The sequence below is a fragment of the Maritalea porphyrae genome, assembly GCF_027213965.1.
In the GTDB taxonomy this organism is placed as follows: Bacteria; Pseudomonadota; Alphaproteobacteria; order Rhizobiales; family Devosiaceae; genus Maritalea; species Maritalea porphyrae_A.
Window position 1 is genome coordinate 112,331 of the sequence record NZ_JAPWGX010000005.1, and the last position, 57,671, is coordinate 170,001.

Annotated in this window: 49 protein-coding genes and 1 tRNA gene (1 of these 50 cut by a window edge); 24 read left to right on the forward strand and 26 right to left on the reverse strand. The window is 49.4% G+C overall.

Annotated features, from left to right (window positions below):
- The first annotated feature begins 66 nt into the window (after nt 1–66).
- The gene (locus tag O4H47_RS15320) at nt 67–825 is read left to right on the forward strand and encodes a sulfite exporter TauE/SafE family protein (protein ID WP_269394890.1); all 759 of its coding nucleotides are present in this window, start codon (nt 67–69) and stop codon (nt 823–825) included.
- 74 nt (nt 826–899) lie between these two features.
- On the opposite strand, the gene O4H47_RS15325 is transcribed toward O4H47_RS15320, so the two are convergent.
- Nucleotides 900–1,076: a YdcH family protein gene (locus O4H47_RS15325; protein ID WP_269394891.1), complete on the reverse strand. Its 177-nt coding sequence runs from the start codon at nt 1,074–1,076 to the stop codon at nt 900–902.
- Between the two features lie 184 nt (nt 1,077–1,260).
- On the opposite strand from O4H47_RS15325, the gene O4H47_RS15330 reads away from it, so the two are divergent.
- The 4 genes from O4H47_RS15330 to rpsU all read left to right on the forward strand — a co-directional run bounded on the left by O4H47_RS15330 (nt 1,261) and on the right by rpsU (nt 3,562).
- On the forward strand, nt 1,261–1,476 hold the full coding sequence (locus tag O4H47_RS15330) for a YdcH family protein (protein ID WP_269394892.1): 216 nt from the start codon (nt 1,261–1,263) through the stop codon (nt 1,474–1,476).
- A 120-nt stretch (nt 1,477–1,596) separates the two neighbouring features.
- The gene (gene purE, locus O4H47_RS15335; RefSeq protein WP_269394893.1) at nt 1,597–2,091 is read left to right on the forward strand and encodes a 5-(carboxyamino)imidazole ribonucleotide mutase; all 495 of its coding nucleotides are present in this window, start codon (nt 1,597–1,599) and stop codon (nt 2,089–2,091) included.
- Complete coding sequence (locus tag O4H47_RS15340; RefSeq protein ID WP_269394894.1) at nt 2,081–3,175, forward strand: 5-(carboxyamino)imidazole ribonucleotide synthase; 1,095 nt, start codon at nt 2,081–2,083, stop codon at nt 3,173–3,175. Before purE ends, O4H47_RS15340 begins: the two co-directional genes overlap by 11 nt.
- Before the next feature lie 165 nt (nt 3,176–3,340).
- A complete protein-coding gene (gene rpsU, locus O4H47_RS15345) occupies nt 3,341–3,562 on the forward strand; it encodes a 30S ribosomal protein S21 (RefSeq protein ID WP_269394895.1) in 222 nt (73 codons plus the stop codon).
- Nucleotides 3,563–3,648: 86 nt separating this feature from the next.
- On the opposite strand, the gene O4H47_RS15350 is transcribed toward rpsU, so the two are convergent.
- The 3 genes from O4H47_RS15350 to O4H47_RS15360 form a co-directional block, all read right to left on the reverse strand.
- Nucleotides 3,649–4,290: a DsbA family oxidoreductase gene (locus O4H47_RS15350; protein ID WP_269394896.1), complete on the reverse strand. Its 642-nt coding sequence runs from the start codon at nt 4,288–4,290 to the stop codon at nt 3,649–3,651.
- A gap of 16 nt (nt 4,291–4,306) precedes the next feature.
- On the reverse strand, nt 4,307–5,950 hold the full coding sequence (locus O4H47_RS15355) for a hypothetical protein (protein WP_269394897.1): 1,644 nt from the start codon (nt 5,948–5,950) through the stop codon (nt 4,307–4,309).
- Between the two features lie 94 nt (nt 5,951–6,044).
- Entirely contained in the window at nt 6,045–6,497 is a 453-nt protein-coding gene (locus O4H47_RS15360) for a MarR family winged helix-turn-helix transcriptional regulator (RefSeq protein WP_269394898.1), read from the reverse strand.
- An 87-nt stretch (nt 6,498–6,584) separates the two neighbouring features.
- Here O4H47_RS15360 and O4H47_RS15365 point away from each other — a divergent pair, with 87 nt between their 5' ends.
- Nucleotides 6,585–7,115 carry a cytochrome b gene (locus O4H47_RS15365; RefSeq protein ID WP_269394899.1) on the forward strand — a complete coding sequence of 177 codons (531 nt, stop codon included), beginning with the start codon at nt 6,585–6,587 and terminating at the stop codon, nt 7,113–7,115.
- 96 nt (nt 7,116–7,211) lie between these two features.
- Nucleotides 7,212–7,823 (forward strand): transglutaminase-like domain-containing protein, encoded by a 612-nt coding sequence (locus O4H47_RS15370; protein WP_269394900.1) that lies wholly within the window; start codon nt 7,212–7,214, stop codon nt 7,821–7,823.
- A 161-nt stretch (nt 7,824–7,984) separates the two neighbouring features.
- Here O4H47_RS15370 and O4H47_RS15375 read toward each other — a convergent pair whose 3' ends face one another.
- The 5 genes from O4H47_RS15375 to O4H47_RS15395 all read right to left on the reverse strand — a co-directional run bounded on the left by O4H47_RS15375 (nt 7,985) and on the right by O4H47_RS15395 (nt 13,020).
- Entirely contained in the window at nt 7,985–9,388 is a 1,404-nt protein-coding gene (locus O4H47_RS15375) for an NAD(P)(+) transhydrogenase (Re/Si-specific) subunit beta (protein ID WP_269394982.1), read from the reverse strand.
- Between the two features lie 8 nt (nt 9,389–9,396).
- Nucleotides 9,397–9,759, reverse strand: coding sequence for a proton-translocating transhydrogenase family protein (locus O4H47_RS15380; RefSeq protein WP_331283687.1), 363 nt, complete (start codon nt 9,757–9,759; stop codon nt 9,397–9,399).
- Nucleotides 9,756–10,904, reverse strand: a complete 1,149-nt coding sequence (locus O4H47_RS15385; RefSeq protein WP_269394901.1) for a Re/Si-specific NAD(P)(+) transhydrogenase subunit alpha — start codon at nt 10,902–10,904, stop codon at nt 9,756–9,758. Before O4H47_RS15385 ends, O4H47_RS15380 begins: the two co-directional genes overlap by 4 nt.
- Before the next feature lie 90 nt (nt 10,905–10,994).
- Entirely contained in the window at nt 10,995–11,126 is a 132-nt protein-coding gene (locus O4H47_RS15390; protein WP_269394902.1) for an aa3-type cytochrome c oxidase subunit IV, read from the reverse strand.
- A gap of 37 nt (nt 11,127–11,163) precedes the next feature.
- A complete protein-coding gene (locus tag O4H47_RS15395) occupies nt 11,164–13,020 on the reverse strand; it encodes a M3 family oligoendopeptidase (RefSeq protein WP_419719640.1) in 1,857 nt (618 codons plus the stop codon).
- Between the two features lie 229 nt (nt 13,021–13,249).
- Here O4H47_RS15395 and O4H47_RS15400 point away from each other — a divergent pair, with 229 nt between their 5' ends.
- From O4H47_RS15400 to dxs, 4 genes are all read left to right on the forward strand, one after another.
- The gene (locus O4H47_RS15400; protein ID WP_269394903.1) at nt 13,250–14,725 is read left to right on the forward strand and encodes a sigma-54-dependent transcriptional regulator; all 1,476 of its coding nucleotides are present in this window, start codon (nt 13,250–13,252) and stop codon (nt 14,723–14,725) included.
- Nucleotides 14,726–14,913: 188 nt separating this feature from the next.
- Nucleotides 14,914–16,566, forward strand: coding sequence for a L,D-transpeptidase family protein (locus tag O4H47_RS15405; protein WP_269394904.1), 1,653 nt, complete (start codon nt 14,914–14,916; stop codon nt 16,564–16,566).
- Nucleotides 16,567–16,781: 215 nt separating this feature from the next.
- On the forward strand, nt 16,782–18,482 hold the full coding sequence (locus tag O4H47_RS15410; protein ID WP_419719641.1) for a DUF882 domain-containing protein: 1,701 nt from the start codon (nt 16,782–16,784) through the stop codon (nt 18,480–18,482).
- 134 nt (nt 18,483–18,616) lie between these two features.
- On the forward strand, nt 18,617–20,554 hold the full coding sequence (gene dxs, locus O4H47_RS15415) for a 1-deoxy-D-xylulose-5-phosphate synthase (protein ID WP_269394905.1): 1,938 nt from the start codon (nt 18,617–18,619) through the stop codon (nt 20,552–20,554).
- 24 nt (nt 20,555–20,578) lie between these two features.
- Here dxs and O4H47_RS15420 read toward each other — a convergent pair whose 3' ends face one another.
- A complete protein-coding gene (locus tag O4H47_RS15420) occupies nt 20,579–20,854 on the reverse strand; it encodes a DUF2312 domain-containing protein (protein ID WP_269394906.1) in 276 nt (91 codons plus the stop codon).
- 227 nt (nt 20,855–21,081) lie between these two features.
- Between O4H47_RS15420 and O4H47_RS15425 the strand changes: the two genes are divergently transcribed.
- From O4H47_RS15425 to O4H47_RS15440, 4 genes are all read left to right on the forward strand, one after another.
- Entirely contained in the window at nt 21,082–21,534 is a 453-nt protein-coding gene (locus O4H47_RS15425; RefSeq protein WP_269394907.1) for a DUF1036 domain-containing protein, read from the forward strand.
- 11 nt (nt 21,535–21,545) lie between these two features.
- Nucleotides 21,546–22,982, forward strand: a complete 1,437-nt coding sequence (gene pyk / locus O4H47_RS15430; RefSeq protein WP_269394908.1) for a pyruvate kinase — start codon at nt 21,546–21,548, stop codon at nt 22,980–22,982.
- 120 nt (nt 22,983–23,102) lie between these two features.
- A complete protein-coding gene (locus tag O4H47_RS15435; RefSeq protein WP_269394909.1) occupies nt 23,103–23,531 on the forward strand; it encodes a MerR family transcriptional regulator in 429 nt (142 codons plus the stop codon).
- A complete protein-coding gene (locus O4H47_RS15440) occupies nt 23,528–23,920 on the forward strand; it encodes a carboxymuconolactone decarboxylase family protein (RefSeq protein ID WP_269394910.1) in 393 nt (130 codons plus the stop codon). Before O4H47_RS15435 ends, O4H47_RS15440 begins: the two co-directional genes overlap by 4 nt.
- A gap of 87 nt (nt 23,921–24,007) precedes the next feature.
- On the opposite strand, the gene O4H47_RS15445 is transcribed toward O4H47_RS15440, so the two are convergent.
- The 11 genes from O4H47_RS15445 to O4H47_RS15495 all read right to left on the reverse strand — a co-directional run bounded on the left by O4H47_RS15445 (nt 24,008) and on the right by O4H47_RS15495 (nt 40,882).
- Entirely contained in the window at nt 24,008–24,346 is a 339-nt protein-coding gene (locus tag O4H47_RS15445) for a P-II family nitrogen regulator (RefSeq protein WP_269394911.1), read from the reverse strand.
- A gap of 23 nt (nt 24,347–24,369) precedes the next feature.
- Nucleotides 24,370–25,578: an ammonium transporter gene (locus tag O4H47_RS15450; protein WP_269394912.1), complete on the reverse strand. Its 1,209-nt coding sequence runs from the start codon at nt 25,576–25,578 to the stop codon at nt 24,370–24,372.
- Nucleotides 25,579–25,742: 164 nt separating this feature from the next.
- The gene (locus tag O4H47_RS15455) at nt 25,743–28,265 is read right to left on the reverse strand and encodes a DUF4214 domain-containing protein (protein WP_269394913.1); all 2,523 of its coding nucleotides are present in this window, start codon (nt 28,263–28,265) and stop codon (nt 25,743–25,745) included.
- Between the two features lie 295 nt (nt 28,266–28,560).
- Nucleotides 28,561–28,686 (reverse strand): type B 50S ribosomal protein L36, encoded by a 126-nt coding sequence (gene ykgO / locus O4H47_RS15460; RefSeq protein ID WP_027835018.1) that lies wholly within the window; start codon nt 28,684–28,686, stop codon nt 28,561–28,563.
- A 214-nt stretch (nt 28,687–28,900) separates the two neighbouring features.
- Nucleotides 28,901–30,739, reverse strand: coding sequence for an ABC transporter ATP-binding protein (locus O4H47_RS15465; protein ID WP_269394914.1), 1,839 nt, complete (start codon nt 30,737–30,739; stop codon nt 28,901–28,903).
- Between the two features lie 68 nt (nt 30,740–30,807).
- Nucleotides 30,808–31,737 carry an ABC transporter permease subunit gene (locus tag O4H47_RS15470; protein ID WP_269394915.1) on the reverse strand — a complete coding sequence of 310 codons (930 nt, stop codon included), beginning with the start codon at nt 31,735–31,737 and terminating at the stop codon, nt 30,808–30,810.
- Nucleotides 31,738–31,746: 9 nt separating this feature from the next.
- On the reverse strand, nt 31,747–32,673 hold the full coding sequence (gene oppB, locus O4H47_RS15475) for an oligopeptide ABC transporter permease OppB (protein ID WP_269394916.1): 927 nt from the start codon (nt 32,671–32,673) through the stop codon (nt 31,747–31,749).
- 181 nt (nt 32,674–32,854) lie between these two features.
- Nucleotides 32,855–34,489, reverse strand: coding sequence for a peptide ABC transporter substrate-binding protein (locus tag O4H47_RS15480; protein ID WP_269394917.1), 1,635 nt, complete (start codon nt 34,487–34,489; stop codon nt 32,855–32,857).
- A gap of 611 nt (nt 34,490–35,100) precedes the next feature.
- Complete coding sequence (locus O4H47_RS15485; protein ID WP_269394918.1) at nt 35,101–36,387, reverse strand: acetyl-CoA C-acetyltransferase; 1,287 nt, start codon at nt 36,385–36,387, stop codon at nt 35,101–35,103.
- A gap of 12 nt (nt 36,388–36,399) precedes the next feature.
- Complete coding sequence (locus O4H47_RS15490) at nt 36,400–38,370, reverse strand: 3-hydroxyacyl-CoA dehydrogenase NAD-binding domain-containing protein (protein ID WP_269394919.1); 1,971 nt, start codon at nt 38,368–38,370, stop codon at nt 36,400–36,402.
- 37 nt (nt 38,371–38,407) lie between these two features.
- The gene (locus O4H47_RS15495; protein ID WP_269394920.1) at nt 38,408–40,882 is read right to left on the reverse strand and encodes an acyl-CoA dehydrogenase; all 2,475 of its coding nucleotides are present in this window, start codon (nt 40,880–40,882) and stop codon (nt 38,408–38,410) included.
- A gap of 262 nt (nt 40,883–41,144) precedes the next feature.
- Here O4H47_RS15495 and O4H47_RS15500 point away from each other — a divergent pair, with 262 nt between their 5' ends.
- Nucleotides 41,145–42,863, forward strand: coding sequence for a long-chain-fatty-acid--CoA ligase (locus O4H47_RS15500; RefSeq protein ID WP_269394921.1), 1,719 nt, complete (start codon nt 41,145–41,147; stop codon nt 42,861–42,863).
- Nucleotides 42,863–43,276 carry a MerR family transcriptional regulator gene (locus O4H47_RS15505; protein WP_269394922.1) on the forward strand — a complete coding sequence of 138 codons (414 nt, stop codon included), beginning with the start codon at nt 42,863–42,865 and terminating at the stop codon, nt 43,274–43,276. The genes O4H47_RS15500 and O4H47_RS15505 overlap by 1 nt, the downstream gene beginning before the upstream one ends.
- Here O4H47_RS15505 and O4H47_RS15510 read toward each other — a convergent pair.
- Both O4H47_RS15510 and O4H47_RS15515 read right to left on the reverse strand, forming a co-directional pair.
- On the reverse strand, nt 43,273–43,863 hold the full coding sequence (locus O4H47_RS15510) for a hypothetical protein (RefSeq protein ID WP_269394923.1): 591 nt from the start codon (nt 43,861–43,863) through the stop codon (nt 43,273–43,275). The two genes, O4H47_RS15505 and O4H47_RS15510, sit on opposite strands and share 4 nt — an antisense overlap.
- Nucleotides 43,864–44,080: 217 nt before the next feature.
- A tRNA-Val gene (locus O4H47_RS15515) sits at nt 44,081–44,155 on the reverse strand.
- Nucleotides 44,156–44,321: 166 nt separating this feature from the next.
- Here O4H47_RS15515 and O4H47_RS15520 point away from each other — a divergent pair.
- Both O4H47_RS15520 and O4H47_RS15525 read left to right on the forward strand, forming a co-directional pair.
- Nucleotides 44,322–45,188 (forward strand): fatty acid desaturase family protein, encoded by an 867-nt coding sequence (locus tag O4H47_RS15520; protein WP_269394924.1) that lies wholly within the window; start codon nt 44,322–44,324, stop codon nt 45,186–45,188.
- Between the two features lie 128 nt (nt 45,189–45,316).
- Nucleotides 45,317–46,123 carry an alpha/beta fold hydrolase gene (locus O4H47_RS15525; protein ID WP_269394925.1) on the forward strand — a complete coding sequence of 269 codons (807 nt, stop codon included), beginning with the start codon at nt 45,317–45,319 and terminating at the stop codon, nt 46,121–46,123.
- A gap of 15 nt (nt 46,124–46,138) precedes the next feature.
- Here O4H47_RS15525 and cpdR read toward each other — a convergent pair whose 3' ends face one another.
- On the reverse strand, nt 46,139–46,498 hold the full coding sequence (gene cpdR / locus O4H47_RS15530) for a cell cycle two-component system response regulator CpdR (RefSeq protein ID WP_269394926.1): 360 nt from the start codon (nt 46,496–46,498) through the stop codon (nt 46,139–46,141).
- A gap of 179 nt (nt 46,499–46,677) precedes the next feature.
- Between cpdR and O4H47_RS15535 the strand changes: the two genes are divergently transcribed.
- Together O4H47_RS15535 and hisN are read left to right on the forward strand one after the other, a co-directional pair.
- A complete protein-coding gene (locus O4H47_RS15535) occupies nt 46,678–47,562 on the forward strand; it encodes an N-formylglutamate amidohydrolase (RefSeq protein WP_269394927.1) in 885 nt (294 codons plus the stop codon).
- 291 nt (nt 47,563–47,853) lie between these two features.
- Nucleotides 47,854–48,681 carry a histidinol-phosphatase gene (gene hisN, locus O4H47_RS15540; protein ID WP_269394928.1) on the forward strand — a complete coding sequence of 276 codons (828 nt, stop codon included), beginning with the start codon at nt 47,854–47,856 and terminating at the stop codon, nt 48,679–48,681.
- Between the two features lie 12 nt (nt 48,682–48,693).
- Here hisN and O4H47_RS15545 read toward each other — a convergent pair whose 3' ends face one another.
- Entirely contained in the window at nt 48,694–49,689 is a 996-nt protein-coding gene (locus O4H47_RS15545; protein WP_269394929.1) for an alpha/beta fold hydrolase, read from the reverse strand.
- A 415-nt stretch (nt 49,690–50,104) separates the two neighbouring features.
- Between O4H47_RS15545 and O4H47_RS15550 the strand changes: the two genes are divergently transcribed.
- The 3 genes from O4H47_RS15550 (at nt 50,105) to O4H47_RS15560 (ending at nt 57,198) form a co-directional block, all read left to right on the forward strand.
- Nucleotides 50,105–50,572 carry an Hsp20 family protein gene (locus tag O4H47_RS15550; RefSeq protein WP_269394930.1) on the forward strand — a complete coding sequence of 156 codons (468 nt, stop codon included), beginning with the start codon at nt 50,105–50,107 and terminating at the stop codon, nt 50,570–50,572.
- 489 nt (nt 50,573–51,061) lie between these two features.
- The gene (gene gltB, locus O4H47_RS15555) at nt 51,062–55,756 is read left to right on the forward strand and encodes a glutamate synthase large subunit (RefSeq protein WP_269394985.1); all 4,695 of its coding nucleotides are present in this window, start codon (nt 51,062–51,064) and stop codon (nt 55,754–55,756) included.
- A gap of 14 nt (nt 55,757–55,770) precedes the next feature.
- Complete coding sequence (locus O4H47_RS15560) at nt 55,771–57,198, forward strand: glutamate synthase subunit beta (RefSeq protein ID WP_269394931.1); 1,428 nt, start codon at nt 55,771–55,773, stop codon at nt 57,196–57,198.
- Nucleotides 57,199–57,266: 68 nt separating this feature from the next.
- Here the strand turns inward: O4H47_RS15560 and O4H47_RS15565 are convergent, their stop codons facing one another.
- On the reverse strand, nt 57,267–57,671 hold the end of the coding sequence (locus O4H47_RS15565; RefSeq protein WP_269394932.1) for a DUF459 domain-containing protein. Its footprint extends 765 nt past the window's final position; 405 of the gene's 1,170 nt are visible here — the last part of the coding sequence; its start codon lies off the right edge, out of view — the gene reads right to left on this strand; it ends in the stop codon at nt 57,267–57,269.

A 57,671-nucleotide genomic window follows, 5' to 3' on the forward strand; every position in this document is an offset into this window, starting at 1 on the left:
AACTTGGATGATCTAGCCTGCCATCACCCTACCAATCAATTACGTATTTTACTTATGCCATTCGACATGTCAGCGATCGACCCCACGGTCATCTTCATCAGTTTTTTGGCCGTTTTTCTGGTCGCTCTTTCCAAATCTGGTTTGGTGGGGTCGCTGAGTTTTGTCGGCGTGCCGCTATTGTCAATCGTCATGCCGGTCACCCAAGCTGTGGGTGTCATGTTGCCCGTGTTGTTGGCGATGGACGCCATCGGGCTAATCGCCTACCGGCGCGAAATTCACTGGCCGAACCTGAAAATCCTTTTGCCCGGCGCCATCACCGGCATCATCATTGGTTGGATGTTCTTTGCCTTCATTTCAGAAGGCATGGTGCGCTTAATGGTTGGCACCGTGACGATACTCTTTTGCCTGGATGAATGGTTGCCATTGCGCAAAACGCTCTCGGGCCTCCCCCCGTCCAAACCATGGGGTTGGTTTTGGGGGTCAATTGCCGGGTTCACCAGCTTTGTCAGCCACACGGGCGGGCCGCCTTATCAAATCTTTATGCTGCCCCAACGGCTCAAGCCAACCCTATATTCGGGCACCACGGTTATCTTTTTCGCCGTGGTCAATTCCACCAAACTGGTCCCTTATGCGTTTTTGGGCCAACTCTCAGTGTCAAATCTCACCATTTCAGCAACACTGATTCCAGTTGCAATTTTGGGCATGCTTTTGGGTGTTTATCTGGTACGCCGCATATCAACCGAACTATTTTACAAAATGGCTTATGTCTTGGCGTTCATTCTGGCGCTCAAATTAATCTATGATGGCGCCCAAAGCTTCCTATAAGCAAAAATACAAAAGGCCACGAGAATGATCGTGGCCCCAATTAGTTGATACTCAAAAGAATATACTATTCTCACCTATTGTCGCGTTTGGTTTTGCATTCGCGATATCTCGTCTTTTAGTTCGAGTTTTTTGCGCTTAAGCATGCCAATTTTCAGCTCGTCTTGAGCAGGGCGCTGCAATTCTTGGAGGATCTGATCGTCAAGCGAGGCATGACGGCGCTCCAGCGCGTTGAGGTGGGAAGTAGTTGTCATGAAGTCTTCCTTTCTCTGTATGTACGCCAAGCAGTCTGTCAAAAAAATGTCATGCTGTCCAATCAACAAATAGCGTCAATTTGTACCAATTTTGCACATGCAGTTAAATCTTTGTGCAATCATTTGTAATATGGGGTAATTTTGACAGACGGTCACAACAGAATCACAAGGGACCCACCAGACCATGATGCCACTTACTTCCGAACAACGGGCGAGATTGGGGCTGGAGTTGGCGTCTAAACGTCAAGAGCACAAAGATTTAGACGCCGCAATTCACGCGCTAACGCATTCAGGACAAAATGATCCCATGTTGGTGCAACGGCTGAAGAAGAAAAAGCTCACCCTTAAAGACCGCATCAAAGAACTAGAAGATATTCTGTTGCCCGACATAATCGCCTAGTATCTGACCAGTATCGCTTCTTTTTAACCAAAGAACGGCACCAATTAGACTTTACGCCACTTGCTCAAAGCCAGATTGTAGGGTAAACGCCCTTTTTGACGCAATGCGAGAGGGCTTTTTATGCCTTTAAATCCGCCAATAGCCATCGTCATGGGGTCTCAGTCTGACTGGGCCACAATGCGCCACGCCGCAGAGACACTTGACCAGCTCGAAATTCAATATGAAGCACGCATCGTTTCGGCGCATCGTACGCCTGACCGTATGTATGACTTCGCCAAAGCCGCAGCCGACGATGGGTTTAAAACCATTATTGCTGGCGCTGGCGGTGCCGCGCATTTGCCCGGCATGATCGCTGCGCTCACCCACCTGCCCGTTTTTGGCGTGCCAGTGGAAAGCCGCACCATGAAGGGCTTAGACAGCCTTTATTCGATTGTGCAAATGCCAGCTGGCATTCCTGTGGGCACTTTGGCCATCGGCAAAGCAGGTGCAACAAACGCTGCATTGCTTGCCGCCGCCGTACTTGCCTTGTCGGACGAAGAAGCGCGCAAAAACCTTATCGCCTACCGACAAGACCGCACCGCTCAAGTAACGGAATTCCCAGTTGATGAAGAATAGGCTTTCAACTGGCGCAACCATCGGCATTTTGGGTGGTGGGCAATTGGGGCGCATGATGGCGCTTGCCGCCCATAGATTGGGCCTGAACACACACATTTATTGCCCGGACGAAAATAGCCCCGCATTTGCGGTTACCCCCCATAAAACTGTTGCAGCCTATGAAGATATCGCGGCCCTGACAAAATTTGCGCAAAGCGTTGATTGCGTAACTTACGAATTTGAGAATGTGCCTGCCCAAACAGCCGCTGCAATAACCGAAGCGGGAACCGAGCTGTTCCCTTCGGCCAAAGCACTTGAAATTTCGCAAGATCGTCTCGTTGAGAAACGCTTCATATCAACAGTTGGTATTGAAGTTGCGCCTTACGCCAAAGTAGACAGCCAACAAGAGCTGGACATAGCACTTGAAAAGATCGGTCTTCCCGCAGTCCTAAAGACTCGCCGTTTTGGTTACGATGGCAAGGGCCAAACCATGCTCAAAACCGCACAGGATGTGGAGACAGCTTTCGACGCTATCGGCGCGCAACCCGCCATTTTGGAAGGCTTTGTACCTTTTGAAAAAGAGATCTCCGTGATCATTGCTCGAGACCAAGCCGGACATGTGGCCGCTTACGACCCGGCTGAAAACGTGCATCAAAACCATATTCTAAAAACCTCAACTGTACCCGGCAACATCAATGTCGATGTCTGCGAAACAGCAAAATCTATTGCTACCCAGCTCATTGTTGCCCTGGACTATGTTGGGGTTATGGGCGTTGAGTTTTTTGTGGTTCAAACCAACAGCGGCACTCAATTGGTGGTCAATGAAATCGCGCCAAGGGTCCACAATTCTGGGCACTGGACACAAGCTGCGTGCCTAAATGATCAGTTTGAACAACACATTCGCGCGGTGGCAGGCTGGGACCTTGGCAGCCCTGAACGGCACGCAGATGTTGTGATGGAGAATCTAATCGGTGATGAAATCATTGCCGGGATGAAAACCACAGAATCGAATACCCAAGTTCATCACTATGGCAAATCTGAAATCCGTGCGGGCCGGAAGATGGGCCACATCAATCGCATTTTTGCCAAAAAAGGCGTAAATTAGGGCGCTTTTGCTGCAAATTTACGTGCCAAGCGCTGGACAAGCCACATCAGGTTTGGTATCTACCCATCCAACGCTTGGCTGGTGCTGCTGGCCGAAGCGCATTTGGCTTTTTGTCAAAGCGCTAAATGAAATTCTGGTTTAACTCTTTTGAAGGTGGTGTGCCGCGTGCAAGTAGTCGTTCGCGATAACAATGTAGATCAAGCTCTTCGAGCTTTGAAAAAGAAACTTCAACGCGAAGGTGTATTTCGTGAAATGAAGTTGCGTAACTACTATGAGAAACCTTCTGAGAAACGTGCCCGTCAAAAGGCAGAAGCTGTGCGTCGCGCCCGTAAATTGGCTCGCAAGCGCTTGCAGCGCGAAGGTTTGGTTACAACTGGTCGTCGCTAAGACGTCTCAGTAATCATAACAAGATTTTTAAACGCCGCTGATCATTTCAGCGGCGTTTTTCATTGTTTGAAGGCTCGAAGGAGCTGCTATTCAGCAGCTTCCTTAATCACGGTTTCTAAGGCCTCTTGAAACACTTCCTCTGGCTGTGCGCCGGATAGGCCATATTTGTTGCCCAAAATGAAGAAGGGCACACCTTGTACGCCCTGTTGTGAGGCACTGACAGAGGCACTTTCAACTTCTTTTTGCAAATCTTCACGCGTCACAAGCGCCAACACTTCTTCACGGGTGAAGCCGTTGGCGGTGCCAATGTCAACCAAGACTTCCGGGTCCGAAATATTGAGCGCATCTAGATAGGTTGCTTTGCTCATGGCCATCGACATGGCGTGCTGGGTGCCCCTTGATTCAGCTGCGGCCACCAAAACCTGTGCGGCCTGAGATGGGTAACGCATTTTCTGTTTTCGCATGTCCAAATCAAGGCCAGACTTTTTGGCTTCCGCCTCCAATCGATCCCACATTTCAGCGGGATCTACACCATACTTGCGCTTCAGCATCGTTTCACTATCCTCCCCCTCTTTGATGGCGTTTGCATCAAGCAGATAGGGATGGTGAAAAATGGATACTTTGGTACCATCGTTAAGTGCGGCAATCGCTTTGTTCAAACGATGAATGCCAACCAAGCACCATGGGCAAACCGGATCGGAAAAAATATCTATACGTAGTTCAGCCAATGGGCACTCCTTCGGACTACTTTGAAGATTTTAAAAGCCCAACGGCTTTCCTGAATTTTACAATATGATCTGAAATGCCTGACTGAGCAGTATTCGTCCAATAACGAATATGTGTAATCAGGCGCAGATCATCCAACCCGAACTTTGAGTACAAGATATGAACTTTGTGCTCTAAAACGCCACGGCCAAAAAGGTCAAATCCACCCACTGGCCCACCAAGCACATCGCCTTGCCAAAAGAACAAAGGATGTGGCTCATCATACATATTGGTCCAACGCACAGCGGAAAAAACCGCACCATGATGCGCATATGCACGAGGTGCCTTTAAAGCCCAATCAGCTGTGGTTTCAGGAATGGGCATCCCCGCGTAGTTAGGGCTAAATTCCAATTTGTCCGGCGTGTAGAGCACGCCGAAATCCTCATTATATGGTCGCGGAGGCACAACCGGAAACAAGCGCTCTTCTTTCAGCTTCTCAAAGTTCTGAACCCCACGCGCAATCAAAAATTGGGCGTGGCTGAGAGGTGAACCAAGGGTCACAAGATCTGTGATCTTCCAGTAAGCTTTAGTTTTTTGTCCCAATTTGTTGGTGACTGGCCCAGACAATCGGATCGCCTTGGCCACATTTGCCTGCACAGCCTGATAAGCTTCAACCGTTAGGTCATTCCAATAGCGACTTTTGTGATTTTCAACGAACAAATCATGTTCAAACAGCGCTTTCCGTACCCGTGCCGAAGGTGGATTTTCATTGGTCGGCCCAAGCTCTTCCCACAATAGATGCAAAATATCATAGGCAACGACCGACCCCAATGAATGGGCAACAATCACGATTCGATCGTAGGTTGGATCATTATGCAAATCGCGCAAGAGCATCAACCCGCGCTCACGCACATCGTGCCGACGTTTAACGGTGTCCGGGTGCGCACCAAGATAGCCAGCCACATCACCAAGATAGGGGAGAAAAAACATGCCGGTTAGTATTGTGATCAACACCGTTCCACCGACCACGCCCGAACGCACCTCAACCCCGCTAATGCCAAAGAGGGTATAATAAACCAGCAAGGTGATGACGAAATAGGCCGGCCAGCGCAATATCCAGCGCAATGCGGGAACCAACCTCCCCAGCCCCACCATCAGTCCCAAATTAAGCACCCCTAAAAAGGTCACTTCCCAAATATCAAGCTGAGCGGTGCCGCCATCCAAATTCCACCAATCCAGCTCAAAGATTGTGCCAAGTCCCAACAGCACCACGCCAAAAGCCACAAGCCCAATCAGCACAATGAGAAAACAAAGCGCCGCCCAAGGCCAAACCATGCGATCGGTTACATATTGAGGCCGTACCATGACGATGCGCAGCAACCACCGCCACAAATTGCGCAGCTTGGCGTCATCTAAAACATCGGCATAATAAAACTCGAAGAAGTCGGTCCGCTTGCCGTCTTTTGCCGGGGGTGTTGTGATGCGCTGCAAGTCATGGCTACCGGTCTTACAATCGGGCACAATCCAACTTTTGTTTCCATCTGGCCCAATGTTGCGGTCACCTGAATTGAGCATGCTCTTGTCGGTGGTCCAAAGCGTTTCGACAATCCGACGCATCATCCCCATTGGGCGCTGTTCGCCCATGCCATGCACAACAACTATTGCTTGTTTTTCACCTGCCATGAGACAATGTACCCGTCAGAAACCCATTGGCGCCAAGGTGGACCAATTCGCAAAGTGAAACAAGTTCCACAGCCTCATTCTTTGAACCAGATGCTCACTTTTGCTTGAGATAGTTTGAGGCATTTTTTTGAGCCCGGTTAAGAAGCGCAAACAATTGCACCGTTTCCTTTTCTGAAAACCCTTCAAGCACAACTTCGTTGACTTCAGTGTACAAAGAGCGCAAATGCGCCTTCTCTTGGCCTTTATTTGTAGCAGAAACCAAAACCGAACGTGCATCGGAACAAGATGCGCATTTTTTAACCCAACCTGCCTTTTCCATTCGATCCACCAGACGCGAAACCGCTGGTTTTTCAGACCGCATATAACGGGCAAGGTCACCAACACTGACAGCTTTGCGCTGCCACAAGACACACAAAACAATCCACTGCTGGGGCGAAAGGTCGTGCGGCTCCAGCAAATGTGCCAAAATTTGGCGCGCTCGGGCAGCAGTTATGTTGACCAAACGGCCCAATGAATCCGCAGGTGGATCAATCGTTTCTTTTTGCATGTGACTTTTTAGTTTACATGGAACATAATTTATATTACATGTAAACTAACAGATATCAACCACTTTGAAAACAAAAAGGTGCACCCCATGGCTGCAACAACTGTGACCAAATACTCCCGCGCAATTCGTATTCTGCATTGGGTGCTCGCACTACTGCTAATCGGCTTACTGATTGCAGGCACAATCATGCACAACACCGCTGACGAGGCGACCAAGTTCGCCATCCTCAAACTGCACGCACCTTTAGGCCTATTGGCTGGCATTCTACTCTTCGCCCGCACCTATTTTGCTTTCACCCAACCTCGCCCAGCGGCTGACCCAAATTGGTCACTTGCTGTGAAGTGGGGATCAAAGATCATTCATATCCTGCTTTATGTGTTTCCACACGCATTGGTGGGCTCAGGCATAGCAACAATGGTGGCATCCGGGCTCGGCGAAATCTTGCAATCTGGACAAACAGCACCTTGGCCCGAACTTTCAGGCATCGCGTTTGCGGGTGCTCACGGCCTGTTCGCCAAGCTGTTTTTGGCCAGCCTCGTTTTACACATTGCTGGCGCAATCTATCACCAAGCCATCATCAAAGACAATTTGATCGCCCGCATGATGCCCGGAAAATAACATAAATCAATACAAACAGGCGCAAGGGCAATTTGCCCTTGCATCTGTAGTCACTAGAGCTTTTATAAAGCCTGCATCTTATTTAAAAGGTGCATTATGAAAGACCACAACTATCTCGCCCAAACGCAACTTTTGGATTTTCAATCTCAATCGATCCAAGACCTTATTCACGCGCGAAATTGGCAAGACCTCACCGAACACGACAAAATTGGTGCCGCTTACACATTTGTTCAAAACGAGATTAAATTCGGCTACAACCGGGCAGACAACATTCCTGCCAGCAATGTCCTTAAAGACGGGTACGGGCAGTGCAACACCAAAGGCACGCTTTTAATGGCGCTACTGCGCGCCCTAAACATACCTTGTCGCTTACATGGGTTCACCATCAAAAAATCTCTGCAGCGTGGCGTTGTTCCCGAACTGGTCTATGCCATTGCACCCAACAGCATATTGCATTCATGGGTTGAGGTGAATTATCAGGATAAATGGATGAACCTAGAGGGGTTCATCCTCGACACACCATTTCTAGAACAACTGCAACAAGAGTTTGCTGGGCAATCTAGCATTTGTGCATATGGGGCTGGCACCAACTGTTTGGAAGATCCGAAGGTCGATTGGAATGGCACAGATACCTATATCCAACGCACCGGCATCAACAATGATTTCGGTTTGTTCGACAGTCCAGATCAGTTTTATGCGAACCATTGACAGGCCTTTAGCCCGTTAAAGAACTGGCTCTACCAACATGTCATCCGGCACTGGATGAACAAACGGGTCGAAAAACTACGTCAAGGTATTATACCCAGCATCCCAACAAAAAAGGGCGCTCACTGAGCGCCCTCTTCAATTTCGACTTTGAATGAAGTGGTCTAGTGCCCAAAGGCCTTCACAATATCTTCTGTCATTTTTTTCGCATCACCAAACAACATCATGGTGTTATCGCGGAAGAACAATTCATTCTGAACCCCCGCATAACCCGCCGACATGCCGCGTTTGATGAACAAAACTGTGCCTGCATTTTCAACGTCCAAAACTGGCATGCCATAAATGGGTGAAGTTTTGTCAGTCTTGGCTGATGGGTTGGTCACATCATTCGCGCCAATCACAAAGGCCACGTCCGCTTGCGAGAATTCTGAGTTGATATCTTCCAACTCAAAAACCTCATCATATGGCACGTTAGCTTCAGCCAAAAGAACATTCATATGACCCGGCATACGACCCGCCACAGGGTGGATCGCATATTTGATCTCCACGCCTTCAGCTTTGAGCAAATCGCACATTTCACGCAACGCGTGCTGAGCTTGTGCAACCGCCATGCCGTAACCCGGCACGATGATCACTTTGCCCGCGTTCTTCATCATGAAGGCCGCATCGTCGGCAGAGCCTTGTTTGACCGGCCGGGTTTCTTCTTCACCATCGGCCGCAGCACCGCTGTCGCCACCAAAGCCACCAAGGATCACCGAGATAAACGAACGGTTCATCGCTTTGCACATGATGTAAGAAAGGATCGCACCTGAAGAGCCAACCAGCGCACCGGTGATGATCAATGCAGTGTTGCCAAGGGTAAAACCAATGCCTGCAGCCGCCCAACCCGAATAGGAATTGAGCATTGAAACAACCACCGGCATATCAGCACCACCGATTGGGATAATCATCAAACCACCCAAAACCAACGCGAGTACAGTAATCGCCCAAAACAGCATTGGATCTGCGGTAACAGTGAACTGCCAAATCAGATAGATCAGCAAAAGACCAAGCGCGATATGCAAGGCATGACGCATAGGCAAAATGATCGGTTTGCCCGACATATTGCCGTTGAGTTTAGCAAACGCGATTACAGAACCTGTAAAGGTGAATGCACCAATAGCGACGCCAAGGCTCATTTCAACCAAGGCTTGCGCATGAATGTGACCGTCGGTCGTGATGCCAAAAGCATCAGGGGCATAAAGCGCAGCGGCAGCAACAAAAACAGCCGCCAAACCAATAAGTGAGTGAAACGCTGCCACCAATTGGGGCATATCGGTCATCGCGATACGACGGGCCATTACGCCCCCGATCACGCCACCAATGCCGATACCAGAAATAATCAGCACCCAAGACAACAGATCAGACGGCGCGGCCACCATTAGCGTAGTCACAACGGCAATGGCCATCCCCACGATACCATAGGTATTGCCACGACGCGCGGTTGCTGGAGAGGAAAGGCCCCGAAGCGCCATGATGAAGAGCACCCCGGAAACGAGGTACAATAGAGCTGCAATATTTGCGGAAATCATATCGCTTACCCTTTCTTCTTATACATGGCGAGCATGCGTTGGGTGACCATGAAGCCACCAAAAATATTCACGCTAGCGAAAACGAGCGCCAAGAATCCAAACACTTTGGAAATCCAATTGCCATCCGCCGCCAAATGCACGCCAACAGCAAGCAATGCACCAACAACGATCACCGAAGAAATCGCATTGGTCACGCTCATCAAAGGGGTATGCAAGGCGGGGGTTACCGACCAGACAACAAAATAGCCAACGAAAATCGCGAGCACAAAAATCGCCAAGCGAAAAACGAATGGATCGATTGAACCACCCGACGCAGCCGATGCAGCAGCACCCGTAGCGGTTGAAAGTTGATCTAATGATGCAATCATGATTTCGCTCCCTTCTCGCCCGCAAAGGCAGGATGCACAACCACGCCATCACGCGTCAGTTGTGTTGCAGCCACCAGTTCGTCTTCTGGGTTAACCGCCAATGTTTTTGCTTCCTTGTCGACAAGTGTCTCAAGGAATGAAGCCAGGTTTTTGGCATAAAGCTGAGACGCAGATGAAGCCACACGACCGGCCATATTTTCAAAGCCAATGATTTTGACGCCCTTGTGGTCAACAATCTCATTGGGTTTTGCGCCCTCAACATTGCCACCACGTTCAACCGCCAAATCAACAATCACCGAACCCGGCGCCATTGATTCAACCATTTTCTTGGTGATCAAACGCGGGGCCGGACGACCCGGAATGAGCGCTGTGGTAATCACCACATCTTGCTTTGCAATATGGGTAGCAACAAGCTCGGCTTGTTTGGCCTGATACTCTTTGCTCATCTCTTTGGCGTAACCGCCAGACGTTTCAGCTTGCTTGAACTCTTCGTCTTCAACCGCGACAAACTTACCGCCCAAAGATTCAACTTGCTCTTTTGCCGCTGGGCGAACGTCGGTTGCTGAAACAATTGCCCCCAAACGTTTAGCTGTCGCAATTGCTTGCAGACCTGCAACACCGGCGCCCATCACAAAGGCTTTGGCGGGGCGAATTGTGCCCGCTGCCGTCATCATCATGGGGAAAGCCCGATCAAATGCCACAGAGGCTTCAATGACGGCTTGGTAACCAGCAAGGTTGGCCTGTGAGGACAAAACATCCATCACCTGCGCACGGGTAATCCGCGGCATGAACTCCATTGAGAACACATCAAAACCAGCTTTTGCAAGCGCCTTAATGTCTTTCTCATTGCCGAACGGATCCATTTGTCCGATGACCAAAGCGCCCTTTGCCGCGCCCTTTAGGGCTGTGGCTGTTGGTCGCCGCACACTCAGCACCACATTGGCACCTTTTAGTGTTGCAGCGGCGGTGGCAGAAATTGTCGCTCCTGCCTCCTTATAGTCCGCATCGGGTATTTTGGAGCCTTCACCAGCTCCTTTTTCGATGCTCACTTTTGCACCGAGCCCGATATATTTTTTAACCGTTTCCGGTGTGGCCGCCACACGGGCTTCATTGGCGGCAGTTTCGCGTAAAATCGCTATCTTCATGCCTTACTCCCTGAATCTGCGAACAGATTCAAACGCATTAACAATAATGCGCCGCCCCCACATTTGCGGCACGTAAAAACTCGTCAGCTTTTAGGCAACGAGGAAGAAATACATCAAAACCAACACCACAACGATGGCGATGGTTGCCCATTTAAAAAGGCTCATGACGCCTGCATAGGTCTTTGATTGCTCTTCGTACAATTTTTCAGCTTCAGTGCTCATTTGTATCTCCGTTTAATGAACCTAATTCGAATGCCGATCAGGCATCCATTTCTTCTAACTCGTCAATTAGACCTTCGATCATCGAAAGACCAAGCGACCAGAAATCTGGATCTTTGGCATCTAACCCAAATGGCGCCAACAAGTCTGAATGGTGTTTGGACCCGCCAGCGCGCAACAAGTCAAGATAACGTTGTGCAAATCCGTCCTCTGATTTTTGATATTGCGCATAAAGTGAATTCACCAAGCAGTCCCCAAATGCATAAGCATAAACATAGAACGGTGCATGGATGAAATGGGGAATATATGACCAAAAGCTCTCATAGCCTTCGTTGAGCACCACAGATGGGCCAAGGCTCTCCTTGCTCACATCCACCCACATTTTATTGAGTTCTTCAGACCGCAACTCGCCATTTCGACGCGCTTCATGCACTTTGCGCTCAAATGTATAGAACGAGATTTGCCGCACAACCGTGTTCAGCATGTCCTCAACTTTACCTGCCAACAAGGCAAAACGTGCTTGCTTGTCAGTTGTTGCATCAAGCAACGAGCGGAAGGTCAGCATTTCCCCGAATACGCTGGCCGTTTCAGCCAGTGTCAAAGGCGTTGACGCCATAAGGGGACCTTGATCAGCAGCCAAAACCTGGTGCACGCCATGCCCCAATTCATGGGCCAAAGTCATCACGTCACGCGATTTGCCCAAATAGTTGAGCATTAAATAGGGGTGTGCGCTGGGCACCGTTGGGTGAGCAAATGCGCCCGGCGCTTTTCCGTCACGCACCGGCGCGTCAATCCAGCCTGAGCCAAAAAACGGTTTCGCGACTTCTGCCAATTCAGGTGAAAACTTACTATAGGCAGACATCACCATGTCCGTAGCTTCGTCCCAATTGAACAAACGGTCATCATCATTTGGCAAAGGTGCATTGCGGTCCCAAGCGTTGAGTTTTTCCATGCCAAACCATTTGGCCTTCATCGCATAATAGCGGTGGGACAATTTTGGATAAGCGGTGCGTACAGCACTCTCAAGCGCATCCACCACTTCACGTTCAACCGAGTTTGCCAGGTGGCGACTATCGGCGACATCCTTGTAACCGCGCCAACGATCAGAGATTTCTTTGTCTTTGGCCAATACGTTGGTGATGTGCGTGAAAAGGCGTTGATTTTCGCCAAGTGTACCCACCAATCCTTTAAACGCCGCCTCGCGCTTTTTGCCATCCTTATCCGTCATTTGCGTCAATGTGGGTTCAAGCGACATCTTTTTCCCATCCACATCAAACTTCAAGCTGGCCATAGTTTCATCAAACAAACGGTTCCACGCAGAACGTCCTGAAACTGACTTGTCGTGAAAAAGCTCTTCAACTCGATCTTCTAGTTGATAGGGCTTGGCTTTGCGCAACTCGATAAACCACGGTTTATAGCGGGCTAAGGCCGCATCCTTTTCAAAAGCAGCGTCCAAAATTGCGTCATCTACCCGGTTTAACTCCAACGTAAAAAACAGCAAAGGGGTCGAGAAATTGGTCAGTCTCTCATTCATGTCGCCCATGAACTTTGATCGATCAGGGTCTGATGTGTTTTGGGCATATTGCAAATAAGCGTATGAACCTAACCGCCCCATCTTGTCGGATAGCGCTTCGTAGCGGGTGATGGTTGCAAGCAGATCGCCATCTTTTGCCAAACCTTCAAGCTTACCCTTAAAGTCATCAGCAAACTTTTTTGCTTCGCTTTCGCAATAAGCAATATCCGCATTTATCTCGTCACTATCGTGACCAAGATAAAGGTCCGTGAGATCCCACTGAGGTAAATCACCAAATTCTGCACCTGGCTTCTTTTCCGCCACCGCATCAAAAACCACATTGCTCATATCTAAATGTATCTCCAAAAGATTTGGAGCGGACATTAGCATATTCACCTAACTTGTGAAGGCCGCACCACCGCGCAGCCCCATAGAACAAGAAACAAGTTTACGTGTTCACAACATTTTTGAACGTGAGTTCGGCGAACATGAACAATTATACTTAAATCACTGTTAAGAACTCGCCCCTACCCTGCTCCAAAATAGAACAGTTTTATGATTCGCCCCGATTTCATTCGGGACGTGATCTAATCGATTGCGAGTAATATCAAGAATGGCCAAAGTCCTGATTATCGACGATGACCCGGTGCAATGCCGCCTTAGCACCCAAATTCTAAAGACCAACGGCTATGAAGCTTTTGAAGCCCTTTCTGGCGCTGAAGGCCTCAAACTGCTTGAAGAGACTCAAATCGACGCGGTTATTCTTGATCTGATCATGCCTGAAATGGATGGCATGGCGGTCATGGCCGAAATGAACAAACGGAACCTGCCCCAACCCATAATCGTTCAAACTGCGAATTCGTCCATTGAAACAATTGTCACCGCCATGCGCCACGGGGCAACTGATTTCTTCGTTAAACCCGTTGCACCTGAACGCCTTGTCATTTCCTTACAAAATGCCCTAAAACGTCAAAGCCTTGAGACGTGTTTAAGAACGGAGCGGAACCGGTTGTCCGGTCACTTCGGTTTTGACGACATCATCACCAAATCTCCTGTTATGAACCGCGTTAAAGAACTAGGGGCAAAGGCCGGAGCTTCCAACATTCCCGTTCTAATTGAAGGGGAAAGTGGCACAGGCAAGGAATTGATCGCTCGCGCCATCCAAGCCTGCTCAAAACGCGCGAACAAACCATTCATCACCGTCAACTGCGGGGCGATCCCGGTAAATTTGGTTGAATCAACTCTTTTTGGTCACAAAAAAGGATCCTTCACGGGGGCGAATGCTGACCAAAAAGGCAAATTTCAAGAAGCAGACGGTGGCACACTTTTTCTAGATGAAATTGGCGAACTTCCACTGGACATGCAGGTTAAGTTGCTGCGGGCCTTGCAAGAGGGTGAGGTTGAACCTGTCGGGTCTACAACCCCTGAAAAGGTTGATGTGCGCATCGTCTCGGCCACCAACAAGCGCTTGCTCAACCTGACCAAAGAAGGCCATTTCCGCGAAGATCTATACTACCGTCTCAATGTCTTCCCCATTTACTTGCCGCCTTTGCGCGAACGTATGGATGATTTGGATGCGCTTATTGCGCACTTCATCGCCCGCTTTGGCGCAGAAGAAGGCCGCAATATTGCGCAATGTAGCGCAGAGGCCCTAACGCTCCTTAAGGGATACGACTGGCCGGGCAACGTCCGTCAACTCGAAAATTCGGTTTATCGCGCGGTGGTGCTGGCCACCAATTCCGTCTTGGAGCCCAGCGATTTCCCCCAAATTTGCGCTTCGATTGAAGGGGCGGACCGGATCCGCACACAATTGGCCAGCCACCCACATATGTCTATGCCTGTGCATATCGACGACCTAACAACTCCATCGCCAGAAGTACCAGCGACACTGACGAAGGAGAAAGATCGGTTTGTAGCGGCGGACGGCGACATTGAACCCCTTGAACATGTGGAACGTGACCTCATCGCCTTTGCTTTAGACCAATATCAAGGCCGAATGAGCGCGGTGGCACGTGCGTTGGGCATTGGTCGATCAACGCTTTACCGAAAAATCAAGGAATATGGTCTAGAAGATAGCAATGCGGCATAATTGTAAGCAGATTGGCCGTTCAATTTTACGGTAACAATTATGCGAAAAGCTTGGTTTTGCCCCAAACTCAACGTATAAAACGCCAACATTTTTAAATTATTGAATGCGTTAAACGAAACGCACACCAATAATAGCGTGTCCGGGCAAATGGTTAGCCCACAAAACGGTTGCGAGTTTTGAGGAACATAATGGGTTATAAATTTCGATCAGTGATTCTGGCCATGAGTATTGCCAGCATTTCGTCATTTGGTGCACACGCTCAAGAAGCTGTTTTGGTCAATGGCGTTCAAGCAACACGAGTTGTCATTGGCCCTGCTGTTTCTCCCATGGCCAAAATCATTAAAGCGGGCCTGCGCGACGATTACTACGGCGCGAAATCTGGCACCCGCGCTTGGAAAAACGCTCAAGGTCTCTACTATTTTTACGGTGCCCGCAGCTTTGAGCCTATGTGGCTGCAAAATAATGGCGACCAAGTTACATTCTCGCCAAAAGCCCAAGAGATCGTTGAGCTATTCAAAAAAGCTGAGTTTGAAGGCTTACGCACCAGCGACTATTTAACCGACCAACTGGACATTGACGCCGCACAGGGTGACCCGCAAATGCTGGCACATGTGGAAGTTGCGTTCACTGACGCCGCAATTCTTTACGCAAAACATGCCGCGGGCGGGCGAATTGCACCAAGCGCTGTTTCAAGCACCATTACATTGCACCCAACGCGCGTGGATCTGGCAAAATTGCGCGTGGATTTGGTCAGCTCGGACAATCCTGCTGCACTATTGCAAAGCATGCACCCAACTCAGCAGGAGTTTTCAGCTCTTCGCGCAGAGTTGGCGAAACGCATTGCAGGGCCCAAAATCGAGCAAATTATTGTGCCTGATGGCAAGTTGATGAAGCTGGGGAAAACCGACGAACGACTGCCGGTTTTGCGTGAACGGCTTGGTCTAACGCTAGACGATCCAGCAAATGAATTCATTTACGATCAATTGGCCGAAGACGCGATAAAAGACTTTCAAACATCAATCGGTCTAATTGCTGATGGCGTTGTTGGCCCAGCCACAATTGCGGCCCTAAATGGCGCACATGGTGCCAGCGCGCAAGACATCGTTGCCAACATGGAACGCTGGCGCTGGATGCCCAAAAATCTGGGCGATTTCCATGTTTTCGTGAACATCCCTGAGTTCAAATTGCAAGTCGTAAAATCTGACAAAGTGGAGCACGCTACCCGTGTTGTGGTCGGCAAACCAAAACATATGACACCGGTCTTCTCCGACGAGATTGAACATGTTGTGGTCAATCCCTATTGGAATGTGCCTTCTTCAATTGCAACAACAGAACTTCTACCTAGCGCCAACGGAAATCCGGGCTATTTTGACAGCCGCAATTACGAATTATTGGCCGGTGGAAAAGTCATCAACGCCTCTTCTGTAGATTGGGCAAACATCAACCCGAAAAACCCACCTTTCCGCATCCGCCAACGCCCAGGCAGTGGCAATGCATTGGGCACCATCAAGTTTTTGTTCCCCAATCAGCATTCCGTTTATCTGCACGACACGCCTTCTAAATCATTGTTCAGCAGAACTTACCGCGCCTATTCGCATGGCTGCGTGCGCGTTCATAACCCACTTGAGTTCGCAGACGCACTCTTACGCTATGAGCCCTCGCTAAATCTTTCTCAGATCAAAGGCATGATGGGCGGTAACGAAAAATGGAACAATTTGAAAACACATGTGCCAGTTCATCTCGCCTATTTCACCCTTAGGGTGGACCCGGACGGCACAGTGCGTAGCTTTGGTGATGTCTATGGCCACCACAAGAAACTTGTTGATCTGCTCAACAGCTAAATATCGCTCAACCAACAATTTTACGCCTTCGGATTAACCTCGCTGGGCATTTTGACGCACCGCCTTGGTTCGGCCCCTTTTCTCACCCATATTTTAAGGGTAAGTTCCGTACACTGAGTTTTACTCATGGGGTAGCAAACGCTCTTATCGTTAATAAAATCGCATCTTGTTTGGTGTAGATTATATAAAGTTTTAGCGTTAAGGGCGTCCGAAAATTGTTGGGTATATTGGGCACACTCTATACATGCGCGATCAAGCGCACCTTTTTATTGTTGGTTGCCACACTTGTTGTAGCGACAGGTTTGGCCAGCCCAGCCGCGGCTGCGCGTGATCGCACGCTGTACCTTTATTACACACACACCAAAGAAACCGCCAAAATCACATACAAACGCAACGGCCGTTTTGACACAAAAGGTCTTGCGCAACTGAACCATTTTTTGCGCGATTGGCGCCGCGACGAACCCACCAAAATGGACCCACGGCTTTTTGACTTAATTTGGGAAGTCTACAATGAAGTGGGCGCATCAAAACCAATTCACGTGGTCTCGGCGTACCGTTCGCCAAAAACCAATGAAATGCTGCGCTCGCGCTCAAGCGCTGTAGCGAAAAACTCTAACCACACGCGTGGATTGGCCATGGATTTCTTCATTCCTGGTGTTTCAATTTCAAAGCTGCGCCAAGTGGCCATGAAAAAGCAAATGGGGGGCGTGGGTTATTACCCAACATCTGGCAGCCCATTCGTTCACCTAGACACAGGCAGCGTACGCGCTTGGCCGCGCATGACAACGGCCCAACTCAAGAAGATTTTCCCTAAGGGCAAAACGCTTCACATTCCTTCAAATGGCGTTCCTTTGTCCAAAGCCGGATATGCAACCGCACAAGCTGAATATAAACGTTGCAAGCAGGTGCCATGTAGCGGCGCATCCTCAACACGTCTTGCAAGTGCTGCAAAAAAAGACACCAAGTCGGCCAGTTCAGGCTCTGGTCGAACTTTGCTCGATGTATTGTTTGGCAACAACAAAGACCAAGTTGAAGTGGCAAAAAAACCAACTTCAATCAGCACCCCCGTCAAAGTTGCTGCTTTGGGTCAACTGCCTCCAAAACGCCCCACATCTTTGCCGCTAACGCTTGAAGCCACTCAATCCCCACCGGCACCACTTGATGCGCCGGGCGAAACCGAAAGCCTTTTTGCCGTCACACCGCCGATCAAACCTGAAGCCATTCAAGTGGCAACAGCGAATCTGCTCGAAGATGAGCAGGCGATTGAAGATTTGCCTTCACGCTTTGCAGTCGCCTCAATTGATCCGGCACTAATCACAAACCCATCTCGCTTTGCGGTGGACGCTTCAAGCCAAGCCAATGAATTGCCACAAGTCCCAATGCGTCCGGGCACTGTGCCAGATACAAATGCTGCAACGGCGCTTTTGGCTGCTTATGCACCAACGCCAACCTCATCGTCAGCGGATGCGCAAAAAGCACTTGAGATCATCCTAAATCGCCAAAACGGCGCAGCGGAAGTACAACAAAGGACCGCAAAACAAGATCCCAAATCTCAGTTCCCTGCCAATATCAAAGCTGCATTGGCAACCGCCTCGTTACACACTGACTTCAGTGATTTCGGATCGATTCTAAGAAACGTCAAATCTGGCAACACGAAATCCGCACCAAGCTCCACGCTTGTCAATATTGCCACGCGTGCAGGCCAGTTCTTCGAACCAGAAAGCGAAGACGAATTTAGCTTTGAATCTGATCCGAACAAACTGGAACAAGGCCGCTTTGCAATTATGTTTGAACCAGATGTTGGCGATCTAGCACCCACTTCTGTGTTGGGCAATTTGACACAGCTTGGCTTTGCCCCAATGGCACAGCCGCGCGCCGCACCAACAATTGGCTTCAAAACCGCCAGCACATTGTAGTTTTCGCCAATAAATATGCAAAAAACAGCGACCTTTCGTCACCCACTGGTTGCACCTTTGCACCTGTAGGTTTAAATCTCGTTGGATCACAAAGGGCGCACTGATTGTCCTAATTGCGATAAAGTGAGGCATGAGTGACAAAACGCCCTGAAACACCCATCTTGGATGGCATTGAAAAGATCGACGATCTACGCACATTGCCGCGCGACCAAATTCGCCTGCTGGCAGATGAGGTGCGCGCGGAAATGATCGATGCTGTATCGGTTACGGGCGGTCATCTGGGCGCAGGTCTGGGTGTGGTTGAACTGTCAGTCGCTTTGCATCATGTTTTCAATACCCCGGATGATAAAATCATCTGGGATGTTGGCCACCAAGCCTATCCGCACAAGATTCTTACCGGCCGCCGTGAACAAATGCGCACCTTGCGCAAAGAAGGTGGCATCTCTGGTTTTACAAAACGCGGAGAAAGCGAATTCGACCCATTTGGTGCGGGCCACTCTTCAACTTCAATTTCTGCCGGCCTAGGCATGGCTGTTGCCGCTGACCTTAAAAAGGAAAAGCGCAACATTATCGCCGTTATCGGTGATGGGGCCATGTCAGCGGGCATGGCTTATGAAGCCATGAACAATGCCGGGGCAATGGATGCGCGTTTGATCGTTGTTCTTAATGACAACGACATGTCGATCGCCCCACCAACAGGGGCCATGAGCGCCTATTTGGCCAGGCTCGTTTCGGGCAAAGCCTATCGCTCAATCCGCGAGATCGCAAAAGGTCTCACCGAACATTTACCAAAGTTCGTTTCAGAAAAAGCCCGCAAGACAGAAGAATATGCGCGCGGCTTTTGGACCGGTGGCACCATGTTTGAAGAATTGGGCTTTTATTACATTGGCCCAATCGATGGACACAATTTGGATCACCTTTTGCCCATTCTCGATAACGTTCGAGACGCAGAAAACGGCCCAATTTTGATCCATGTGGTCACCCAAAAGGGCAAAGGCTACGAGCACGCCGAAAATGCTGCGGACAAATATCACGGCGTATCCAAGTTCAACGTGATCACCGGCGCACAATCTAAACCCGTCTCAAACGCCCCCTCCTATACCAGCGTGTTCGCTGAAGGCCTGATCCAAGAAGCTGAGCTTGATGAACGCATTGTGGCGGTAAATGCCGCCATGCCTTCTGGCACCGGGTTGGATAAATTCGCCAAGCAATTTGGCGATAGATGTTTTGATGTTGGGATCGCCGAACAACATGCGGTGACGTTTGCCGCCGGCATGGCCACCGAGGGTCTAAGCCCGTTCTGCGCCATCTACTCCACATTTTTGCAACGCGGATACGATCAAGTGGTGCACGATGTGGCCATCCAAAACCTGCCCGTTCGCTTTGCCATTGACCGCGCAGGATTTGTGGGTGCCGATGGTCCGACCCATGCGGGCGCATTTGATACAGCATTTCTTGGTGCGATTCCGAATATGGTGCTGATGGCACCAGGTGATGAAGCCGAGCTTAAACACATGGTGCGAACCGCTGCTCAGTTCGATGAACACCCAATAGCTTTCCGTTTTCCACGCGGTGAAGGCGTTGGCGTTGAAATTCCAAGACGCGGTGAATTCTTGGAAATCGGCAAAGGGCGCATCTTGCGAGAAGGCAACTCGGTTGCCCTGCTTTCGTTTGGCGGACGCTTAAGCGAAACCATCGCCGCTGCAGAAATGCTCGCCACGTTCGGCATTTCAGCAACCGTAGCAGACGCGCGATTCGCCAAACCCCTTGATGTTGACATGGTTGAACGGCTTGCCCGCGAACATGAAGTCTTGATCACCATCGAGGAAGGGTCAATTGGCGGGTTTGGTAGCTTTGTTTTGAACCACTTGGCGCTAAACGGTTTGCTTGATGGGGGCCTAAAATGCCGCCCAATGTTTATTCCAGACAAGCATTTTGACCATGCAGCCCAAGATAAAATGTATGCACACGCTGGCCTGGACCGGAATGCGATTGCAGCCACTGCCATGCGGGCGATTGGCAACGAAAAAGCCGCCAATCAGGTCATGTCTGGACTGATTGACGGCCGATAATTTTCTTAAGCGAATGATGAAGCGCTATGAGTAGGCTTCATCGTCAACTGGCGCAGAAGGGATCATCCCCAGCGCGTGCTTATAAAGGTCCAAAACAGCTTCATGTTCTGAGCGCTCATGGGCTTCTTGCTTGCGCAGCTTGATCACTTCTCGCAACACCTTAACGTCATAGCCATTGCCTTTGGCCTCGCCATAAACGTCACGAATATCCTCAGCGATCGATTTTTTTTCTTCTTCCAAACGCTCAATGCGTTCAACAAGAGCGCGCAACTGCTCGCGGGCGATAGTGGACTGTCCCATATCAATTTTCTTTCAAACGGTTCGCAAAACTGGTCTATATCTTTCGCCTATTGCACCTATTCAATGCAAGGTCAAAAGCCACTCATCCACCACCTGTTTTAAAAAAACTTCGCGCGTGAAGCCAAATCAAACACGATATCTCTTTTTACAGGTCACAGATCGGTCCCAAATCATTTATAACATGCAAAAATCGTAAAAAAATGTACGTAACTGGGAGCGTCGACACCTTGTCTTTTACCGACTTTAGTATAACAAAGGCCGCAATGAGAGTTGCACCGCTCATCCTCCTGCTGTCGTCTTTTTACTCAACGCCGGCATCTGCTGATCTGCGGATTTGCAATCAAAGTCAAAATTCGGTGGCCATCGCCATAGGCTTTCGCAGCGAAAAAGGCTGGCAGTCAGAAGGCTGGTGGGTGGCTGAACCGGAAAATTGCGCGGTCGTGTTCGATGGGCCTCTAAACGAACAACGTTCGCAATATTTCTATATTCACGCCGTAGATGATATCGGCGGAAATCGGTGGGATGGGCGCATTTTTATGTGCACCCGAGATAAGTCCTTCACAATCTTTGGTGAAAAGGACTGTCTAGCCCGCGGCTACGAAAGAACCGGCTTCATGGAAGTCGATACCAAGAAAAACAGAGATTGGACTGTTCAACTAACGGACGCCGATCTGCAATAGTTGGAGCACCAATGAGACGTCTACGCAAAGTCAAAATTCTCGCGACCCTAGGCCCAGCCTCAAACACTGAAGCCACAATCGAAGAGCTAGCCCGTGCTGGCGCAGACGTTTTCCGCATAAACATGAGCCACGCCAGCCACGAATTGTTGGCTGAAACCATGGCGAAAGTGCGTCGTGTTGAAAAAGCTGTTAAACGACCCATCGGCGTTTTGGTTGATTTGCAGGGCCCCAAGTTGCGTGTCGGCAAATTCAACACAGGCTCTGTTCAATTGGCCACCGGCGATGTGATCACCCTGGACACCGACACTTCTGAAGGCAATAAAACCCGCGTACACCTGCCTCATCCAGAAATTTTTGAAGCCATCGAAAAAGGCCACAAGCTGTTGCTTGACGACGGCAAAATCGAATTGCGCTGCATCAAAAAAACAGCTGACAAAATTGAATGCGAAGTCGTGCATGGCGGCAAATTGTCTGACCGCAAAGGCGTTAGCCTGCCTGACACATTGCTCGGAGTTGGTGCCTTAACGGAAAAAGATCGCGCTGATCTGCTCGCCGCATTGGAAGTGAAAGCGGACTGGATCGCCCTATCATTCGTCCAGCGTCCCGAAGACATTATCGACGTACGCAAAACCGTACAGGGCCGCGCCGGTATTTTGGCAAAGATTGAAAAGCCCCAAGCCATCGAGCGCTTGGAAGAAATCATCAAGCTCTCTGACGCGATTATGATTGCGCGGGGTGACTTGGGCGTGGAAATGCCTTTGGAAACCGTGCCAGGTTTGCAAAAGCGCATGATCCGCATGGCCCGCCAACAAGGAAAACCAGTTGTTGTTGCAACACAGATGCTTGAATCTATGATTGAAGCGCCAGTGCCAACACGTGCTGAAGTGTCTGACGTGGCCACCGCTGTTTACGAGGGCGCGGATGCCGTTATGCTTTCAGCCGAATCTGCGGCAGGCGATTTCCCCGTACAAGCTGTCGCCACCATGAACCGTATTGCGGTCGCTGTGGAACAAGATGGTCTTTATCAGTCCATCATTCGCCGCCAAAACATCGAACCAGAAGCAACCGCCGCCGATGCCATCTCTGCATCTGCCCGCCAAGTGGCTGAAACACTCGATCTGGCCGCAATTGTCACCTACACCTCATCCGGCTCCACAGGTATTCGCGCCGCGCGTGAGCGCCCCGAAAAGCCGATTGTGGCGCTATCACCCAAATTGGCAACCGTTCGACGCCTATCCCTCGTTTGGGGCCTACATTGCGTACGTACCGACGACGCGGTGAACCTTGATGATGTGGTGGATCGCGCTTGTTCAATTGCTTATCGTGAAGGCTTTGCACGTCCGGGCGACCGGGTTGCCATTACCGCTGGTGTGCCTTTGGGCACGCCGGGCGCCACCAACATGCTGCGCATCGCATTTGTTGGACAAGATGGTGTTGGATCATCGTAGGAACAACTATACTGAGCGACTACCGAAGATTTCAAATACCCGCCTTTTTGGCGGGTATTTTTTTATTATGAGCTTGACCTGGAGCGCACTCCAGCACCTACAAGTAATCAAGCAAACCTAATGAGAAGCAAAATGTATATCGGCGAACTGGCAAAAACCTGCAATGTAAGCATCGATACACTCCGCTATTATGAGAAAATCGGATTGATCAAAAATGTTCCTCGTGACGCCGGTGGACGCCGGGTCTATGGCCCAAGTTTTGTGGCTTGGCTCAACTTTATCAAAGTGCTCAAAGCCACAGGCATGCCACTGAAAGACATGCTTGCCTATGCGGCTCACCGCCAAACGGGGCCCTCATCCAATCAGGACAGATGTGATCTTCTACAAGTGCATGAACTTCGCATCAAACAAACAATTATTGAACAAGAAGGCTGCTTGGCTTTAGTTCAAGACAAAATTTCTGCCTATCAATCTGCAATTGCCAAAAGCACAGATATTCCCATTTCCGTTTGCATGACTGATCATTTCAACAAACGAGAAAACAAATGACAAAAAGTGCCCTTCAAGCAGGTCGCAACCTCACCAACTCATTCAACCCAACACTGGAAAAAACACTGGCGGACCGATACGACGAGGACGTACCCGAGTTTGCAGAAACCTTAATTGAATTCGCTTATGGCCGCATTTACGCCCGCGAGGGTTTGGATTTGAAAACACGCCAGCTCATTACCATTGGAGCACTTACCGCCCTGGGTGGGCAAACAGCGCCTCAACTCGAAATCAATATTGAACATGCACATGCCGCGGGTGCAACAAAAACTGAGATTTTTGAGACCATTATGCAGATGTCGCTTTATGGCGGTATGCCTGCAGCAATCAATGGACTGAATGTCGCCAAACAATTCTTTGCTCAACTCGAGCCCAATCAACATCCATAAATACATAACGCGCCAATCGGTGGAAGAACTGATAAGGGTCCAACTCTCCCACGTGATTGGCGCGTTCAATCTTGAAACGGGCGCTGTCTAAAGCGCGCTTTCGCCACTCTCCCCCGTGCGTACACGAATAGCCGCCTCAAGATCTAAGATAAATATTTTGCCATCCCCAATTTTGCCTTCCGAAGCTGTTTCGCGAATTGCATCCACAGCTTTGTCCAATTTGTCGTCGGGAACAGCGATTTCTAGCTTCAATTTCGGCACATATGAGATTTCGTATTCGGCACCCCGATAGATTTCGGTGTGCCCACGTTGCCGCCCATAACCGCGAACTTCCGTCACGGTCATGCCCGAAATATCCAACGCGCCTATCGCATCACGCACCTCATCCAACTTGTGCGGCTTAATGATCGCGATAATGAATTTCATACGTCCTCCAATCAAATGAATGGCTAGTTTCGGTAGCCAGTTTCACCGTGCACAGCCAAATCAAGCCCAGTGGTTTCCGCTTCTTTATCGACACGTAGGCCGACAAGCTTCTTTGTGATCCACACAATAACCACAGTTACCACCAATGACCAAATCGCAGTTACAACAACCCCAATGGCTTGTACGCCAAATTGGCTCATGGCGTTCATTCCATCTGCGTAGCCCGCTGCGCCCGATCCAAAGGCGAGCAAGAAAGCCAGCAACAATGTGCCCGTAGCTCCACCAATGCCGTGCACAGCAAGCACATCAAGCGAGTCGTCAATGTTCATTTTGTGCTTCACAAAATCAACCGCATAAAAACAAATAACACCGCCGGCTAACCCCAACAAAATGGCTCCCATTGGACCAACAGAGCCAGACGCTGGGGTAATTGTTGCCAACCCAGCAATGGTGCCTGTCACGATGCCCACAATGCTCGGACGTCCAAATTTGACCCATTCAATCACCATCCAAACAAGCGAGGCAGTTGCCGCACTCAGATGCGTCACCAATATCGCCATGGTTGCATCGCCATTTGCCGCAACCGCACTGCCACCGTTAAAGCCAAACCAGCCGACCCACAAAAGCGAAGCACCAACCATGACCATCCAAGGGGCATGCGGCGGACGCACACCACTGGGGAACCCATTTCGCGCGCCAAGCATCAATGCAATCACCGCCGCAGACACACCGGCGGTCACATGCACCACGATGCCGCCAGCAAAATCAATAACGCCAAGCTGGGCAAGCCAGCCGCCGCCCCATACCCAATGGGTAACAGGCACATAGACCAGCATCAGCCAAGCGCCTGCGATAATAAGAACAGCTGAAAACTTAATCCGCTCCACAAAAGCGCCAACCATCAATGCTGGTGTGATCACTGCGAACGTCATCTGAAAGATCACCCAAAGGCTCTCAGGAATGGTACCGCTTAAACTGTCACGCTCCATACCCACCAAGCCAATACGGCTTAGCCCACCGATGAGCGCATTGCCTTCGGTAAAGGCAAGAGAATAGCCAAACATAAACCAAAGAATCGATGCCAAACAAGCAATCGCCACACAATGCATCAACACAGACAATATGTTTTTTGCCTGCACAAGACCTGCATAGAACAAGGCCAAGCCTGGCATTGTCATCAATAAAACGAGCGCTGTGGCAGTTAATATCCAGCTCGTGTCTGCACCATTCATTTTCAACTTCTCCCGAAACACAAAATGCCTATTTTTTAGGCAGCGTTGCATTGTTGCCTATTTTTTGGAAAAAGTCAAAGCTGCTCAATTTTTGGGCATAGCCAGCGCCGAACAAAAAAAGGGAGCCAACCGGCTCCCTTTTCAATTCATATTACGTCCAATTATTAGGCAACAAACTCCACGAAGTCAGTGGCGCTCAAACCAACCACGTCGGACAATTCAGATGTATTGTCCAAAGTCGCAATGTGACGACGGCTGGTGCTCGTGCTCCAGTCGTTATCGTACCAAAGCTCAGCTTTGTTCGTAGAGGTGTTAAACACCATTACATAAGCTTCAATCGCAGCCCCGGTATCACCGGTGATCTGACCCGATGACAAGCCGGTTTGCAACTCGATCATTTTATGATTGTCCGCCGTACCCATAGACGTAATGCTAGAACGATTATCAACATAATCGTCTGTTGAGAGGGTCTGGCCGGCCGTTGTCGCAGTCGTATTGCCGAAATCAAACAGATTGAAACCAATCTTGTCGGTGCCACTTACAAAGTCTTTGATTTTGTCTGTGGAGTTGGTGCCAACAAAGCGGAACTGATCAGAACCGTCATTGCCGCGCAAAGTATCATCGCCCGACATACCGTAGAACACGTCGTTTCCATCACCGCCGGTTAGCGTATCATCAGAGTTTGAACCAGCAATTTTCAAATCAGCCTTAAACGCCCCCGCATTCACGTTAACAGCGTTCATGAACCCGAACGTATCGCTGCTCGCAGACATCTCAGCACCATCTTTAGCGCCAATGTTAAGTGCGTGCGTACCAGTGATCGTGAAGTTCGCAATGCCACCATCATTTGCAAACGCATAATAGTTGTTGCTGCCATTGTCGACAGCGTGAACCATATTGGCATTTGTGCTTGCACCAGTAACACCAGTTGAATCAATAATGACCGACGAAATATTGCTTTGGAAACCAACGGCTGCATAATCATTGCCAGTATTGGTATTGGCATGAATAACCACTTCGCCGCTACTGCCGGTTTGCGCACGCAGTTCCATGGTCAAAGTTTGCCCCGCACCCTCGCCTTCAAACCGAACAGCTTCGTCGCCTTGGCTTTGATCCGCCGTAAAAACGATCCGATCTTCAGTCTCAACGCCACGAACATTTACTCGGCTACCAGAAGGACCACCTGCAAACACAAACTCATGCACATTAGTGTAATCGCTTGCGGTAAAGCCATTGCTCGCGTTTTGCGCAACCAAAACTTCAATGCCAGTGGCCTTATTCACATGCGTGGCAGTATTTGCGAAGCTGTCCAAGACCAATGTGTCTTTTCCAGAACCGCCGTCAATCTTATCGGTCGAATCTAACGAAGAATCAAAATGCAAGGTGTCATCGCCACCGCCTGATTTCACATCAACCGTGTTGGTGCTACCAAATTCCAAATTGTCATTGCCGCTTCCGGTCACAACCGTGTAGCTTTTATTGCTTTGGAAATTAATGTTCATCGCCCCAGAACCGGTAGAGGTGAATGTGCCGGTATCTGTACTTGGACGGAATTCACCAGCGAATGAACCTGAGCCACTTACATTGATCGTGTGCGCACCAATAATGTTGGTGGTCGTGTTCGTACCCGTTGCTGTGATCTCGAACGTTTCCACATCATCAATGGCAATTGCACCATTCAAAACAGCATTTTCCAAAGCGATCTTTTGGACATCACTTGATCCTGAAACAGCACTTGCTTTGTAAGAAGCAATCAACGAAGCGTTGCCAGTGGTGTTGGTGGCGGACAAGTCTGCAATTGCAGCCGCGCCTTCAAGCTTTAAACCGCCCGAACTGTTGTTCAAAGCCGCTGACGTGACGCCCGTGGAAGCACTCAGGTTGAATGTTGTTAACGACGAATGGGTAGCTAGCAACTCAATCTTTTCAATGCTTGTAAGAACTGGTGTCACTGTCGTTCCCGAAACGTCAGTTATGCTAAGGGTATCCGTACCACCCCCGCCATTCAGATTATCGCCATCATTTAACGTGGTATTTGTGCCAACAAATTTATCGTCACCAGTGCCACCGGTTTTGGTTTCAACACTTGAGATCAGGTTAAACGTTTCACCAGGATTGGCACTTGCAGCGTCAGCAACATAAACGTCTGTCTTCGCTTTTGCAGCCGCAACTGTTGATGCGTCGTCGGTGACGCCTTGCAATACTTCCTTTGCCGAAGCTTTTGCCGCAGCGTTGTTTTCATAATCAAGATTTGTCAAAGCCAGGACACTGGTGCCCCAGTCCATCGCAACAGCAACTTTGTTGTTTAACGTCGTTCTATCGTTGCCGTTCGCATCATCTTTCGCGCCAGAAATAATATCGATAATCATAGCGCCCGTTGCTTGCGGATCTCCAAGTGCGGCGGCAAGTTTACCTTTCCAATAATTCAGCCCCTCTGTATCGGGGTTTCGATTAAAGAGATTTTGGTAAACCTGAGTAATGAATGTCGTAGGATCAGAAATCGCGGGCGCAACAAGAAATGGATAAAGCGCTTTAGATTCGGGTTGAACCGAAAAAGAAGCGGCTATTTGCGCGAGCGACAATGGGTTCGCTTTGGTGTTTTCGCCAATCCAATAGTTCCAGCCTTCCGGCTCTGGTGAGCGTCCGTAATAACCAACGTAGATTTTTGCGATATCTTCTTGAACAGTCATTTTCCCCCCCTATGGGACTTGGGTTCAGCGCTGCGACCGAACTCCAAACTAGTATTGACGCAATCAACAAACCAAAATTGGATGCATGCTCAACTGTGCATGTTACACATACGAAGTAGATTAAGCAAAAAATAACGAATCTAATTGAATTGTCCCAATTTGGTACAGTTGTAAGTGCAGGGCCCAAAACTCACCGCCATCATTTCGCAAGCTCATCCCAAATACCCAAGCACAACAAAAAGGGCCGATGGCATTGCCATCGACCCCAAATTTGATAGTTCAAAGCTTGAACTGCTTAGCCCTGACGAGCCTTAAAGCGCTTGTTCACTTTGTTGATAATGTAGATGCGACCGCGACGGCGAACGACCTTATTGTCGCGATGCCGGGTGCGCAGCGCTTTAATGGAATTTTTGATTTTCATTCCGGTCACCCTTCACATTCATAAAAATAGGCGCCACTGGCGCCAAGAATTCGTTGGTCGTTGTTTATGGATAAATCCCAAGTTTGTCAACGCACCATAACACAAAAAGCCAAGGATTCTTCTCCCAAACAAGGGACAATTAACAACTCACGTATTCAAAATTGTAACAGGGGACCAAATGGCCCCCTGTTTAAGTACAAATTAGACAAGCTGATTAGCTGACTAAAAGCTCTTCAATAGGATCATGTTCCGCAACAAAATGACCCGGTGTGAGCTCGCGTAGCTCAGGCACATAATCAAGCTCATTGGCTTTAAGCTTAGATTTTAGGAATCTTAGCTTAGCTGTTGGATCCATCGGCGAGGGCAATTCACCTGGGAAACGAATACGCTCACGCGTCCGCTCCACGTTTGGATCGGGAATTGGAACTGCCGATATCAACTGCTGAGTATAGGGGTGTTGAGGGTTCAAATAGATCTGATTGCGATCCGCCAACTCCACAATACGTCCAAGATAAAGCACCATAATGCGGTGAGATACTTCACGCACCACAGACAAATCATGCGAGATGAACAACAAGGAGAGACCAAACTCTTCTTGCAAGTCCATCAATAACTCGATGATCTGTGCTTGAATAGATACGTCAAGCGCCGACACCGCCTCATCACACACAACCAGCTTTGGCTCCATGATCATCGCACGGGCAATGCCCACACGCTGATTCTGTCCGCCGGACAACTCATGTGGGTAACGATTGATCATATTTCGATCAAGCCCGACCCGCTCCATGATGCTCGCCACTTTCGACTTCATTTCCTCACGGCTCAAGTCTGAGCGGAACGTGCGGAGCGGCTCCATAATGGAATCTGAAATTGTCATGCGTGGATCAAGACTGGCCAAAGGATCTTGGAACACAATCTGCAGATCTTCACGCTTGGCTTTCAATTCAGCCTTGTTTGAAGCATCCAAAGGACGCCCCAACCAACTCACCGTACCGGCGGTGGGCGGAATCAACTGCAGAACAGCCCGCGCAAGCGTGGATTTACCACAACCCGATTCGCCCACAATACCGAGCGTCTCACCTGGTCTTAGATCAAAACTAACGCCGTCCACTGCTTTCAAAGGCACATTGCGATACCAAAGCCCCGTAGGCACTTTGATGTTAAAGTGCACTTCTACATCATCAACTTTCAGGAAGTTCTCGTCCCGACCTTTAAGGTCGTATTCCTTCAGTTTTCGATTGGTGGCCTTATCCGGCTGATCAATACGTGGCATCGCATCCAAAAGCATTTTGGTATATTCATGCTCAGGCTTGTGGAATACTTCTTCCGCCGTACCCTCTTCAACATAAACACCGTGACGCATGACCTGAATGCGATCACACATGCGCGCAACAACGCCCATATCGTGTGTAATCAAAGCAATTGCGGTATTATTCTCCCGCTTCAGCTCATCCATGAGATCCAAGATTTCAGCTTGCACGGTCACATCAAGCGCTGTTGTGGGCTCATCGGCAATCAACAGATCCGGTGAACACAACATCGACATTGCAATCATCACCCGTTGGCGCATGCCACCGGACAACTCATGCGGATATTGGCGCAACCGACGTTCAGCTTCAGAAATGCGAACGCGATCTAACCAATCAAGGCACTTCTTTTCAGCTTCTCGCCCACGCATTCCAGTGTGCAACTGCAACACTTCAGACATCTGTTCAAAGACGGTGAGATGAGGGGTCAATGATGTCAAAGGATCTTGGAAGATCATCGACATATTGCGACCACGCACCTTGTTCAACTCTGAGGTTGATAGCCCGAGCAAGGACGTGCCGTTAAAGATGATCTCACCTTCAGTACGACCATTGTTTGCAAGCAAACCCATGGTGGTCATAAAGGTTTGGCTTTTGCCAGAACCAGATTCACCCACGATACCCAGACATTCACCCGGTTTAATGTGAAGGGAAACACCCTTCACCGCTTCTACTTGCCCATCGGGCGTATCGAAGGTCACCTTAAGGTTGTTGACCTCCAACACTTTTTTCTTCTGATCGCTCACGCTACTGATCCTTTATTCAAATTGAAGGTCGACAATTGGGAAAAATGAGAATTATTCAAAATGCCCTCCTATCGATCTTTGGGATCAAGCGCATCGCGCAAGCCGTCGCCAATGAAGTAGAAACAGAACAAACCAACAATGAAGAACCCAAGCGGGAACAAGAGTTGCCATGGCGTGCCATATTGAATGGTTTTAGCACCATCCGAAATCAAAGCACCCCACGAGGTCAGCGGTTCTTGAATACCCAGGCCAAGGAATGAAATGAAGCTCTCTGTCATGATTAAGCCCGGGATCAATAGCGTTGTATAAACGGCAACAATACCCAAGAGATTTGGCAAAACGTGCCGCATGATAATGGTGAAACTTCCAACACCGGAAGCAACGCTCGCCTCAATATATTCTTTGTTCTTAATAGACAAAGTCTGACCACGCACAATCCGCGCCATATCCATCCAAGCAAAAGCACCAAGACCTGCGAACAACAACCACAATGACCGGCCAAACATCACAAACAGAATGATCAAAATGAACATATATGGAATGGACATCAAGAAGTCGACGAAGCGCATCATGTAATTGTCAACACGACCGCCAACATATCCCGCAATTGCGCCGTATAGAACGCCAATGACCACGGCAACGGCCGTACCGACCAAGCCCACCAGTAGCGATATCTGTGTACCTTGAAGGGTACGCGCATAAATATCCCGACCTAGATCGTCAGTCCCAAAATAATGACCAGACGCAATTGAAGGGAACCCATCGGTTGCCGCATTGCCAATCACATTCCAGTCAATCTCTTCGTATGACCAAGGTGACAACGCAGGTCCAACAAATGACCAAATCACCATAAGTGTAAGAACAAACACGCTTACGACTGCAGCCTTGTTACGCTGAAAGCGTTCCCATGCATCTTGCCAAAGAGAGCGTCCCTCAACCTCTTTACTATTCGAAGCAACCTCAACGAGGCTCGACATTTTTTCTTTGCTTACCAACATTTTTGCCTCCTAAGCCAACCGGATTTTCGGGTCTAGCCAAGCATAAATAATGTCAGCAAACATATTGAACAGGATGGTGAGGGAGCCAAAAATAATCGTTGCCCCCATGAGCAGAGAGTAGTCTCTGTTCAGAGCAGCCTCGATGAAATATTGCCCCATACCGCCGGTTGAAAAGTACATGTCGATAATCACCGAACCAGTGATCATGCCCACAAACGCTGGGCCAAGGTATGACACAACGGGCAACAAAGCCGGCTTGATGGCGTGCTTCATAATGATGCTCGACATCGGCAGGCCCTTGGCCTTCGCTGTGCGAATGAAGTTGGAATGCAAAACCTCCAGCATCGAAGATCGTGCGATACGCGCAATTGACGCCATATAGCTTGTGGACAGCGCGATAACCGGCATGATGATATATTCTATGCCGCCGCCATTCCATCCGCCGCCTGGCAAGACCTTTAGCCAAAGCGTAAAAATGATCACCAAAATTGGTGCCATCACGAAGTTTGGCAAAACTTGCGCGCCAATGGAAATACCAACGGCGAGATAATCCAACCAACTATTGTGCTTAATTGCAGCAATAATGCCCAAAGGCATGCCAATGGCAACTGCTGCAACAAATGACCAAAAGCCGTAAACCAAGGTCACAGAGAAGCCCTGAGAAAGGATACTGTTTACCGTTTGGTCTTTATAGCGGAAAGATGGCCCAAAATCGAACTGGGTGATGATGCCCGAAACATATCGCCAAATCTGAATCAACCATGGCTGATCCAAACCATATTTTGCCTCAATATTTGCCAACACCTGCGGCGGCAACGGTTTTTCTGAAGTGAACGGACCGCCTGGCGCTAAGCGCATTAGGACAAATGAAAAAATAATAAGAAAAAGGAGCGTCGGAACTGCCGACAATGCTCTCTTTACAATAAAGCTGAACATAAGCTTTGACCCTGCATCCCTTAGCGTGCCTCTTCGATTTGTGCATCATATCAGCCAAGCAAAAAACCGGCATTTCAACAATGTGAGAGGGCATTCGCTAAATACTGGAACCTGCATTTTGCAGTGCTCCAAAAAACGAAGGCACCGCGGCAAGCCGCGGCACCTCCAATTCGCTTAACTGCTATTCAGCAACCTTATAAAGGTCACGGCTATACCAGTTTTGCTCTACGTTACCAAAAGGCCAGCCCTTCAGAGAAGTCTTCAGCATGAAGTTGCCAGTATAGTGATACACTGGGATCACAGGCATTTCTTCTGCCAAGATTTGCTCAATCCGCGTGTAGTTCGCAGATGGGTCAGCACTTGTTTTCGCTTCAGCCAACAGTTGATCAACTTCTGCGTTTGACCATTTACCGTCGTTGTAGCCAGAATCTGTGTCTACAAGATCAAGGAATGTTGATGCTTCGTTGTAGTCACCACACCATGCGCCACGTGCCAACTGGAAGTCTTGTTTTCCACGTACATCAAGGAATGTCTTCCATTCCATGTTCGCAAGAACAGCTTCAACACCAAGCTTCTGTTTCCACATTGCTGCAATTGCAGTTGCAATTTTCTTGTGGCCTTCAGACGTGTTGTACAACATGTCAAACTTCAATGGATTGTCTGCACCAAATCCAGCTTCAGCCAAAAGCTCTTTAGCTTTTGCGTCACGTTCAGCTTGTGTCCAACCGGCGAAATCTACGTCAGGAACGCTAAAGCCTGCTGTTGCTCCAGGTGTAAATGTGTAAGCAGGATACTGACCTGCTTGCAATACTTTCTCAACAACCACGTCGCGATCAACTGCATAAGCAAGCGCTTTACGCACACGCACGTCTTGGAACGCAGGGTGACCTGAATCAGTCAAGTTGAATGTATAGTAGTAGTTACACAGACGTGGGAACGAGAACGTCTCCGCTGGTAACTCTTCTTTAAGACGAGGATACTGACCTGCAGGAACTGCTGTTTGGTCAAGCTCACCGGCACGCCAGCGAGTCAATGCCACGTTGTCGTCATTGATGACCAATGTCACAACTTTATCAAGTATTGTCTTGTCGTTGTTCCAATACATTGTGTTGCGTTCGCGAGTTGTGCGCTCTTTAAGAACCCACTCGGTCAGCTTGTATGCGCCGTTTGAAACCATATTTTCAGGGCGTGTCCACTGATCACCATGCGCTTCGATTGTTGCTTGGTGAGTTGGGAAAACTGTTGCGTGGGTTGTCATCGCAACAAAGTACGGTAGAGCTTGGCTCAATGATACTTTGAAGGTGTAATCGTCAACCGCTTCAACACCCAATTGGTCAGGTGCAAGGTCGCCTGCAAGAACTTCAGAGCCGTTCTTGATTGACATCAGATCGATGTACCAAGAATAAGGTGAAGCGGTTGCAGGGTCAGCTGCACGACGCCATGCATAAACAAAATCGTTAGCCGTTACAGGATCACCATTTGACCATTTCGCATTGTCGCGAAGTTTAAAGGTGTAAACTGTGTTGCCTTCAGAAGCTTCCCAGCTTTCCGCCACACCTGGAATGGTGTTGCCGTCTGCGTCTTGGTTAGTCAAACCTTCAAACAAATCGCGAAGAATATCTGAACCAGAAACGTCTTCGTTCAATTGTGGATCAAGTGTTGGAATGCCATCGAGCAAACGGTATGTGAATGTTTGATCCGCAGCTAGCTTTTCGCCAGTCATTGGATGCATTGCATCAGCGTAAGCAAAACCGCCAGCCATTGAGGCTGCGATAGTTGCCGCCGTAGCAACTTTAAAAATTGAGGTAAACTTCATAAACTACTCTCCCTAGTAGACGTTTCCTTCGACCTCGACTGTCGCTTTTGTGGACAGTCTTTTGGTCTTTTATACAAGAGGACTTAATAGCCCAAATGCGAGGCTAGAACCTAGCGTTCAACCGCCCTTTTTGGCAAGCACTGTTTGAGGGTAAACCCCGCGTTTGGCGGTCGCAAATCAGCACAATTTGTTAAACTAGGTTCATTGATTCAAGTTTTGTGTTTATATTTCAGTGAATTAGTTCGAAGGCTAATCACTTTCCTCTGATCAAAATTTTTTTGGAAAACTGGTAAAAAACTGCCCCCGGCGAGGAAAAACCACACGCTGAATATCCCTTAAACTTGAAGGCGCTAACCCCATTTGTCCGACAATACATCTCAATTGCTGCAATTGTACGCAAGGGTACGGCAGTTCTAGACCAATCGGACAATTTTCTTAAGGGAAATACTTAGAACAGCCAGACACAATACCTATGGTTGTGCCCGTTAAGTGTCAGCACACGTTCCATCCTAATCGAGCGCAGATTTGCAAATTCTCAAAGGCTTGAGCCAGGCGAGCGAACAAGGCAAATTGGCCACGCAAAGCATTTCGCGTGGCCAAAAAGATGGGCGCTAGCTGCGCTCAACAATTGCAGCCACACCCTGACCGCCAGCGGTACAAACAGAGATCAACGCGCGTTGTTTTTTGCTCTCATCAAGCAATTTTGCAGTTACACCCAAAATACGCGCCCCAGTGGCCGCAAATGGGTGCCCATAAGCAACACTTGAGCCTTTCACGTTCAACTTCTTAGGGTCAATCTTGCCCAAAACCTTGTCACGGCCAAGCACCTTGCGGTTGTACGCCCGATCAGAAAAGGACTTAATGGTGCAAAGCGCTTGCGCGGCAAAAGCTTCATGCAATTCAAAGAAGTCAATATCGGCAAATCCCAAGTCCTCTTTGCGCAACATATTGGACACAGCAATTGTTGGCGCCATCAATAGCCCATCGCCCGCAGCAAAATCATTCGCAGAAACCGCACCCGCACGCAAATAGCCAAGTATCGGCAAACCGCGCTCTTTGGCCCATTCCTCACTGGCCAGCAAAACTGCAGCCGCGCCGTCGGTCAGCGGTGTAGAGTTCGCCGCTGTTAATGTGCCGTGGCCAGACTTGCGATCAAATGATGGTTTCAGCGTCGCCATTTTCTCAACGGTTGAATCAGCACGCACATTATTGTCGCGCATAACACCCGCATGGGACACAATCAGATCATCGTGGAACCCCTCGTCATAGGCTTTGGCGGCATTAATGTGGCTGCGCCACGCCAATTCATCTTGTTCTTCGCGGGTCACGCCCCATTCGCGGGCCATCAACTCACAATGCTGCCCCATCGATAAGCCGGTGCGCGGTTCGGACGTTGAAGGCGCATTCGGCACCACTTCGCCAAACGAGAAGCCTTTGAACACGCCAAGTTTTTGACCAAGCGTCTTCGCGCGGCTAAGTTTGATCATGCGTTTAGAAAACTTAGGCCCAAACACAATAGGGCTATCGCTAACGCTATCCGCGCCACACGCGATACCGCTTTCTATGTCACCAGAAGCAATTTTGGCGCCAAGCATCAATGCCGCTTGCAAAGATGTACCGCATGCAATTTGTACCGTGGTGCCCGGCGTCGTTGGTGCCAAGCCAGCGTTCAAAGCTGCTTCACGGGCGATATTAAAATCACGTGCATGATTAAGAACAACGCCACCCATCACCTCGTCAATGTGCTGCCCCTTAAGGTCAAACTTGTCGACCAAACCCGACAAAGCGCCAGACATCATCGACAAACTTGTTTCATCCATATAGCCCGTATATGCGCGGCAAAACGGAATTCGAGCACTGCCAACGATTGCAACGCGTTTAAGTGTTTTATTCGCCATCAAATCTCTCCCTTACGCCTTGCCGTCTTTGCGCGCCTGCATCGGCCCACCAAGGAAAGGCGCAAAGCCCGTACCAAAAATCACACCAATGTCGGCCATGTCCGCGCTGGCAACAATGCCGTCCGCAACACAAACCTCACATTCATCAACCAATGGCTTCACCAACTCACGGCCAAGCCCTTCAAGGTCCGCAACATTTGCCGCTTCGCCCTTGGTTGGTTTCCCATCTTCCCATTTGTAAAAACCTTGGCCCGTTTTACGACCCAAGTGACCACTCGCCACTAGCGAAGCAAACTTGCCACCTTGTTTTACTTCCTGGCCAAGCTCTTCGGCGACGGACTTGCCCACATCAAGGCCCACAACATCCATCAATTCAATCGGCCCCATTGGCATGCCAAAGGCAACTGCGGCTTTGTCGATGGTGACGGGGTTTTCGCCATTTTCGACCCGCATAACCGCTTGCAACATATAGGGCATCAACACCCGGTTGACCAAGAAACCCGGCGCGCTTTTCACCACGACTGGGCTTTTGCCAATCGCTGTACAAAAGCTTGCGCCAATACGCACCACTTCGGCGCTATTGCCCTTTTGCTCAATCACCTCAACCAATGGCAATTGTGCCACGGGATTGAAGAAGTGAAGACCAATCAATTTGGACGGATCTCTAAGAACGGACGCAATCTTTTCCAATGGAATTGAAGATGTGTTCGTCGCCAATATTGCTGTTGGTTTCAGTTTCGCCTCAAGCGAAGCAAACAGCTTTTGCTTGATTTCCAAATTTTCAACAATCGCCTCAATCACCACATCCGCGCGTGAAACGCCTTTGGCTTCTGTATCGGGGATCAATCGCGCCATTGCCGCCGCAACAAGATTTGGTTTGCGCAAACGCTTTTTGAATAGTGATTTTGCCCGCTTCAGTGCCGGTGCAATGCGCTCCATATCCAAATCTTGCAACGTCACTTCCATGCCGCGCAACGCGCACCAAGCGGCAATGTCGCCACCCATCACACCAGCGCCAATCACATGCACACGCGCAAAATTTGGTTTTGGACCTTTTTGAACGCCTTGCGATTTCAAACCTTCAGACAAAAAGAACACGCGACGTAGATTGGTCGCGGTATCTGTTGCCATTAATGGGGGGAAGTGCTCGAGCTCCGCATTAATGAAAGCTTTTGGATTATCGCCATGCTTTTCGTAAATATCGATCAGCTTGTGGGGTGCAGGGTAATGCTTTTTGTTGGCTTTTTTGCGCACGCTTTCGCGCATTTTGTTCGCTGTAAAACTGCGCAGCGGCCCCATGGCCATAACACGCTTTGTAAATCCGGCGGGTTCTGAAGCGCGTCGCTGCATAACAGCCTTACGGGCTTCCCAACGCAGTTGGTCTTTATGGCGCACCAATTTATCAACAAAACCCATGCCTTTGGCCGCGCCCGCACGGTAGAACTTGCCGGTCAACATTGCGGTCATTGCGGCCACTGGGCCTGCTTGGCGAATTGAACGTCCTGTGCCACCAAAGCCTGGAAAAATACCAAGCTTTACTTCGGGGAAACCAATCCGTGTTTTGTCATCATTAACGGCAATGCGATAATGGCAGGCTAAAGCCAACTCAAACCCACCGCCCAAACAGAACCCGTGAATACCAGCCACAACAGGCACCTTAAGGTTCTCAATGCGATTGAAAATCCCATGTGCCTTTTTCAAAGCCTCTGGCAAAATCGACGGATCACTCATGGCGTCAAATTCGCGCACATCAGCACCCGCAATGAAACCATTGTCCTTCGCCGATAACAACACAACGCCAGCCAGCTCATCAGAGGCCACCAAATCTTCAAACCGCAACGTCAGGGTTTCAAGTTCGCCCATGCATTCTGTTCCCAGAACGTTTACTGGCGATTTTGGCGTATCAATGGTCAGCCAACCAATTTTTTCTACATCGACTTCAAAGCGCCAGTATTTCAGCTTTGGCATTTTGGGTTGTGCCACGTTTTTGCTCCCCATCTCATATCAGTTTCGCCGGTGGTTATTCAGCAGCAATATGGCCGCCATTAGCACCCGACTTGTTGGTTTTTGCAAGCTCATCCGGCGCAAAGTCATCAACCCGGATCACATTGTCCGTCGCTTCATCCGCTGCACGCAAGAGACCCGCCTCATTATGATTGATGATATTTTGTTCAACTGCATCATCAATAGCGTCCCGATCAAGACGTCGCGAAATGATGCCTTTCTTGAGCGCACGGATAAATTTTTTCTCCGCATCAGCAGCTTCTTCAACCTTTTTGAGCGCATCTTCAAGAATGCCGGTGCGGTCTTCAGGATCAAAACTTACAAACAGGTCACGTGTGAAACGGTCACGCTGCTCTGAATGCATCAACATTGCTTTGGCCAATTTGTAATTTGCTCTATCGCCAGAAGGTTGGGCATAGGCGCCAAATGGAAACACCAAACGACGCATAACAAAAGTCATCACAGGGTTTGGGAAATTGGCAAACACTTGTTGAAAACTCGCCTCGATCGCCGCGATCCGATCTTGCACAATCGCTTCAACAACGGGCAGGTCTTCAGCTATTGCGCCGTCGTCCTCCCAACGTTTTAAAGTCGTCGACCACAAATATAGATCCGACAGAATATCCGCCATGCGGCCCGAGAGCATTTGCTTGCGTTTAATGTCACCGCCAAGCACCACAACAACCCAGTCGCCCACCAGCGCAAAGCTTTGCGCGTAACGGTGTAACTGTTGATAATGCTTTTTCAATGGCCCTTGCGTTGGCGAGGATGCGAAGGCGCCCAAAGTGATATTGTGGAATAACGATCCCGCAATATTGCGCAGCATGAATGCAGTGTGACCAGCAAAGGCCTTATCAAAGGCTTTCAAGCCCTCTTTTGCGTTTTCGTCCTGTGCTGCTGAGATCTCGTTGTATAGGAACGGGTGAGCCCGCAATGCGCCTTGAGCGAAAGTAATCAAAGTGCGGGTGAGGATATTCGCCCCTTCAACAGTAATGGCCACAGGTACCGTTTGATAGGCTGAGAACAAATAGTTCGCGGGCCCGTCGCATACCGCGCGTCCGCCGTGGATATCCAACGCATCATTCATCCGATCGCGCATGGCTTCAGTGGTACGATATTTAAGCAAAGCGGATATCACGGAGGGTTTTTGCCCCTCGTCAACCATGGCAGCGGTTACCGCGCGGGAACCTTCATACATGTAAGCGTCTTTTACGATCCGTGAAAGTGGCTCTGCAACGCCTTCCATCACCCCCACAGGGATTGAAAACTGGCGGCGAATGCGCGCATAGGCGCTGGTTACTCGCAACGCTTGTTTGATCGAAACGGTTCCAATTGCAGGCAAAGAGATCGCCCGACCTGTTGACAAACACTCCATCAACATGCGCCAACCCTGGCCGCAATATTCGGTACCACCAATAATCCAGTCAAGCGGAATGAACACATCTTTGCCGCTATTTGGCCCATTCATAAAGGCTGAGCGCGCGGGATAATGTCGCCGCCCAATTTCAACGCCTTTGTGGTTGGTGGGGATCAAACCCAAGGTAATGCCAACATCTGTGCCTTTGCCCAAAAGATTATCTGGATCATAAAGATTAAATGCTAAGCCAAGTAAGGTCGCAACTGGTCCGAGCGTAATATAACGCTTGTCCCAATTCAGCTTGACGCCCAAGACTTCTTTACCTTCGTGCTCACCATAACAAACAACACCAGAATCGCGCATACCCGCAGCGTCAGAACCGGCGTGTGGACCCGTCAATGCAAAGCATGGCACTTCCAAACCATTGGCCAAGCGCTCAAGATACTTTTCTTTTTGAGCAGGCGCTCCATATTTTTCGAGCAGTTCGCCCGGCCCCAAAGAATTGGGTACCATGACAGAAATGCCGGCGGCGATGGAGCGACAAGCCACTTTGGACACAATCATCGACTGCGCCTGCGCAGAGAAACCCAGTCCACCGTGATCCTTGGAAATCAGCATGCCAAGGAACTTATTCTCTTTAAGATAGGTCCAAACATGTTCGGGCATATCGGCCCGATTGTTGCGAGTGTCCCAATCATCGATCATGGCACAAACTTCTTCCGCAGGGCCATCCATAAAGGCTTGCTCTTCGGCTGAAAGAACTGGCTTGTGAATATCAAGCAGCTTGTTCCATTTTGGCTGCCCCGAAAATAATTCCGCATCCCACCCAACCGTTCCTGCATCCAAAGCCTCTTGCTCTGTACGCGAAACCTTAGGCAGAATTTTCTTCACTGCTCCATAAATCGGGGCCGTAATCAGCAGACGGCGAATAAATGGCACCGACAAGATGACCATCAAAACGCCCGGAATATATAGAAGCGAACCAACGCCCAGCGGCGCAAAACCCGCACCGACCAGCATCTGCCAAACGGCAGCAAAGCCGAGCGCAACCAGCCCCCAGACCACCAGCTTTACTTCAAACAAAGCCAAAGCGTAAAATGCGGCTAAACCTGCTATAATAAGAAAAAGCGCCATCATTGCCTCCTGCTAGCGGCGTCGCCACACCAAGCAGCAAGCCACATACAACCATGATTTTAGTTCATTGCACATTGGCACAGATATACGTTAACGTCAACACAATGACGATAAAGGCAAGAGCCTGAATTGCCTAACATTTGAAGGTGCTTAAGCGATCCACCACCCCTAAACTCGAAAATGTTTTTGCGGGACGTCGCTTAATTGACGTTAACGTCAATACATGCAATAGTTTTTGCAACCAAATTAAGGGGAGTGGGAAATGGGAACAAAATCAGCAACGCACAAGCCGTATCAACCTTGGATCGAAAACTATCCTGAAGGAATTGACTTTTACGCTCCGGTCGATACCACCCCTGTGCCCGAGCAAATCGATGCGTCTGTCAAGAAACACGCAAACAGGGTCGCCCTTGATTTCCTTGGCAAAGAAACAACGTTCGCAGAACTTGGCGAAGCGATTGATCAAATGGCGGGCGCTTTGCAAAAGCAAATGGGCATCAAAAAAGGCGACAGGGTCGCCCTTCTCATGCCAAACAGCCATTTCTTTCCGATCGCTTATTATGCCGCACTAAAAATTGGCGCAACAATCGTCAATTGCAACCCGCTATATACTGTCCCCGAACTTACCCATATTCTTAAAAACTCCAATTGCAAGGTCATCATCACCCTTGATTTGGCACTCACATTCGACAAAGCAGAAGCGCTTGCACAAGATAACTTGTGCGAAAAAATACTGGTTGCCCACTTCCCTAACGCGCTACCGACCTTAAAGAAGGTGCTTTATAAGCTTTTAAAGAGCAAGGATCTCGCCAATATAGCTGCTTCATCGCAAGCAGGTAAGACAGTTCATTGGGATGACTTGATGAACGCAGGTCACCTCCCAGACAAGGTTGCCCTAAGCGGCGATGATATGGCTGTGCTCCAATTTACGGGCGGCACCACCGGACTTCCCAAAGCCGCCGTACTCACCCACGCAAATATTGCGGCGAACTTGAGCCAGATCGACTTGTGGGGGCTTGATTTATTCAGGCCACCAGCCAGCCTGATCGCGGTTTTACCCTTCTTCCATATTTTTGCAATGACGGTGTGCATGAACACCCCATTGGTCAACGGGGTTAAAGTGGTCATGCTGCCGCGCTATGAAAAGCTCCCGCTGCTCAAATTAATTGTGCGCACCAAACCAACAATCTTTCCAGCTGTTCCCACCCTTTCACACGCACTGGCTACAGCCCCAGAGCTAGACAAATATGACATTTCAAGCATTGAAATCGGCATTTCGGGCGGCGCAGCGCTGCCAAACGAAACAAAAATTGCTTTTGCCAAAGCAACCGGTGGCCGAATAGCTGAAGGGTACGGCCTAACCGAAACCGCACCGGTTTTGGCATGCTCACCACTCTATGGAACGAACAAAGAAAACTCCATCGGCCAACCCATGCCCGGCACGGACATTCAATTTGTCAGTGTTGAGGATCCTTCGGTATTTGTTGAACCCGGCGAGCGCGGCGAGCTTGTTGCCAAGGGCCCTCAAATTATGCCTGGATATCTGGACAACCCTGAAGCAAACGCCGAGGCCTTTGTTAATGGCTATTTCCGAACAGGCGATGTTGGGTACATTGACGAAGAGGGCTTTATCTTCATCGTCGACCGCATCAAAGACACCATCATTTGTTCTGGTTACAATGTTTACCCGCGCGCCATCGAAGACGCGCTTTACCACCACGATGCGGTTGATGAATGCAATGTCATCGGCGTTAAAGACGAATATCGAGGCGAAGCGCCAATTGCATTTGTGAAGCTGGTCAAAGGTACCACTGCAACCGAAGACGAACTGATGGCGTTCATCCAAACATATATATCCAAGATTGAAATGCCGCGTGAAATCATCTTCAAAGATGAGCTTCCCAAAACCCTTATTGGCAAGCTGTCGAAAAAAGAGCTACGCGAAGAATACCAAAAAATGTCGGATTCGAAGGCATCGTAATGGATAGAATACTGGAAAAACCAGCCGAAAAGAAACAAGATCTGTTTTCAATTGCTGAACTCGCCGACGAGTTCAGCATTTCCACCCGAACAATTCGATTCTATGAGTCTAAAGGCCTCATCATTCCCGACCGTGTGGGGACCACACGGGTATTTCGCCGCCGCGACCGCACCCGCTTACTGCTCATACTGCGCGGCAAAAGGCTTGGATTTTCACTGAGTGAAATATCCGATTACCTCGAGCTCTATGACGCCGACAACACCCAAGCAACACAAACCCAGCATTTGCTGGAGCGGGTCAATTCAAGACTATCGATGCTGCGCGCCCAAAAAGAAGATTTGGAAATAGCGGTCAAAGAACTTGAGGCCATGCAAGAATACGCTCTTCAGCAACTAGAAAAGCAAACAAGCTAAATCGCTTTCAACCCATCTTGGGCAAATGCGGGCGGTTTATGATCAAAAACATCGACCACTTCAACGCCCTTAAACACATCACGCCGGACAGACAGGCACTTATAAGGGGCAAGCCCATTCCGCTTTTCGTGCTGTTGGGTTTGTGAACCAAAGAAGTTTCGTCGATCAGGGCCGAAATAGTCGGCGGTTTCATAGTATTTGATGACATTGTTCAGCTGTCGTTTTGCGCGCGTACGCAGCATATCAAAAGTACATGGGAATTGAACAATGTCGTCAAATCCAATACCGATATACTGCCGCAGCTCCTCTTTTGAGATCTCTTTTGCCATCAATATGATTGGCGAAAATCGAACATCATCGTCTTTGTAGGTTCGAATTGCATTGATCGCCGCGCGGATTTGAACGACCTGACTGGACTGCGAAAAGAAACAATAATTGATGTGATGTCTGGAGATCGCCTGCTCAAGCGATTCAAAGTCGTTAACGCAAAATGTACGCATAAAGCCGATCGAGATTAGGTTGGCGCAAAACGCCTCCGACCACCGTCCATCTGCTGAAAATACTAACGCACTACATCTATTGAGCATGATCAAATACTTAAAAGTTACAAACGAAGACTAGCAGCTCCGCCTAAACTTTTAGTAAATTGTTGATGAAACCAATTATTGAGCAACAAATCAATTTGTCGATTTTCCACAAACCGATCAACCAGTGCAAAGCGCATCAGGGTACGAAACACACAACGGCGCGAAACAGGCAGATGCCCATTAAGAAACAAATCAAGATGAATAGAAGGGGAATGGATGGTGGGCGTAACTGGGATTGAACCAGTGACCCCTACAATGTCAATGTAGTGCTCTCCCGCTGAGCTATACGCCCATCCGTGCAATCAAGATTGCTGGGGTGATAGACCATAAAACCACAATGCGGGTCAATAGCTATTTGTCCAAAATTTGGCATTCCCTGCCCGGGCGCAATTGCGACCTAGACATATTGCGCATCGCTTTGCATACTCGCTGCAATATTTGCCGCAACAGGATAGCTAATGCCACTAAGCACAACACAAATTGCTCGGTCGATGATGCAGGCGCAACGCAACAAACTCGCATTGCCCACACTCGCCGCCTCATTGTTGTTGTTGGCACTTTTTGCATTGGCAATAGGCGGTTATCTTATGAGTTACATCCCACTTTGGGCGGCAAGCCTATTGTCATTTTTTGCCATACATATGAGCTTTGCCGTTGCTCATGAAGCAACCCATAAAACCATTTCAAATCGCTCAAACGCTTGGCTAGATCAGCTGTTAGGCACCTTGCATGGCTGGCTGCTCGTTTATGACTTTCCCACATTCAAGTTTTTACACCTACGCCACCACGCCAACACCAACGACCCCGAACACGACCCTGATTACTGGCTTCAAAACGTCTCGATCCCCAAAGGTCTGTTTCTAGGACTGTTCGTCCCCCTTCACTATTTGCGCATGTTTGTCATTGCAGACAAAAAACACGCAATCTCAAAGACATTCGCAACATCGAGCTATATTCGTATCGGCTTGATCATTGCGGTATTAATGATTTTGCTGATCATGTTTCCGGTGCAAACCTTCTTCTTATGGCTAGCCCCCGCATCTATTGCTTCTTCCGCTATCGCTGTCTCACATAGAATTTTACACACCATTGAACAGACATCTGATCGCAAAAAGACCACACTGATCGTGCGCGGAGAACGATTTTGGGAATATATCGTTAGCCCATTTTTTTGGCTGAATAACCATCACTTTTTACACCACGAGTATCCAAAATTGCCCTGCTACACCCACGAAAGCCTTTTCGCGCAAACCCAAAACCAACTGAAAAAAGATGGTGTGCAGGTGCGAACAATTGGTGCTCACACAACCCCAAGCGCGAAATGATGGAGCAGTCCCTTCTTCGCACTACCAAAATTGATACGTGGCGCAACCAATCTCACCCTTTGCCCAAAAATTCAGTTTACCGTTCGATTGGAGGGCGAGAGGAATTTCAGGCCTATTATGATAAATCTTTGAGTTTGTTGGATGGGGATGTTGAAACAAGCGTGCTCGCCACATCCTTTGGCACCACCCATGTTACCAGCATGGGCAATCGCCAAGCAAAGCCACTCTTAATACTACCCGGCATGTCCATTACCGGCCCAATGATGCTCAACTTCTTTGCCTATCTGGCTAAAGACCATTGGTTGATCGCGCCGGACCTAATCGGCCAGCCGGGCCGCTCTGCTGACGTGCCTTTCACTATGAAAAACAACGCCTACGGCAAATGGCTCATAGAGCTGATGGATCAGCTGCATCTTGAAAAGGCAGATATTGCTGGGGCCAGCTTTGGGGGTTCAATCGCACTAGAAATGCTCAAACTCGCCCCAAAGCGGGTCGACAAACTTGCGCTTGTTGTCACCGCAGGTGTTACGCCCAAATTGCCCTACATCAAGATTTACGCCAAGCTCTTGCTCTCCTGGCTCGCCTATCGTTTTGTTCCAAATAAAGCAATCTTACCCACAATAGCCCGTCCATTGTCGCGCCATTTGACGCCGGACAACATTGACTATCTTGACATCATAATTCGCCAAACCGCCTTTTGGCGACATCGGCCAGCTGGACCATTCTTTAAAAATGATATGCCCAAAGATATGGCGCCGGTTTTTATTGTCTTCGCCCGAAACGACATTATGTTCCCATACGATAAAACACGTGCCCACGCAGAGCGCATCTTGAACATCGGAATTGAATTTGTGCTTGAAGAAAGCGCCCACATGCCTGGCGACAAAGAAATGGCCCCTATCCACAAAGAGATAGAGGCCTATTTCAAAACCTAGAGAAATGAGCGAACACTATGCGGCAAGCAAGCGTTCCACTTCATCAACCAAATCTTTCAAATGAAATGGTTTTGACAAAACAGAGGCGTCTTTTGGTGCCTCGCTATCCGGGTTGAGCGCAACAGCAGCAAAACCGGTGATAAACATCACCTTCAAATCCGGATCAAGTTCAGTGGCGCGACGGGCCAATTCAATCCCGTCCATTTCTGGCATCACAATGTCAGAAAGCAGCAACGTAAATGGCTCTTCACGCAAGCGCTCATAAGCCGAGCGTCCATTGTCGAATGCAACCACTTCATAACCGGCATTACCCAATGCGCGCGTTAAAAACTTGCGCATATCGTTATCATCTTCAGCCAACAGAATTCGACGCATCGAAAAAGCCTCTCCAAAAGCAATCAATTGATTCGGATTTTGCCTGTGTGTGGCCACAAACTCAAGCCAACAACGTCACTATTTATTTCTGCACATCAAATCATCTTGTTCGGGTGGACTTCATAATCATTCTTCTACACAATGTGCTCTGGGGAACAGCACCGTAATTCGCGGAGAACATGTTGAAATCAGACTATTTTGACCGACCAGCTTTTGAAACAATCCGGCCGCGCGTTCAACGCGCCCCATTTGTTTTCAATTCACCCCATTCGGGCAGGGACTATCCAAAGCGCTTTGTGGATCAAACGCGACTAGATGAATTGAGCATTCGCCAATCTGAAGACGCATTTGTCGACGAATTGTTTGGCCGCGCGCCCAACTTTGGCGCCCCCTTATTGCGCGCTCACTTTCCACGCGCCTACTTGGATGTAAACAGAGAACCCTACGAGCTCGATCCGGTGATGTTTGAGGGCCAACTGCCTGACAATTACAATACAATGTCGCCACGGGTCGCTGCTGGCTTGGGGACCATTGCAAAAATTGTCGCTGAGAAGAAGCCCATATATCGCACTAAGCTCTCGCTAGCAGACGCACACATGCGCATTGAGGGCATTTACAAGCCCTACCACGCTGCCTTGCAAAACCTTTTGAGCCAAACCCTTGAAAACTTTGGCATTGCTGTTTTGATTGATTGCCATTCCATGCCGAATTTGGATAAACGCGGCAATGCCAGTGCACCAGACATTGTGCTGGGCGATCGTTTTGGCTCAACCTGCCACCCAATGATTGCGGACCTGACCGATACACTATTTACAACGGCAGGCTTAAAAGTTGCGCGCAACCGTCCTTATGCTGGCGGTTTCACCACCAAGACCTACGGCAAGCCTGGCAATAATGTCCATGCCCTGCAAATTGAAATAGGTCGGCATCTGTATATGAACGAAGTGACGTTAGAAAAAAGCGCAAACTTTGCGCATATGCAACAGCTCACTCATCAGCTTATTTCACTCTTGGTGCGACTGGATTTGCGCGAGTTCATTGACCAACCGCGCGCCGCCGAATAAGCAAGAACTCAAATATTTCAAATTTTTTCCGAAAAAGGGGCCGCCCGAAGCGGCCCTAGTCAAGGGAGGAAACGTTAGCAGCTCAAAGCAATATTTGCTGAGTTGCCAATGCATCATGCATCTACTGGGGTGAACTGATTTGCCCCAAAATGCAAGCCATCAACCAACAACAAAACAACCAATTCGATAAGCTGTTGCCAAAATGACTCTACCAAAACCATAGAACAGCAGTGTAAAGATTTCCTAAACCTTCATCAAAATCCAACAAAACCAGCAAGTTGATAGAAAAAAATGAAAAATCCACGAATAGAATCCACCGAAGATTTGGATTTCGATTTAATTCACAGAATTTTGCTGGAAGCATCTGAAAAAGCGCAGAATATTACGCTTAAATACTTCCGTAAAACTATCGATGTTGAGAATAAACTGCAAAGCGGGTTCGACCCTGTCACCGCCGCAGACAAGGAAGCAGAATTGGCGATCCGCGCCGTTATCGCGAACCATTTCCCAGACCATAGCATATTTGGCGAAGAATGGGACAATAAGGAAACGAACAGTCCGTTCAGCTGGATCATTGATCCCATCGATGGCACCCGCGCCTTTATCTGCGGCTTGCCTGTGTGGGGCACTCTTATCGCCCTTACCTATCAAGGTGAAGCAATTGCTGGCCTCATGAGCCAGCCCCACATCGGTGAGAATTTTGTCGGATTGCCAGGCAAGTCATTTCTAACACGCAACGGCACACACAGTAATTTGCGTACAAGCGGCGTGAAAGAATTGGGCCAGGCCAACTTATTCACCACATCGCCTCGCATCTTCTCGCGCGCGTCTTCTCTTGCAGCCTATGACAGACTGGAAAACAATGTAAAGCTCGCGCGCTATGGACTGGACTGCTACGCCTACGCGATGCTGGCCTCTGGCCATGGCGAGTTGGTGGTCGAAGAAGACCTTAAGAACGTCGACATAGCTGCAATGATCCCCATTATCGAACAAGCTGGCGGCATTGTCAGCACCTGGTCAGGTAAACAAGCCTCCAACGGCGGACAAATCATCGCGGCAGCCAATGAAGAAATCCACAGAGCGGCTTTGGAAGTGCTTGCGCCTGCAGCAATCGATTAGATTGCTATCTGGCTAAAAACCTTTGGTTTGTTCAGTGATAAAGGCGTCAAAGGCGGCAAACGCCTGCGCACGAATGGCATCCGTTTCCATGAAAATCTCATGGCGGGAGTTGGGCAACACAGCGTGGCGTCCAATGCGCATACTGATCCCCAACTGCTCAATTGCGGGGGTCGAGACCACACTGTCAGACGCCGCCCCCAACATGAGCACTGGCAACCGAATTTCAGAGGCAAACTCGCTGGTGTTGGCGCGCAGCATCGCTTTAAACGACGCGGCGCCCCAACCAATGGACGGCGCGCCAATTTCCAAATCGGGACGGTGATCAAGCGTTTTGACCATGCGCATATATCGTGAATGATCCGATGTTATGTCATTGCCGGGAAATGTTGCTTCACTCGGGTGGGGGAAATTCCATGGATTAAGAGGCAATCTTCCAAGACCAAGATATTTACCAGCGCCCAAAATTGTAGCTGCTGTTGCAAGGCTCACGCCCGTATCCACCGACACCATTGGCGCACTTAAAAACACCCGATCGAACATCAATCTATCGCGGGTTGCAGCCAATAAAGACACAAGACCACCCATTGAGTGACCCACTAGGAAATAGGGCGGCGGGCAATCGGGTAGCAAGATCTGCGCGTGGAAATCCACAAGATCCGTCACATAGTCGTCGAAATCCTCAACATAGCCAAGTTTGGGATTGCCTATTAGCCGGTCGGACCCACCCTGCCCGCGCCAGTCGAACGCTGCCACCTGAAAACCACGCGTTTGAAAATCAACAATCGTTTCAAAGTATTTTTCTATATATTCCGTCCGCCCCTGCACCAAACAAATGGTGCCCCGCTTTTTTTGACCAAGCGCGGGAAATATAGCGTAACGCAATCGCACTCGATCTTGGGTCGAAAAATATCCTGCTTGCGCACCCTCTGGAATGGGGTTTGAAGGAATATTGGCAAGTTCGGGGCCCAAAACCTGAGCAACTGACGAAGATTTGGCTGGCAAAGACATAAAGCCCCACAAAATTGAAAATTGGCAAAATTCACTGTCCTATTTAGTAAGGCACCGCAGACAAAAAAACCAGCAATCCGAAATGAATTGCTGGTTCTTTTTGTGAGATACCATGCGGGGGGCGGATGATGGCATCTCATTTTTCAATTGGTGTGACGCTTTTCGAAGTGATCAGACTTTTTGCTCGCCACATTCAAACAATTACCAAGGACCGACTGAACGATTTCCGAAGCCAGCATTCATATTCGGTTCATCGAAGATAATTTGAGTTCCATCGCCTCTTGAAAACAAAAAAATAGGCACAACATATTTGACGTTGGCTGCCACTGAAGGGGCCAACTTGAACCGCCGCCGCTCCAAAGTGGGGCCGTTCAATTTGTCAAATCGATGCATGTTGCTCACAGGAGAATATGTTATGCAAACTCTAGATCTTTCCCCATTCTACCGCTCAACGGTGGGCTTTGACCGCCTGTTTTCGCTTCTTGATGACCAAGCACCCCAAGAGGCCAACGCATTTCCACCCTATAACATCGAGCGCACGGGCGAATTCACCTATCGCATCTCTATGGCCGTCGCGGGCTTTTCCGCTGACGATATCGTCATCGAGACCAAAGAAAACGCGATAAGCGTCAAAGGGGCCAAATCAACCTCTCAGACGGAACAGAAGCGCGAATTCTTGCACCGCGGCATCGCTGAACGATCATTTGAACGTCGGTTCCAATTGGCGGACCATGTAGAAGTTCAAGGCGCAGATCTGCAAAACGGACTGTTGCACATTGATCTGGTGCGTGAGCTGCCCGAAAGCAAACGTCCACGCAAGATTGCAATTGGGACGGATAAAGCAAATGAAACAAAGACTATTGAAAACGATGTGAAGAACTAAACTGCAACTAGTTCGTCTATTTCAATAGTACCTGATTCTATACAAACGACAGGCGCAGTTATTGCAAATTTACTGCGCCTGTTTCATCATTTACATTAAAGCTATTCTCGCACACTGCGACAAAAAAACTTATCCACCCGTCTTGCCCTTCTCTCAATTTTCTGGCAATCTCCCACTCAAAATAGGACAGCAATATTGTCCATTATAAAACACCGCGACGCCCATTTCTAATTTGTGATAGTTAGAGTGAGGTGTTGAACGTGTGTCAAATGTCGCTGGTAAAGCGCTAGGGGAGAGTTCGAAAATTCGAGCTCGTAAGTTGAACGGCAACAAGTCACTTGGCCGTTCTTTTGAAAATTGTTTGCGCAACGTCGCAACGAGCCGCTTGTGGTATTCCAACAAGCGACCCGAGCATGATGACCTGACCAATTTTTACCCATTCGGGTAAAAAGGACGACACTTTTGAAGGAGGGGCTTATGGCCAACAGCATGACAACATTGATGGGGAGCACATCGATGACCGCCAAATCTGCTTACAATGGCCGCCCTGCCAAACAGGGTCTATATGATCCTGCCAACGAACATGATGCGTGTGGTCTTGGCTTTATCGCCAATATTAACAACACAAAAACCCATGAGATCGTTCAAAATGGGTTGGATATTCTGATCAACCTCACCCACCGTGGTGCAGTAGGCGCTGACCCGCTAATGGGAGATGGGGCCGGCATGCTGGTACAAATCCCGCATGCGTTCTTCGCCAAATCCGTCAACTTCGATTTACCAAGCCAAGGCGAATATGCCGTGGCCATGCTGTTTTATCCAAATGACCCAGAGCTTAAAGAAAAGTGCGCTGCTAAACTGTTGGAATGCGCAAAGAAAGAAGGCATCGAGGTTCTTGGCTCACGCGAAGTGCCAACGGATAACTCATGTCTTTCTCAAGGTGTAATTGGAACGCAACCCATCATCGAGCAGGTTTTTCTCGCGCGCCCTGAGGGGATGGATGCCGACGCGTTTGAAACCAAACTGTTGATCACCCGCAAAGTCATCTCAAACACAATTTATGCAGCCTTGCCTGAGGCCGACAACGACAATGGATTTTATGTTGTGTCCATGTCCGCCCGCACAATTGTGTATAAAGGCATGTTCTTGGCCAATCAGTTGGGTCCATTTTATCCAGACCTAGCCGACAAAGATTTCACATCTGCATTGGCATTGGTGCACCAGCGTTTTTCAACCAACACTTTCCCTTCTTGGAAGCTTGCTCACCCTTATCGCTTTGTGGCCCACAATGGTGAGATCAACACCATTCGCGGCAACGTAAACTGGATGGCGGCACGTCAGGCTTCGGTTTCATCGGACCGGTTTGGCGATGATATCGAGAAAATCTGGCCAATTTCCTATGAGGGTCAATCAGATACAGCCTGTTTTGACAATGCTCTAGAATTCCTCGTGCGTGGTGGCTACGACCTGCCCCATGCTGCCATGATGATGGTGCCCCAAGCTTGGGCTGGCAACCCACTGATGAACGAAGAGCGCAAAGCGTTCTACGAATATCATGCTGCTATTATGGAACCTTGGGACGGCCCTGCGGCACTGACCATGACCGATGGTCGACGGATCGCTGCAACGCTTGACCGCAATGGATTGCGCCCCGCACGTTATTGCGTCACCAAAGGTGGCCAAATCATTCTTGCGTCCGAAGCAGGCGTTCTAGATATCCCAGAAGACCAAATCGTTGAAAAATGGCGCTTACAGCCAGGCAAAATGCTGCTCGTGGATTTGGAAGCTGGCAAAATCATTTCAGACGATGAAATCAAAACAAAACTTGCGCAGAAAAACCCTTACCAAAAATGGTTGGGGCGCACTCAAATTGTGCTCGAAGACGTGCCAGCCGTTGATCGTCATCCATTGAAATCTTCGGAAAGCCTGTTGGATCGCCAGCAAGCTTTTGGCTACACAACTGAAGACATCAAATTTCTGATGACCCCAATGGCCACAACTGGCCAAGAGGCAGTTGGCTCAATGGGTACAGATACGCCCATTTCAGCCCTTAGCGACAAATCAAAAGTTCTCTATAGCTATTTCAAACAGAACTTCGCGCAAGTGACCAACCCGCCGATCGATCCGATCCGGGAAGAAAGCGTGATGAGCTTGATCTCATTCATCGGCCCACGCCCGAACCTGTTTGATCTTGAGGGTCTATCCACCCAAAAACGGCTTGAAGTGCGTCAACCTATCCTCACCAATGAGGATCTAGAAAAGATCCGCACGATCGGAAATATTGGCGACAATCAGTTCCTGACCGAAACCATCGACATCACCTATGCGGCCGAAAAGGGCGCCGACTGGATGGAAGTGGCTTTGGAAGCTATTTGTGACCGTGCCGAAAGCGCTGTGCTTTTGGGCCTTAACATCATCGTTCTGTCAGACCGTTTGCTCAGCAACGACCGGATCGCCATACCAGCCCTTTTGGCAACGGCAGCCGTACACCACCACTTGATCCGCAAAGGTTTGCGCACATCTTGCGGATTGGTTGTTGAAACTGGTGAAGCCCGCGAAGTCCATCACTTTGCTGTGCTTGCCGGCTATGGCGCTGAAGCGATCAACCCCTATTTGGCATTTGAAACCATCGCAGCGCTTCAAGCTGAGGGTCAGTTCCCGCCTGAAGTGGATGAACATGAGTGCGTAGAGCGCTACATTAAATCCATTGGCAAAGGCCTACTAAAAGTCATGTCCAAAATGGGCATTTCAACTTTCCAATCTTATTGTGGTGCCCAGATTTTTGATGCTGTTGGCCTCTCCACTGAGTTTGTTGAAAAATTCTTCTTTGGCACGGGCACTTCGATTGAAGGCGTTGGTCTGAAAGAAGTGGCACGCGAGACCGTGGATCGCCATGCAATGGCGTTCGGTAATGACGCAACTTTGGCCCACTCACTGGACGTTGGTGGAGAATACCAATATCGCACACGCGGTGAAGCCCACGCTTGGTCTCCAAATGCAGTTGCTGACCTGCAGCACGCCGTGCGCACCGCCGAGCAATCACCGGCATCCGCACAGGCCAAATATGATGCCTTCGCCAAAGCCATCAATGACGCTTCGGCTGAGCTATTGAACATCCGCTCGCTATTTGAAATCAAACCGATTGGCGAGCCTATCGACATTTCAGAGGTTGAACCGGCCAACGAAATCGTCAAACGCTTTGCAACTGGTGCAATGTCTTTTGGATCGATCAGCCGCGAGGCACATACGTCACTTGCGGTCGCCATGAACAAAATCGGCGGCAAATCCAACACGGGTGAAGGTGGCGAAGAACCTGACCGCTATAACCCAATGCCCGATGGAACATCTAACCCGGAACGTTCAGCCATCAAACAAGTGGCGTCCGGCCGGTTTGGCGTAACCACAGACTATCTGGTCAACGCCGATATGATCCAAATTAAAGTGGCGCAAGGTGCAAAACCGGGCGAAGGCGGGCAATTGCCTGGCCACAAAGTGGATGCAGTGATCGCCCAAACGCGTCACTCAACACCAGGCGTTGGTCTAATTTCTCCACCGCCCCACCACGACATTTATTCAATCGAAGATTTGGCGCAGCTGATCTACGATCTGAAAAACGTCAACGAAAAAGCAGACATCTCAGTTAAGCTCGTATCGGAGCTGGGCGTGGGAACCGTTGCGGCTGGGGTGGCAAAGGCACATGCTGATCACATCACGATTTCTGGATTTGATGGCGGCACAGGTGCTTCTCCGCTCACTTCGCTTAAACATGCTGGCTCCCCTTGGGAAATTGGTTTGGCAGAAACGCACCAGACCCTGGTGCTCAACCGCCTGCGCTCTCGTGTGGCATTGCAAGTAGATGGCGGCTTTAAAACCGGTCGTGATGTTTTGATCGGTGCGCTTTTGGGTGCTGACGAGTTTGGTTTTGCTACCGCCCCATTAATTGCAGCGGGTTGCTTGATGATGCGCAAATGCCATCTCAACACTTGCCCGGTTGGCATTGCCACACAGGACCCCGTGTTGCGTAAGCGCTTTAAAGGCACGCCAGAGCACGTGATCAATTACTTCTTCTATGTCGCTGAAGAGCTTCGCCAACTCATGGCAGATATGGGCGCACGCACCATCAATGAATTGGTTGGCCGGTCAGATCTGCTTGCACAAAAACGTTCGGACGGTCATTGGAAAGCCCAAGGGATTGATGTCACCAAATTGTTCCACAAACCTGAACTTGTGGGCGACGACACATACTACCACTCTCAAGTTCAAGACCACGAACTTGAAGAGGTACTTGACCGCACAATAATTGAGAAGGCGTCCAAGGCGCTTGAAAGCGGCGAAGCAGTTAAGTTTGATATCGATATCAAATCCAAAAATCGCTCCGCAGGTGCTATGCTTTCTGGCGCTGTAGCGTCAAAATATGGTCTTGAAGGATTGCCAGAGGACACAATCGCTGTGAACCTTAAAGGCATCGCGGGCCAAGCCTTTGGTGCATTTTTGATGAATGGCGTAAGCTTTGACCTCGTGGGTGAAGCCAACGACTATGTGGGCAAAGGCCTTTCAGGTGGCCGCATTGTGGTGCGCCCTCCAGAAAACACCAACATCGTGCCTGAAAACGCGATCATTGTTGGCAACACAGTGCTTTATGGCGCGGTATCTGGAGAATGCTATTTCCGCGGCATCGCTGGCGAACGTTTTGCAGTGCGCAATTCAGGCGCTGTTGCGGTTGTTGAAGGCACAGGCGATCACGGTTGTGAATATATGACCGGCGGCATTGTTGTTGTGATTGGCGAAACGGGGCGCAATTTTGCAGCGGGCATGTCCGGCGGCGTCGCTTATGTTTTGGATGAAGATCAAACCTTCCGGTCTCGTTGCAACCTTGCAATGGTTGATATTGAGCCAGTTCTTGAAGAAGAAGAATTGATGCGCGAACACCACCACCACGGTGGCGACATCGAATGGCACGGTCGCGTCGACATTTCAGGCGACATGACCAAACACGATGACGAGCGTTTATATCAACTGATTTCAAACCATTTGCACTACACCGGTTCAACTCGCGCCAAGGACATTCTTGACGACTGGGAAAATTATCGGGGCAAATTTGTCAAAGTCATGCCGGTTGAATATCGCCGTGCCATCCTTGAGATGGAACAGCAAAAAAACCAGCAATCTTCGGCCAAAGCGTAAAAGGAGAAAGCAAGATGGGTAAGCACACAGGTTTTCTCGAAATTGATCGCCAAGAAGCACGGTATGAACCAGCATCAGACCGCATTCGGCACTATAATGAATTCACGGTTCCGCTCACCGAGGGCGAAATTGTGCGTCAGGCATCTCGTTGCATGGATTGCGGCATCCCCTATTGCCACGGCGATACCGGTTGCCCCGTAAACAACCAAATTCCTGATTGGAATGATTTGGTTTATCAACGCGATTGGGAACGCGCCGCGTTAAATCTGCACTCGACGAACAACTTCCCCGAATTCACGGGCCGCATTTGCCCCGCCCCTTGTGAAGAGGCTTGTACGCTAAACTTGGAAGACCAACCCGTCACCATCAAAACGGTTGAGCAAACCATTGCCGACCGCGCGATTAAGAACGGCTGGATCAAACCACAACCTGCCAAAAAGAAAACCGGCAAAAAAGTCGCCATCGTCGGTTCAGGCCCTGCGGGTCTGGCTGCCGCCCAACAATTGGCGCGCGCCGGTCACGAAGTGCATCTTTTTGAGCGCGAAGCAAAAGCTGGTGGACTGCTCCGCTATGGCATTCCTGACTTCAAGATGGAAAAAAGCCATATCGACTTCCGCGTCGAACAGATGGAAGCCGAAGGTGTTACCTTCCACTACAATGAAAATATCGGCGTAACACGCACAATTGAAAACCTAAAAAGCAACCACGATGCCGTTCTTTTGTGCGGTGGTTCAGAGCATCCGCGTGACCCGGGTTGTGAGGGCGAGAAACTGGTTGGCGTCCACTATGCGATGCCGTTTTTGGTTCAGCAAAATAAACGCAATGGCGGCGAGAATGTCGACGATCTTGATCCGATCCTTGCGACGGGTAAAAAAGTTGTGGTTATCGGTGGTGGGGACACAGCGTCTGACTGTGTGGGCACATCATTCCGTCAGGGTGCTGTTTCTGTCACCCAACTTGATATTCGCCCTCAGCCACCTGAAAAAGAAGACAAACTGACATCGTGGCCTAACTGGGCCATCAAAATGCGCACCTCATCATCGCAAGCTGAAGGCGCAAACCGAGAGTTTCAAGCAGCAACGCTTGAGATCATGGCCGACAAAATGGGTCATGTGAACGGCGTCAAATGCTCCCGCGTTGACAAAGCACGCAAACCGGTAGATGGCGGCGAGTTCATTTTGAAAGCAGATCTGGTGCTTATGGCGATCGGCTTTGCCCATCCTGTTTTTGAAGGCATGCTGGAAGAATTGGGCGCGGACTTAGATCCACGTAAAAATCTCTTTGCCGATACCATGTCCTATAAAACAAGCGTGGACGGTGTTTACGCTGCAGGAGACATGCGCCGGGGCCAGTCCTTGGTGGTGTGGGCAATCCGCGAGGGCCGACAGGCCGCACGCTCGATTGACTTTGATCTCATGGGAAAAACAAGTCTGCCGCGCTGAACCCACAATCAGTGCGAATGACTTGGCAAAAGCCGGCATCAATGTGACCCCATCGATGCTGGCTTTTTTTATTCTTGCGGCGCGTCCGTTTCCGCGACTTCGCCAACCCCAAAGGCATCTGCCCGGCCTTTAGGGGCAACAAACATTTGTTCGAGCGGTAAAGGTTGTTGTTGCGGTGTCGTGGCCCGAACCAATTCGCCACTAGACCGGCGAACTTCGCCCAGTTCTCGCACCGCCCCTGCCAGTTCTAGCTTGCGAATTTGCGCAATGCCTTGAAAAGGTGGTCGCAACATATCAAAAGCGTCAGTGCCAACCAGCGGATCCACCACCGCAATGCTGATCTCGCCACCGCGATAATATTGTTGAATCATTTTATCGATAAAGAATGCTGCCTTGTCACTACCCGCAGACGAAAGATGGATACCATCACTCTTGCGCATCAAAACATTTTGCCCATTTAAGTCTGGTCCATA

What these genes read in the sequence shown, in the direction of transcription:
- O4H47_RS15320 (WP_269394890.1), top strand. Translation starts at nt 67, where the DNA reads ATGTCAGCGATCGACCCCACGGTCATCTTCATCAGTTTTTTGGCCGTT.
- O4H47_RS15325 (WP_269394891.1), bottom strand. Translation starts at nt 1,076, where the DNA reads ATGACAACTACTTCCCACCTCAACGCGCTGGAGCGCCGTCATGCCTCG.
- O4H47_RS15330 (WP_269394892.1), top strand. Translation starts at nt 1,261, where the DNA reads ATGATGCCACTTACTTCCGAACAACGGGCGAGATTGGGGCTGGAGTTG.
- purE (WP_269394893.1), top strand. Translation starts at nt 1,597, where the DNA reads ATGCCTTTAAATCCGCCAATAGCCATCGTCATGGGGTCTCAGTCTGAC.
- O4H47_RS15340 (WP_269394894.1), top strand. Translation starts at nt 2,081, where the DNA reads ATGAAGAATAGGCTTTCAACTGGCGCAACCATCGGCATTTTGGGTGGT.
- O4H47_RS15355 (WP_269394897.1), bottom strand. Translation starts at nt 5,950, where the DNA reads ATGGCAGGTGAAAAACAAGCAATAGTTGTTGTGCATGGCATGGGCGAA.
- O4H47_RS15360 (WP_269394898.1), bottom strand. Translation starts at nt 6,497, where the DNA reads ATGCAAAAAGAAACGATTGATCCACCTGCGGATTCATTGGGCCGTTTG.
- O4H47_RS15365 (WP_269394899.1), top strand. Translation starts at nt 6,585, where the DNA reads ATGGCTGCAACAACTGTGACCAAATACTCCCGCGCAATTCGTATTCTG.
- O4H47_RS15370 (WP_269394900.1), top strand. Translation starts at nt 7,212, where the DNA reads ATGAAAGACCACAACTATCTCGCCCAAACGCAACTTTTGGATTTTCAA.
- O4H47_RS15380 (WP_331283687.1), bottom strand. Translation starts at nt 9,759, where the DNA reads ATGATTGCATCATTAGATCAACTTTCAACCGCTACGGGTGCTGCTGCA.
- O4H47_RS15385 (WP_269394901.1), bottom strand. Translation starts at nt 10,904, where the DNA reads ATGAAGATAGCGATTTTACGCGAAACTGCCGCCAATGAAGCCCGTGTG.
- O4H47_RS15390 (WP_269394902.1), bottom strand. Translation starts at nt 11,126, where the DNA reads ATGAGCACTGAAGCTGAAAAATTGTACGAAGAGCAATCAAAGACCTAT.
- O4H47_RS15395 (WP_419719640.1), bottom strand. Translation starts at nt 13,020, where the DNA reads ATGTCCGCTCCAAATCTTTTGGAGATACATTTAGATATGAGCAATGTG.
- O4H47_RS15400 (WP_269394903.1), top strand. Translation starts at nt 13,250, where the DNA reads ATGGCCAAAGTCCTGATTATCGACGATGACCCGGTGCAATGCCGCCTT.
- O4H47_RS15405 (WP_269394904.1), top strand. Translation starts at nt 14,914, where the DNA reads ATGGGTTATAAATTTCGATCAGTGATTCTGGCCATGAGTATTGCCAGC.
- O4H47_RS15420 (WP_269394906.1), bottom strand. Translation starts at nt 20,854, where the DNA reads ATGGGACAGTCCACTATCGCCCGCGAGCAGTTGCGCGCTCTTGTTGAA.
- pyk (WP_269394908.1), top strand. Translation starts at nt 21,546, where the DNA reads ATGAGACGTCTACGCAAAGTCAAAATTCTCGCGACCCTAGGCCCAGCC.
- O4H47_RS15435 (WP_269394909.1), top strand. Translation starts at nt 23,103, where the DNA reads ATGAGAAGCAAAATGTATATCGGCGAACTGGCAAAAACCTGCAATGTA.
- O4H47_RS15440 (WP_269394910.1), top strand. Translation starts at nt 23,528, where the DNA reads ATGACAAAAAGTGCCCTTCAAGCAGGTCGCAACCTCACCAACTCATTC.
- O4H47_RS15445 (WP_269394911.1), bottom strand. Translation starts at nt 24,346, where the DNA reads ATGAAATTCATTATCGCGATCATTAAGCCGCACAAGTTGGATGAGGTG.
- O4H47_RS15450 (WP_269394912.1), bottom strand. Translation starts at nt 25,578, where the DNA reads ATGAATGGTGCAGACACGAGCTGGATATTAACTGCCACAGCGCTCGTT.
- O4H47_RS15455 (WP_269394913.1), bottom strand. Translation starts at nt 28,265, where the DNA reads ATGACTGTTCAAGAAGATATCGCAAAAATCTACGTTGGTTATTACGGA.
- ykgO (WP_027835018.1), bottom strand. Translation starts at nt 28,686, where the DNA reads ATGAAAATCAAAAATTCCATTAAAGCGCTGCGCACCCGGCATCGCGAC.
- O4H47_RS15470 (WP_269394915.1), bottom strand. Translation starts at nt 31,737, where the DNA reads ATGTTGGTAAGCAAAGAAAAAATGTCGAGCCTCGTTGAGGTTGCTTCG.
- oppB (WP_269394916.1), bottom strand. Translation starts at nt 32,673, where the DNA reads ATGTTCAGCTTTATTGTAAAGAGAGCATTGTCGGCAGTTCCGACGCTC.
- O4H47_RS15480 (WP_269394917.1), bottom strand. Translation starts at nt 34,489, where the DNA reads ATGAAGTTTACCTCAATTTTTAAAGTTGCTACGGCGGCAACTATCGCA.
- O4H47_RS15485 (WP_269394918.1), bottom strand. Translation starts at nt 36,387, where the DNA reads ATGGCGAATAAAACACTTAAACGCGTTGCAATCGTTGGCAGTGCTCGA.
- O4H47_RS15495 (WP_269394920.1), bottom strand. Translation starts at nt 40,882, where the DNA reads ATGGCGCTTTTTCTTATTATAGCAGGTTTAGCCGCATTTTACGCTTTG.
- O4H47_RS15500 (WP_269394921.1), top strand. Translation starts at nt 41,145, where the DNA reads ATGGGAACAAAATCAGCAACGCACAAGCCGTATCAACCTTGGATCGAA.
- O4H47_RS15505 (WP_269394922.1), top strand. Translation starts at nt 42,863, where the DNA reads ATGGATAGAATACTGGAAAAACCAGCCGAAAAGAAACAAGATCTGTTT.
- O4H47_RS15510 (WP_269394923.1), bottom strand. Translation starts at nt 43,863, where the DNA reads ATGCTCAATAGATGTAGTGCGTTAGTATTTTCAGCAGATGGACGGTGG.
- O4H47_RS15520 (WP_269394924.1), top strand. Translation starts at nt 44,322, where the DNA reads ATGCCACTAAGCACAACACAAATTGCTCGGTCGATGATGCAGGCGCAA.
- cpdR (WP_269394926.1), bottom strand. Translation starts at nt 46,498, where the DNA reads ATGCGTCGAATTCTGTTGGCTGAAGATGATAACGATATGCGCAAGTTT.
- O4H47_RS15535 (WP_269394927.1), top strand. Translation starts at nt 46,678, where the DNA reads ATGTTGAAATCAGACTATTTTGACCGACCAGCTTTTGAAACAATCCGG.
- hisN (WP_269394928.1), top strand. Translation starts at nt 47,854, where the DNA reads ATGAAAAATCCACGAATAGAATCCACCGAAGATTTGGATTTCGATTTA.
- O4H47_RS15545 (WP_269394929.1), bottom strand. Translation starts at nt 49,689, where the DNA reads ATGTCTTTGCCAGCCAAATCTTCGTCAGTTGCTCAGGTTTTGGGCCCC.
- O4H47_RS15550 (WP_269394930.1), top strand. Translation starts at nt 50,105, where the DNA reads ATGCAAACTCTAGATCTTTCCCCATTCTACCGCTCAACGGTGGGCTTT.
- gltB (WP_269394985.1), top strand. Translation starts at nt 51,062, where the DNA reads ATGACAACATTGATGGGGAGCACATCGATGACCGCCAAATCTGCTTAC.
- O4H47_RS15560 (WP_269394931.1), top strand. Translation starts at nt 55,771, where the DNA reads ATGGGTAAGCACACAGGTTTTCTCGAAATTGATCGCCAAGAAGCACGG.